Source organism: Gammaproteobacteria bacterium, from assembly GCA_013816845.1.
GTDB lineage: Bacteria > Pseudomonadota > Gammaproteobacteria > DSM-16500 > DSM-16500 > Aquicella.
Genome location: JACDDU010000006.1, coordinates 57,672 through 115,342 on the forward strand (window position 1 = coordinate 57,672; position 57,671 = coordinate 115,342).

Genomic DNA, 57,671 nt, shown 5'->3' on the forward strand with positions numbered 1-57,671 from the left:
ACTTAGCCTAGACATGCCAAAGCTTAAAGAAATCATCGGGCTTGATGTTTTGCAAAACCTAAATGAGTTGGTGATTGACTGTGACAGCTTAAAGAATCTGGATCTAAGTCAGCTAAAGAATTTAACCAAATTAACTATAAACGGATGTGCAAATGAAGAACTCGACAATATTTTTCAAGCCTGTACGCAATTAAAATCTTTAAGTATTCGTTCCTGCAATTTTTTAAAAGAACTTAATTTATCGAAATTTAATCATTTAAAAGATTTGACATTAGAGCACTGCCATTCCCTAAGTAAAATTACTGGTTTTGAAAATTTATCACAATTAGAAAATTTAAAAATTGTGGGTGATACCAGTCAAATTAATTTTACCCCTTTGAAAAGCTTAAAAAATGCCTATATTGATTGGGATTGTGGGTTAGCAAAAGAGCACGTGACAAAAGGAATCGACAATTGCATTAATTTAGAAGAATTAACATTTAGCAAAAGCGGGCTCACCGGAATTTCAATATCAACAACGGTTACTTTTATTGCTAAAAATTTAACTAAATTAAAAAAACTTAAATGTAAAAATATAAACATGACGGTCATGGATCTCAACGATTGCACAGATCTACAATCACTTACAATTGATTCTGCACCACTTCTACCACATTTAAAATTGGAAAAAAATTGTCAACTTCAAGAATTAATAGTAAAAGATTGTGAGAAGTTAACAGCAATTGAAGGATTGCAAAATTGCTCAGAATTACAAAACGTACAATTAGAGAACTGTGGAAATTTGCAAAAGTCTGAGGGATTAAATTCGTCCCATTTGGCATCAGATGCATCTTCTGATTATGATTCTACTTCTCTTTGGAATGAATTGTCCTATTACCATTTCAATTATACGCATCCTACGCACTCGGATCTGGAACTTCCGATAACCATTTGTGAGCCTGAGACGATGGAGGATAACATTGGTGAGTCATCCAATTCTTCCTCCATGCCCTTATCTGGCTCTTCAGTCCATAACAATGTAAAAAAGATCAATATACCGAGTAAAAATCTTGGTCTCGATGCGGATACTTATACTTCACCCACGAAAGAAAATCGTACGCTACAAATCTTCGAAAACTTATCTCACCCGGGCGTTGACCCTTCTACAGCTGCCTATCGTGCGAGAATTTACGACCAATTTGAAGTAAGCGATGATGATGTCATTAGTTTAAAACCTGGGGATGCTTTTAAAGACTTAAGACCCGTGGATTTGCCCAAGGACAAAAAGCCAATGGGTGATATTTATCATGGTATAACTACAACACGTTTAAAACCAAATGAATCCCTGGTATTGAATGGGCTGTCTTCTCAAGATCAATTAATCGATATTTCTGAAAGTGAAAAGCTAAATCTCTCTTATTGTGACAACACGGACCAATTTGTTATTAGCATCAAACCAGGCCAGCACTTAGCATCTATTTATTTACATTATCTCATAACAAAAGATAAGGAATATGAGCAATCTAAGATTTTACACGCAGTTGATGATGATCATTGTCCAAAACTACCTCCCAAGTTACATCAAGCTATATTAAAATTTATAAATCGAAATCTGTATTTACCTATAGTACAGAAGTTAATAAAAGCAAAAACTAAAGAAGATAGATTAAATATCATTATCAATTATTGTCGCAATGAATTTGCTAATAAAGAACTTGACGATAACAAAAATAATAAAATTTCGGGGTTAATTGAAGTCATCAAAGAAGGCCGTGGCTCTTGTCGACACCGTAGCGCAGCTGCCATGGCGCTTTGCCATTATTTTAAAATACCGGCCCGCATCAATAAAAATTCATGTCATGAATTTATTGAAGTACCCATCATAAATAATAATAAAACCGTATGGCATGGCATTGATGTTGGTGGTAGTGCCACAAAACTAAAAGTAGAGAAAAACAATTTTCTTAATAAAGCGTTAATACCAGGCAATTTGGCTATCCCGAAAAAAGCGACCGACCTTCCAAAAGAAAAAGGTAATGGTGAACATTTAAAATTCAATGAAAAGGTCTGGTTGGGTGATCATAATAGTTCTAGCAAGGAACCGAATAAACCTACGATTGAAGAAGCCATGCCATTACATGATTACCATGCATATTTCTGGGATAATAATGCTTGGGTTAATGGAGTGCATAATTTTGATGAATTCAGTGACAAAATAATCAATCATGAAAAACCAACTTTGCTTAGAACAAAACAAAAAAATGATGCATGGCATTGGCACACTGCATTTTATGATTATTTACGAAAAAATCATCAGCAAAGTACCTACATTGATAATCCAGATGAACTCAAATCATTATTTGAAACGATTAAAATTGAAAACGGTGAAGAAACCACCATCGATGGTCCCTTAAAGAAAATGATCACGCAAGGATCTGGAACCAATATTGTTAATTGGACCAAATTCGATCCAACGCAAAGAGTGATTTATAAAAGTATGATGGATCAACCGCCCACCCTCCATGGACAATCTATTGCCTCGAATATTCATTTAGTCGGGTTACTGCCTGAATCGATTGAAGCGAATGATGTGTTTGTTTCGCGTAGTGATGAAGTTAACATTCCCAATCAGATCACAACCCCAAACGCATCCTCTTTTCCAAAACGTGAATGGTTAAGTGAAGAATCATTTTTAGATAAGAATATAAAACCTGTTAATTTATATCATAGTTCAGATTGGGCAAAGTTTTTAGTTGAAGATCTCAGTATTGATGGTGATCAACTTATCTCAAAGTCCGGTCCCCTAGTCGCAGCGATGAAAGAAGGCAAACCCATCATTATTCAAAATGCGCCTTTTAATGATGAATCTTTTTGCCGCTTTTGGCATCAGCTTACGACAGAAGATAAAATTTTAGTTAATGGTGAAGAAATTACTTATCAGCCGGGTTTTAAAGTGTATTTGGAAAATAACTCCTTCCAACCACAGCCCGCAACTGTAGTAATGGATACGGAAATCAATGCTACGGGTAAGCGCTATTATATTAGTCCAGAAACATTTAATTATCTTTTTGAAATACAATATGTTGATCAAGATAAACGTATTCGTAGTAATCAAAAAACATGGCTGCAAGAGTACGAAAACGGTGACCAATTTATTTTAACAAGTGATTTGTCTCAAGATCAATGGCAACGCATTTACGACACCTTAACCGAACTCGATATTAAAAAGGCTACTCGCTTTCACTTCTATCAATCTCCACAAAATAATATAGAAAATACAGAAATAATTGAATCCCTGAATCAGTGGATTAAGCAAGCTAATCTAAAAAAAGAAAACGCACTTGTAGAAACGAATGACATTCATTTCACTACAAAAATTTTGCAAACCGAATTACAACTCGCAAATGAAAACATTTTTTACATTTCTGATGAAAATTTATGGGCTAATTTTATTGAAAATATCACCCTATTCCGTCTTAACAAAAAAATCCGTGCCGAAGACACATGTCTTCCCCTCTTAAACAAATTAATCAAGGGAGAGACTGTTATTTTATGTGGAGAATTAACTAAAAATGAATTTAGTGCGATACAAACATTATTTTATACTCCACCTTTTCTTTTTATCAATGGTGAGCGTCGATTAATTACGGGTAAGCTTATTGTCGTCAGTCCTCCAAACTTACTTATCAATGATGTAAGAAAATACAAGTTCAATGCCCAATTGGCTGATTACACACAGCAATTGAAAACTGAAGTGAAGGACATTAATACTGCTTTGCTAGATAAAGTTGAAACGTTTTTAGCAATGAGTTCAACGCTTGAGACTAAAAATGCCAAATATCCCGATCCGAATACCTATGGCTATGAAAAAATTAAATCAATTTATGATTATTGCTTAACGCCTACAGAATCTGAAAATCCGATCAAGTCAATTTTAACTTATCATTATCGTCATGATAGCGAGCACTATGCTTTTTTAAATGTCTTAGCAAAATTAATTTTTTCAAAATCAAATGAGACATTCGTACGTGTAGAAAAACTTAAAACACTTCTTGCGCAAGTTAAAAGTGAGCAAGATTTTGATCGGTATTTTTGGCGAATTGTAAATTGTCTTAGTCCAACGATTCTGCTTAGCTGTTTTAGTTCAAGTGCTGATCTAAATGGAAAAACATCAGACGGTGTTCCCAAAGTAACTGAAGCTGTCAAAAAGAAAATTAGCGCTATCGTTCAATTTAGCCCCGATGCTAGTCCAGCTTTATTTAAACCACACCATCATAATCGTTACGACAAGCAATTAAATAGATTAATGAAAGCATTGGAAAATAGAAATAACAAAATAATACTTTTATTGGGTGATTCAGGCACGGGCAAAACATATACTGCAAAACTCGTTGCAAAGCAATTAGGCATTCCTTTATGCGTTGGAGAAGATTCGATTAAGCGCTGGTTATCCCATCCTGAGGAAGGAAATTTATTATTATTAGATGAAGTAAATTTTGCTAAATTAGGTAAATGGGAATTTTTACGCGGGCTTGAGAAGGGTTTGGTGTATTATGACCATGAATACTATCCCATAACGACGCAGCAAGTCATTGGCACTGGAAATAGTCTGCATTACTCATTGCGGAATTTCCATCCTGTTCTATGGGATAAAGCCCATGTCATTTGGTTTGCTCCCTTTCAATGTGAATTTATCCAAACGCAAATAAAAAAATATTTGCAAGCTGCGAATCCTTTGGCTTTGCCTAACGAAGCGAATGAAATGGATTTAATCTATAAATTAATTATTCAAAGTTATCTCTATCTACAAAGTAGTAAACAACATGCAGCAGAAATCACATTGCGTGACATTGAAAATATTTGTACGCGCATCACCCTGCTGCAAAAATATACCATGGGATTGTCGTGGCGAGATCATACATTACAAGCTATATATGATGAAATGTCTGGAATCTTCTTAAATGTGGCTGCGCAAAAAGAATTTAAAAATTATTTAGTTTCTCTTGGGGGTTCTTGGCAAGAACCCATACCCCATCAGTTGCCACAAGATAAAAATGTGATTATCCCACCGGCTAAATACCATATTTGGCGATTGATAGAGAATGATTTGCAATTGCGCCAGTTACGGATAAATAAAAAAACAAATTTTTTAGGAAAGTTGGGTCCCTTGATTGAAGGTCCATCTGGTATTGGCAAATCAACTTTGTACATGACTGCATTAGAACAAGCAGGATTACGTCGTGATGCGACCGACACACAAATGAAGTATATTCAAATTACTGCCGGCAGTTTAAATGATGAGAAAGAATTACTTGAAGCTTTCCATGGTGGAAGTGCAGTGATATTGGATGAATTAAATGCGAATCCAAAATTGGAAACATTGCTAAATCAGCTGCTGACGGGCGTTGATTTAAAAAATCAACCCGCAACAAAACCTGGTTTTACCGTCTTTGCTTCACAGAATCCACCGCAATATGATGGTTGTAAAGTTTCATCACGTGCCATCGTTAATCGCTTACACAAGATAACCATGGATAATTACACTTTCAACGACTTTGAATATATTGCTAAAGCGGCTGGCCATCCAGAACCAACGCAATTCACCAAAGATTATTTTGATGAACACAAGAAACACCCTAGCCTCAATGCACGTAACTTTTTCTATGGCCTTAAACGCTGTTTGAAGGACCTCCAAAATGATTTGCTTTCTCATGATGCGATGGAAATTGAAACAATGGTCATGCAGCGCTCGGAGATGAGCGCGTCGCTATTGCAAGATAATAGAGAGGCAAAGCAGTTAAAAATCTAAATTAACTTGTGATTTAACGGATCCACTTACATTTCATGGATGATCAAATAATAAATGATGTATGAGTATCGGCTACCGGTACTCTTGAATCAGGAAAAAAGATGCTTCGCGATAAAGCTACAAAATACGTGATTCAATAAGATGAATAATATGTAATAAATGGAGATTGAGTTAAATTAATAAAGCACAAGAAGAATTAGCGTTAGAAAAAAACTAAACGCAATTTTGATTTTGTAGACAGGGTTGAGCCAGCACTGATCATAAATCACCTACCTACCTATTTGATCTAGAGAGCATAAAATGTATGTTTTCAAATAAGGCTATCTACTTAATTATGGTTGCGTTTATAGTCATAACCTACCCGTCCTTATAATGGGACATTTATACATTAACTATTATCAAATTACAAAATTGCCTTGAGGCATCTACACTTTACTTAAGTAATATGAGACATCATCATTAATTCTTTCAACAATAGCTTTACTAAAATCATCCGAACCCCCAATTCAATAATTAATAAAAACCATGATTTCTTATAGCACGTTTGAATTCATTGATTTTTCCGTATCGATTTCCATGTTGTCAAAATCTATAGCATTTTTTTCTTTTGCACCTGCAGATCCATTATTCTTTGCCAACGCTGGGAACAAGCTAAAGAAAGTTAAGTTCTTATTTTTATCTAGAAACTGTTTTTTTAAGAATTCTCTGGTATCAAAGATAAACCCTTTTAAATTTTGGGTGACGTTTTTATCAAAGATATTCGTTAAATGCGCAATAATAGTTTTTCTGTCAGAATGCTGGGATAGATTAATTAAAATTTGACGCTGTTTTAGGGCAAACGTACGATTATGTGTGCTCGAACATTTCTGTTCGAGGTGTGCATGCACTAATTCATGGGCGATAGCGTCTAAAAATTTATTATAATAATTAAGATTTATGCCACGATGTTGTTCAAAATCACGCATGATGCAGTTCGTAATACTCTGACTATCATTTAGCGCATAAACGTTCCAATAGATAGTACCAGTATCAGTATTAGTATGGAGCAGATCACCGGATCTTGCCGTTGAAAATCCAAATTTCATGTTTTTAAAACCCATACATTCGGCCATATAAACAGACATTTCAAGCAATGCTTGCCACACGGGCGCTTCCACTAAATACGCTGGCAGCCAATCAATTGCGGGAAAATTATCGAGAGTCAATGCAAAATTGCTTTGATATTTTTTGGCGACCAACGAATTTTCATATCGATGGGCAAATTCTTGCAAACAAAATGGCATTGTTTCTAATTCTGGGAATTTAAGATGAATGATATAATATTGCGCTAGGTCATTTAAAGAATAAGCATCTTGTTTATTCTCCATACTAGTCAAAAATTGATTCTCTTTTTTCGCTTTAAAGAGCGGTAGATAAGTCATTAATTCATGTAAGTTAGCGATAGATTGATATTTATCGTAATGTTGGAGAGGTTTATTATTTTTAATATTTTCCGCATCTTGTTTTAAATCAGGATTTAGCATTTCCATATTTTTTATATAAAGTTCAAAATATTCAAAAAAGTCATAAGGTAATTCTGTTAATGCGATATGCTCTTGCATAAACAATTGAACATAACCATCAATATAGGCTCTTATAAGAAACGGTTTAAGAAACTCATAAACATGGTCAGCATCAATGACTTCTGTTCTTTCACGGTTTAATGGAATTTTTTTCGGCAAATCAATAATCAATCCTTTAAGACGTACGATATTTCGTATTTCTTCAGGTATAAATTGATCTAAATCATTGATAGGACGAACTGATAATCCCCCCACCGTAATCATATCTTCAACGGACTGACATAATGTTAGTTTCCCGATCTCGGGGATATCAATGGCTGCAATTATTTTCAAGTCATGGTTGATTGGCTTATCGTTTAAGGTAATGGTTGCTACAGCGGCATTAACAGTTCTTGCATGCATCTTAAAAGTACGATGGTGACGTGAAGCTTCTAACGTAGGCTTAGTGCTTCGATCAATACGCTCAATCGTTACACCCTCAAAATGACCAGGCATTATATCCCAAGTTATGTCAATATCAACAATCTTATTATCTTGATAGATTGGCCGAAATTCAAAACAATAGATTTCACCATTGCCTTTACCGCTTTTAAGTCTTATCAATTCAGCTTGATGATAAACGGTAAAAGCTCCTACTCCATGACCACCAATGAATCGTTGATGTTTATCGCTACGTTTCGAAGACGTACCAACCAGTCCAAAATAATAGAAAATGTCTTGCAGACTCATCCCCATGCCTTTATTTTCCATCCGAAAGACGCAATGATTATTTTCTCGATATAAATGCACGGGGATGTTTGCATCATCTCCCTTCAATGAATGAGCAGCATAAGCATCTAAAGCGTTTTGTAATAACTCACGTTCATACAAGTGTTTATTAGGATCGGACTGATGATATATCGCATGCTGTAACAAGCGTAATGGATACGATTTATCCGCATAATTACCCCATTTATTCACTTCCTTGATAAACTCAGCCGGATCTTTTAACAATTCTAAAATACGGTCATTAAATTGAAACGCCGTCATAAAATTGAGTAATGAAACTTGAGATTGCTTGATCAAAGGTTCAAAACAAGGTGATTGCAGAGCAGATAATAATTGATTTTCTGGATACATCAGATAATAGCATAATTGGCCAGATACACTGGGCATTTCATCAATCAGCGTTTTCCGAATCATAAAGTCTTTTGTGAATTCAAGTTCATACTGGTCGTTGCTTAGTCTAGTATAAAATTCTGCAAGTGTATTGACACCGTAACATTCGACGATATCAATAAGTTTTTGCGCAATAGGTTCGACTAATTGCTCGTGAGTTATTTTTAAAACTAAATCAAAGGTTTTTAAAACCAAATTGCGGTCGGCAGACGATAATGTTTCACAAAAATTAATAATCGTTTCATATTCACGGCCCCATTCCAGATTCAATGTAGGCGTATATAAAAAACAATCTATATATGGAGCAATTTTTTTGAAATATTCTTGTGGCCAATCAATAAATCGTAAGCACTGACTGTATTGATAAGTCTCTAAATTAAGTTGGTTTAAAAATCGAAGATTATCAAAAGTACTTTTCTTACTTAGTTGCTCTTTAGAAAGCGGCATCAGGATGGGTCGAAATTGCATGTTTTCCGGTTTATTTAATAGCACCATGTGGTTTCGAAGTAACTCATTATATTCAGGCACTGTCTCATTAAAAAAAGAATAACCGGCTCGAGTGAGTAAACCATTCGTTTTTCCCCAACCTTGGGTAATTAAATCATTAGCTTTTCCCGAATAAGTAGAATTACATCTCTGCAACACGCCCCTTTCTATCTGACCATACGGTGTATATAACCTACTTGTCTCGGGATCTCTGCTATTAAAAGAATAAAATCCATCTTCTTTCTGACTATCAATAAAAGATAATTTTTTATCAGCATGAACTTCGTTACCCTTCAAATCATAGATTTTATAATAAGTATCTTCTTCTTTTAAGGAAACGCTAATTAATTGCTCTGTTGCGGTTGTCAAAATACTGGCATACCTAACTGGCGGGCAATCAATTTTACAACCATTTGGAAGAAAAACTTCACCCTCTCCATAAAAGCCATAACCTTCTGATGTTTTATAAATATGAACATCCTTACCGGTGATAATATGTTTGCCTGTTACGTCAAAAATAGAAGTTTTGGTTTTTTTATTTCCTCCAATGCCCCATGAACTTTCTGAGTCAGCGAGGAGAGCGTCTTTATCAGGATATTCAAAATAATAATGATTGTCATATTTATAAATGGAGGTGAGTTTAGGATCAAAATTGATCGGTAAAGGGATAATTGATAGACTTTCCGGATCAAGAATCGCAACTTGATTGTTATATAAAATCAAAATCGGCTGTGGGTTATATAATCTTTGTAAACTGACTTTATTATATTCATCCGATGAGTAATAACTATTTTTTGATTTATTAATATATGGCGTTATAAATTTAAAATGCGCGTTATCTACCAAACCATTTTCTTTTTCGTTTAAAAAAGTCAGCGTACTATTATTATCATTTGTATTGATGATCGCAGATACTGGATACCCGATTGTTTGTTGTGAATCGTAAAGATGACAGCTTATCGTATTGGCCGAACAGTTAATTTGAATGAAATTCACTTCGCCTGATTTATCTATAATTGATACATTGTAATGATTTTCGTCTACTGTTTGGCAATCAAAATACATCACTTCATCACGAAGATGAGAGTTAATTTCAGCAATAACTTTGCCAGACAATGTTGTTAGTATTAAGGGCGTGACAGATTTGTCACCTGCAAAGAAAAAATCATGCTCCCGTTTTTTTTGCCCCAATAGAAAACCATGCTGAGATAAAATTTTCCCATAGTCTTTTAGAACAAATTTATTTGTATTAATATCAATTAAATTGATTATTTCACCACAGCTCTTTCTTGCTAGAAGAGAACTATCAGGGATGACTTCCCATGATGCATTTTTGTTAGATAATTTAGTTATGAGTCCATTAACTTTGTGATATAAATAGTGCTTAATCCTGAAACCATCAGACTTCATGATGTCGTAATAGTTGCCATCGATTGGCTTTACAACCATATAATTGCAGCTCATTGATGCATCAACGATTTCCCCTTTACCATTTATAAGATCATAGGTTCCTAATTGATTTTCTAGAGCAAATAATTCATTGTCATTAATCGTCAGATCCAAATCCAGGCTGTAAGCTTCTTCGTGCTCTTCGTAATCATTAAAAAGTTGAAGTAATTTCGACTTAACTATTTTCCATTTTGAATCTCTTAAAATCTGAAAATGTTCATCATAAATCATATGTTTACTATTAACTTGCGTATCATAATAATAGCGTTTTTCTTTGTAACGAAAGGCTAGCAAAGGACCTGTGATATTGTTAAAAAAGGTAGATTTACTGTGAGTAATATATTTTGGCATAGGATAAATGCTAATTAATGATTTTGCTTTGGCTAAAATAGCCTCAGCATCAGTATGCGCATTTAATATTAGTTGGGTCGCTTCTTCTCCATATAACCATAACAAACCATGTTGTTGATAAAGATTATGAAATGGATGGTTTATTAAATCCTTGTTATAGACAATTTCATTACATTGCTTATCAGATTGCTCAATACTTCTGACACAAAGTTCAGCGTTAATTTCGTTAGGGGGATATTTAAAAATTAATGCTAAGAGTTCTAAGTTATGTTCTTTTTTTAATTTTTGATAATACTTTTTATCAACAACCACCCAATTCTCTTTTTTATCAAAAATAAATGGTGTTTCTTCATTATAGTTAATGAGATCTGCGACATAAATTTTCGTTTTATCATGATTGAACTCTGACGCGAGATAGGCTACACGTTTTATCCAGTCGACTGGCAATAAACTTGGATGCAAAGGAATGATATTTCCAGTGACTAAAGGCTTATAAAATGGTGTGTCTGGGACACTAAGATTCGAGGCTAATTTTTCATTGACAATATGTAGAAGATAATCAAATACATTATCTTTTGATTGTAAGGAATTATTTGTGGTTTGAATTTCTGCAACCAAAGGCGCAATCGTATTTGCATACAAAACCCATGCCGGATATTCCATGTTTCGCAATTCTGCGATTTTTTGGCGTATTGTTTCCCGTGTTGCATCATGATCTAAAATAATCTTATCACGTGATTCAGAAATCGTTGTACCATGTAATAAATCCCAAATAACTTTTGTCGTAAAACTATCATTGGATTGGTTGATACGCTGTATACGAATGTTATTAATGCAGATAGCAGCTTGGTGATGATTATCTTCCGGAACAAATATTTGGCCATTAATTGAAAGAGGAATTTTTAAATCATCGCCAATATTTTCTTTGAGAATTGCTTCATAATCTTTCGCTGTAATCTCAGTGGAGTTGACTTTTGTAACAGTTCCACACGATTGGATGGAATCATCTGCTTCAACTGCAATTTGTAAGGTGCCTTCTACTAATCGATATTCCAAGCGACAACCTATTTGTCCCGGAGCGCGTGTTTCAACGATGACCGATGCATTCGGATCATTTAAATGAGCAAGCTTGGTAAAACTGCCAATTCCAAATCGACCAATTTGTTTTTCAGAATTATTTTTAGTTGTCGCTTTCGGTGGTAAATATTTAGTGCAGACTATTTCTGGTGACATGCCTTGCCCATTAACTTCCCTGACTTCGTAGTAACCATTCCGAATAATGCAATGAATAGCATCAGGATGCGCATCAATCGAATTGCTAACCTCTTCAACAATTGAACGATTACGTTTTTGATTTTGGCTATAAATATCACCCTCCAGCGATTGATCATTTGCTGGATGAAATTGCTTTAACCACTGATCTATTTCATTCTCGAAATCATCGGAGCGAAGAAGTTTCTCAAAATCTTTAGGCGTAAATCTATTTTCTTTGGGTTGTAAAATATCTAGTGTGACAAATGTAATCATTTTACTTAAAGGAATGAATTTTTTAGAGGTTTGATTTGGCATGGATTTTTTCTTTTTTGTAGAATTATTATATTTATTTTTTTAACTTGCCAAAATTAACACATTCTTCAGGTTAGATCGAATATTTTTGGTTTAAATTGAAACTACTGGTTAACTTATAAACAATATAAGTAGTAAAAAATGTGTTTCGGAAAGTTAGTCTTCGCGCCTATATTTCATAACCATAAATTTAGCAGAATAATTTACAACTCCCTGGAAAACTATCTCTTCGAAATTGTTAAATTTCAAATACTTAATAAAAAGGTCAGCATCATTTAAGCGGACTTGCGATAATATTATAAGCTCTATGTTCTTTTTCTTTCGTAAAATTTAGTCATATTTGTCTGTGATAGGAGACTAGCAATGGATGCTATAAAATATTTGCGACAAGAACATGCCCAGTTTCGCCGAGTCCTGAAGGAAATTAGCAAATTATCTGACAAAGAAAAACAGAAAACAAAATTTAATAAATTTTGTAGCGACCTCATACGTCATGAAACGGTCGAAGAAAAAGTTTTTTATCCGGTTTTACGTAAACATAAAGAGTTGCGAGATATCATAAAGCATCTCGTTTCAGAGGAAAAAAGTGCGGCCAAAGCCATTCGACAATTTAAAAAAGTATATTTCGAATTCATGTGGAAATTAAGATTTGCCAAACTCAAACATGATGTTGATCATCACGCGAAAGAAGAAGAGCAAGAATTATTCCCTAAAGTTCGCAAACTTTATAGCAAAGCTGAGTTAAATAAATTGGGTGTTTTAATGAGGAAATATAAATCAAAATTAAAGTAGAGCTGTTGAATTTAACCGCGGGTAGTAAACGTTGACTTCAATGATTATCAACGTTTTCAAATCGTTGATTGCAGTTTTTTCTTAACCTACAACCTTTTGCCGAATTAGGATTTTTTCTCGAACAGTTTAAAGATCAATTTCAAGTAGACAAGCAAATATTAAATATCTTAGAAAAATGAAACCTAATAGCGTTCATTACTTAGAACGCAGTAAACGTGAATCCGGAAAGCTAGTTAAACGATGGAATCTTGTTATACCAAAAGCCATTATTAACCGTGCCTGGGAAGAACCTATTAATGAACATGTCTAAAGAAACATTACAACATGAATCAAAATCAACAGGCTTTAAAATTGAGCATCTTGAAAAAGTTTATATTTTAATGGATTTATTATCTGATTTTCGACTTTTCCTCAATTAAAAAATAGAATTGTTTTAAAAGGAGAAACTAGAGTGTACTTACGAACTTTTACGTCCATTTTTCCGCATCTACAATTCGATGCACAATACTATTTATGAACGCCCAATAATGAGTTTGCTGTTTCTTATGTTTAGGAAGCAATTTTGCATCCTCGGACATATTAGTCATAATAATAAGCCCATTACCGGCTTTCATGCTCCCAATCAATTTATTTCGATAACCTTCATTTTGACCATCATGCATAAAGTACGTACCACGAGCTGCAGGATTACCGTATTTGTCACTGATAAAAAAACCAAGTGCCATTGTTTCATCGATACTTGGCTCAATCATTAATTTGGCTGCATCGATCGAAAGAATACTATTTTTATTCCCTCGAAGTGATTCTTGCAAACCAATCGTAAACTTTGCTAAATCAGTTGACGTTGTCCATAATCCAGCTGCTGCTAATTCAATATAAGTATGTGGCCCACCTTTAACTATTTGTCCATTAGGTCTATAAGGCATTGCTACTTTTTCGATGAATGAGTTTGGTAGTGGTTGTACAAATGTACTATTACTCATCCCGAGAGGGATGAGCACTAGTTCGTTCATAACTTCAGGGAATGGTTTTTTGTAAACATCGATAAGGGCTTGTTGAATAATACTATATCCCCCTCCTGAGTATTTAAAATGCTTCCCTGGGGTGGTGAGAACGCGAACAGGTTCTGAGTTTACTTTAGTTCCTCCTTGCAACACTTCTAACAAGGTGGGAGCTTCGGCTCCTTTTTGATAACCATAAAACCCAGGCACATTGATGCCAGCACTATGGTTTAATAACCTTCGTAAGGTTACTTTGTTTGTTCTTGTCCATTTATTTTCAGACACTTTCCAAGCAACCAAATAGTCATTTATGTTTTCATCTAATCTAATTTTATGTTGCTCAACAGCTTTCAAACCAGCTAATGCCGTTACCGGCTTACTAATCGATGCAGCTTGGAATAAAGTAGAAGCATTAACTGCTTTTTTTGTTTGCTTATTTGTTATACCAAAGCCTTCCGTCCATACGATTTTATAGTCTCTAACTAGAGCAATGCTAATTCCTGGAACATTAAATTTTTTTTTCTCTTTTTCAAGCCATATCTTGAAATTTGCATCAGGAAAAATATCAGCCAGGCAAATCAATGGAATATTTATATGAGTCATAAAAACGATCGCACCCACTAATTTTAAATATTTCAATTTATCCACCTCCAGTTATATCGATGGCGGGCTATTGACTACCCAATCGATCTCATTATCTCAGCAGTCATGAATTGGTACACTAATTATGTTTAGGAGCCTAAGAGTCAAATTGCGCCTTGGTCCAACTCTAGCCTGATAGAATTCTTCTATAAACATCACTATTTCAATTTCATTCTTTAATTTTACATCCACTTCAGCCTGCTATAACAAGTTGGATCAAGGCGCAATTTGACCCCAAAGACCCTAAAGACACATTTCAAAACTTGAATTTCTGGCATTATTAACCCAGCCAGGAGAAATAGAAATGAAAAAATCACGATTTACTGAACACCCAATTATTGCTATTTTAAAAGAAGCTTTCAGGCCTAAAAGTACAAGATATTTTGTCGTAATCATGGAATAAGCAGTGCAACGTATTATCAATGGAAGTCTCAATTCGGTGGGATGGAAGCATTCGATATTAAAAAACTGCGAGATTTAGGGATAGATTAAAGAAGAACTTGCCACGTTATCGCTAAGCGATAGACGTTTACAAAAACGAGCATAAAATGGTAACTCAGTTAAGTCATAATCCAACAGATAGCATTCCTGTAGCATGCAATGGAGCTGCAGAAACTAAAGCAGCTTATAGATTCTTTGGGCACTTAATGGCGACATTAACTCTCCTATTCGCTTTATCTGGATCAGATGTATATGCAAAACAATTACACGTTCGAATGACAACTCAAGCTGATTCTAAGTGGCAGCATATCCTTGTTTTTGTATCCAACGACGTGCATTCCTCTGTCGGTATGCCTTCAAATAAAACGCAAGCCAGTACAATTACCGAGATCCTAACCAAGCTTAAGGATCCTAAGGCATTTACTCGGGTGATGTCATCCATTTTGCTAAGCAAACATAGCACCGCGAAAATGATGTTAAATAAAAGTGAGAGAGCCACTTTATTAGCGCTATGTTGTTATGAATACAGTCGACAAAAAAAGTTAGAATTTCCACTAACCTGGAAAACAGTAAAAGAAGAAGTTGGTGAAACGGATTATATGAATATTTTTTTGGATCCTATTGCATATTTCTCAGAATTTCCTGCATATCAAATTTATTCAAATAAATCAGATAAGTTTTGGTTTGTTCAGACGGTGGGCCGTGGCGCCCATAACGCTGATTATCTCGTTTGGTCCATTGAAAAGATAAACCCAAAATCATTCGCTATACAGCTCTTAACTATTAATAAAATAAAATCTTTAACGTCCCTACAAATTTATAAATAAATTCCGCATCGATATTTTCTAAAGCACGTAAATACTCGAATGAAGCATAGTGCTTGGAAGAAAGCTCGAAAAAAGCCTTCTGGGAAAATGAATTCTGTGGTTAAGATTTAATAAGTAGGAAGGTTAACTATTACCGGGTTTATTAAAAATCTAATAATATAATTTGCTGCAACGTTTCAGAAAATTTTTGGAGGGTTTAGGAAATAAGTTAGTTATCAATTAGTTACTAATTTATGCTGACCTTAGCTTGAAATGAAATATTTCGGTTGAGGGCATTCAAGATAAGTTGATTAAACTGGGTGGGTAAGATCATAAATGACTAGGATAATGTGGCAGTATTCGACGCCTATATTTTATTTCAACTCTTACGGTTAAAGTCTGGGTTCTTATCAGAAGTACTCCAAGGCTTCAAATTGACAAAGCCTTGGAGAATCATTATTCCTAGGGTTCGATTATTGCCCCAAAACGTACTATTGACGTGTTTAATAAGTAGGATAGTTACTAGACTTAATAGACTGATTCAGGTCCGGAAAGCCTAACTTCAGCCTATAGCGTTAATTACTATTTTGAAATTCATTCAACTCTTGTTGCAGCCGATTAATTTTATCAGTTCGACAACTTTTGGCGATATCAGCATCAACCTTCACATCTTTCACTGATTGCCCTAAAATGACTGGCTTCATACAATCTTTCCAAAATTTTTTATTTGTTTCAGAATGCCGCCCAAAGCCTGCTTGCTTGCAAGCTTTTGCAATCATTGCACAAGGCTTACTATCTGATGACATATCTTGAGGATCTGCATAGATTGCTGGCGCTGAAAGCATCATTGCTGCTACAAAGACAAAATAAAACTTAGACATATAACCTCCGTTGTTTAGCCTACAAAGTTTGTTTATTCAATTCTGAATTTTGTTGTTAGATCATACCATATCGTTCATTTCATTGAATCTACCGAGAAGCCTTATACAGTGCTATTAATGCATCTAATCTGTAATCACTATTGACTCATGTACAAATCGCCCTCCTCGTTCACATGTACTGAGTTATGAATCTATGTGAATAAAATTTAATTTATTTAAATTAAGAAGAAATACATTTATACAATAAAAGCATCAAGATTAAGTTATGATTTACTTATTTTGGTTGACGCGTAGAAGTTCTTCTTGATTGAAATTAAATAATTCCAAGTCATAATTAGGAGGTAATACGACAATTAATTTTCTTCGAAAGTCACTTAAGTCCGTTAATGGAATGATATCAATTTTTACGCCCTCAGTTAGTGGCATAGGCGTTGCACTAAGCTCCCAATCCTCTCCTTTTTTCTTTGAAAGGTAGCTTTCGGGGAATTTGACTTCTATTTCATAAAAAGATTTGAATAGCTCAGTCGCCTTAGTATCGAAATATTCTCCATATTGGGCAAGTAAAATCCCTTCTGTTTCAGGCGTTGCTCCCAAGCCAATAATCGTTGCCCAATGAGCCCCTTCGCCTTTTGGAGATTGAGACTCTGGTTTTCCTGCTTGACCCAGACCTGATTGTGATGCAAAGGGAATAATAACGGGTAAATTTTGTTCTATAGCTTTCTTAATGACCTGCATGAATTGAATATAATCATTTATTTCACAGATGAGGCTTTTGCATTCCGCTTTTTCGATCACCTTTGCAAGCTCTTTAGCTGAAAACACCGCTCCTTGTCCTGAAATCCCAAGGCTTTTCCGCATTTGACGAAGTGATGAAGAAGGCTTAGGGTGGTTCACATCAAGTTTTCTTGCGTAAATAACAGGTTGTTTAAACAACTGAGGATGCCACTGACGATTATAATTGGCAGCACAAGCAACAGCATAAAATCCGCAAGTGATACCTTTTTGTTGAGCAATGTCTGGAGGAGATTTTAGTACCTGTCCATGCTGCTTATAAAGTCGAAAATGATGCAAAGAATCGTATTTTTGTTGGGGGTCAAGTGTCCAGAATGTTTCCCCTTTATAATTTTTGAGATCTGGATTTGCTCCATGTTTAAGTAGAAATTGGGATTTCTTTAAGTTTCCCGTATCCGCAGCTTCATGTAAGGCAGTATTGCCCTTATTATTAAAATGATTAATATTAGGAGATAATTTTAAAGCTTGTTCGTAATATTGCTCATCGTTACATACATGTAAAAAACTATTTCCATTTTGGTCGTAATCATGCAGCGGCGTTCCCCCCATCAATTTTAATATCAACTCGAAACCTTCAACATATTTTGATTTCATCGCAAGATGAAGAAAATAATAAGTACTATCGGATTTTCTAAAAGCACTGAGAAAAGGTTCATCTTTAATTTCTGGAAATGACTTCAATGAATGAGAAACAATTAATGTAGTAAGTAAGGCGTTAAACGTATCATCAATCACTTTTTGATCGTTCGTTAAATTGGAAAGATATTTAAAAATTTCGACAAAATGGTCGAAGACAAATTTTGTTTTCTCACCTTTTTCTAGATGAAAAATCAGCATTTCACTCTTTAAATTTTCACACCATTTATCTATCTCAACAGATACACCCTTTTCAAATAATGCTGATAAAATTCCAATACTAAGTGTTGAGTTAACAAGCGGATGATACATCATAAAAAACAATTTCATTTGGTAGTGATCTAAGGATACGCACTCCTTATTAAAATTAAATTGATCAATTTCGTATGGTTGCAAATGACGTAACTTAAGGACGTTTGGTGTAGCTAAGCGAAGTTTTAATTCAAAGGTGCGTTGATCTTGTAAAAAATAAGTAAATAAACTTTTAATAATAGGAATATCATCATCGGTTAGTTTAGCAGGATTTATTTTTACAAGAACTGCAGGCGGTGTTCCTCCCTTAAAATCAAAATCAAAAGCACCACTTTCAGCGCTGATAAGATTATTTATCAAGTCTTTAAGCAGCATAGGCTCAATTACATCTCAATTTTTGGAGGATTAATTTTTCAAGAAGATAATTATCCCATAAAATACTTAACGTTTTATTTTGTAAAAAAGGCATGGTTATTTAACGAGTTAGATTAGAATCGGCAGCGATGATGAATGTCAATTTTTCTTATAAACAGCAGTCTTATGCTACAAACTTAGTTGTTGCGACCTGTCAATTCTGCATCGCCCATGGAAAGCTTGTCGTTAGATTAGAATATCCCACAAGAACACGTTAACTGTATGTGGCAAGTCCATGGGACATATTTTGATATTACTCCCTCGCCACATTAAATGGATGAGTGCCGAGGGTCATTAACTTTAACGTTGAAACAGTTCAGCTTTTTAGTCAATTCAATGTAATTTTTTGGCAGCGGTTATAAGTCCAGAAAATCATTGAATTTACGTTTAAATGCCTCTCCTACTCGGAAGAATTAGGACCATCATGACATTTTTATAAAATTCGACAGTAATCGATCCAAATAGTGTCATAACTTCTCAATGAATTTGATTGATGCATAAAACTCGCTTAAGAGAAACGTGATTGACGGTTGTGTCTGTCAAGACTAGACTAACCCACGCATTATCTTTATAAAATCAACTACATTACCGTTTGGAGATCAATCCATGAATAAAAAAACTATAGCTATGCTATTAGTAGTTAGTAGTAGCTTTGTAAGTTCTGCTTTTGCTAACAACATCATCAACAAGTTAATCACAAAAAACAGTTCAGCTACGTCTTCGATTACCACAACCCACAAAATGACAAAGCAAAATCATTCCTCTTACACTGATTTTTCAGGTACATGGATGGTTAATTGTGGAAATGGTCCAAGCATCTCTACCGTTATCAAGAATAGTGCGGACTACATCACTTTAGATGGTGATGAGTATCGAATAGGTTTGGGATTACAAGGCAAGTATGAATCCAATGAAGAAGACACTCGGTATGGGCACATCTCATTTGAGTGGGATGCAGGCAAAACCGCTTTAATTGGAAAAAGTATTGATGTTGTTAAACAAAGTGTAGATAGCTCTGCTATTGAGACAGATATATCTGCATTTACTCTTAGCATGAAAAATGGTCAGATTAACCTAGATGGTAAATGGACGGGATTCAAAGATGTAACACAAACCACAAAGCCTATAGCTGTGCATTGTGTATTTACTAAAAAAAATTAATCAACAGTTAATGTTTAAAGTAAGAGGCCTATTGGGGCCTTCTTACTACAGGCTTTGTTTCATATCTTTAGATAGCCAAGATAAATCCATTCATAAAATATAAAGCAGGACTAAATAGCCATTATGCAGCAGGTATTTTTACTCGCGCATTCTATAGCTTGGCGGTAGCCTCAGAATGGAATACCAAAAAGGCATTTGATGTTATGGTGCGGGCAAATCATTATTATTGGACCGATAAAATGTCTTTTCAAGAAGGTGCTTGTGCAGTGCTAAAAGCTGGCCAAGATTTAAAATACCCTCTTTCCCCCATACGAGATGCTTTTGCAAGCGTTGGTATCAATACGGACATCTGCTCGTTATCCGAACGCTAAGTTTTTTGCTCGATTTTGGCCATTTTAGAAATTTAAAATTGGCCAAAATCGAGCGATGATTGGATCATTATTTGGGGTGGAATGTTATCTATTCTGATTATAATTGTACTTAACGTGATGCCTCACTTTTAACAATTTAATAGCTCGTTAAGTTGGTAGCGGAGCACCCCTATCGAAGGATTGAGAAAATTTCACCACTTTTCCATTTTTATTAAAGATAATGACCACCGTGTTAATTGTATCTTGATGCATATTATTTTTATCAATAAAAGTCACACGATATTTCGCGGCTGCCTTTTTACCCTCAATATGGATATCTCTAACAGGAAAATGAATATAAGCGGATTTATAATAATTTTGTGCAATCTTATAACGCTGATGTAAACTCGCAGCGTTAGTCGCTCCTAATTTTCCGTTGGTATAATATTCGAATTGATTAGCAAAATGAGCAGAAATATCTTGCGGAGCCATTTTTTCAAAACGACCCACCGTATTTTGCCATTGAATAAATTCTGAGACATGCGCTCTTGAAATCTGTTTGGCTTCACTCTTTATTTTTTGTTCTGCATAACTCGTTAAAGTAAAAGAAAATAGTATAAAAGCTATAACTGACGCTCCTAGTCCAAATGGTCTCATAACTTCTCCATGAGTTGATTGATCCTAAAACTTTTAATCAATTATTAAAACAGTTGACCTCCTTTGTCTATGGCTAATTTTGACCGTTCGTTTCGGAGCACATTGGGTGATGGAGAATGGACCGAAATCACATTGAAAGGAAAATATAGCGGTTTATACCGCTCGTGAAGTTTACGATAACGAGTGACGGTAAAGTTTTTTAGGAGAGCTGCTGCCACGAAGGCTTCTTAAATGGCAAATTCTTGAAGGCTAAGACATGGCTATTATTGAGACCTTTCTGACCCTATGTTCTATGTGAAACACGTAAGTTCTGCAGGATACCCATAATCCACCGATTTTTTTACCCGTAAACCTACACTTTAAGTTTAGGCTAAAAAGGGGGGTACCAGGCTAATTATCATTAATAATCAATGGATTATGGAATTTTTTTCCCTGGGAAAAATTACTTTAGCATAATGTGATAAATAACCGCAGCCCGAATGATGGCGCTTTGTACCCCTTCAAACAAAGGATATTTTACCCTAATACTAAAAAAAGCATTCTTAACATTCTGAATTGTTTCTTGATCTAAATAGAATGCTTCTATTTCGGATAACTCAGCTAAATTAATATCAATACCCTGCTCAACATAATCAACAAAATCAGGTTGGAGCAAAAATGTTGAAATGGCATCTTTCAGCCATCGGCTTTTACCTCGCAAACCATAACCGGATTTGATGAGAGAAGCCTGCATCTCAATTTTAAGACGTTTTGGAAAACGAACCGTAACTTTTTTATTTTTTTTCTTATTTTCCATTAAGCAATCTCTGTAACGTTATATTCTTTTTCAATTGTTTTGATGAGCTCTTTAAAAGCTTTGCTAATTGACTTTGAAGAGGTCCAATCAATATTTCTAAAACCGGAACGATATTTATCTAATCTTGAATCAGCCAATACGATCTCGAGTAATTGTTTTGCAGTATTTGAGTTATTAATTTTTCCTAGATTGATTGATTGTCCATTCGTATGTTTAGTTACAACTGCATTTTTGCCAGCCACGTTGCGATAATTGCTAAGGGAGGTGACCTCATTTTTGGAGGAAAGAATCCAAGCCAAAATTTGATTGCGAGCTCCTTTATTCTTCATCGAAACTAATTCTTGCACGAGTTTAAGATTATTTAACTTTCCTAATTGAACCAGTTGAATAATTTTCTCGTCAGCTTTTAATAAGTTAAAATATCGATAAGCTTGAATGCTTGAAACACCCAGAAGGTTTTGCAGAATTTTTTCGTTAAACTCAGCCAAATTAGTCTTTCGATAAGCTTCTGCTATAGAAATTAAATTATTAAATTTTTCCCATAGAGATAAATCCTGTCGATTTATATTTTCAACCCATTGGGTATATCTCAAATTAAACTCATTAGGCTTTTGATTAATGCGAACAGGCACTGATTTTTGACCCAGTAACATTGCTGCTAAATATCGTCTTTCCCCCGAAACAATCCGATACTTTGCCCCCTCCTTATAAACTTCAATCGCATTCCTGATGCCAATTCGTTTGATGGATTCGGCAAGTTCATTAAGCGCTTCTAATTCCTTTAACTTAGTTGGATAATGCGGATCAGTTTGAGCGAGACCATTTAATAGATCTTCTAAAGTAATAGAGAGTTTCCGGGGGTTCTCTGGATCAGGTTCTATCGTATCAAGGGACATCATATCGTAATGCAGCTGGCCGTTATTCGTGGAAGCAGATTGGATTGTACTTCGAAGACCACTTGCCAAATCCGGAGCAATCGTAAAGCGCTTTTTAGTTGACATTATTACTCATCCTTTTTTCAATTTCCTGACATGCCAATAATACTTCCTGTTTAGCTATATTCTTATCTGGGTACATGAAAATAGAAGGAGGAGCAGCACCATCAGCATCAGCTTCTGCATAGATTAATCGTCGGCCTATTTTTGATTCCAATACATACTCCGGCATTTCTTGTTTTAAACTTTCGAAATGATCTTTATGAATGATGCCCCGTCGATCAAATGAATTGGGTAAAACTCCTATCAAATTCAAAGGATTATTTTCCGGACGACGAAGAGTTTCAGATTTCCAAAGATGAATCATTCCATAAATTCCCTCAATAGGTTGAGGCTCCATAATTGAAGGGATAAGTAAATCAGTAGCGGCTCTTACCACACTAATTGTTACGGGTCCTTTTGAGGGCGGCGTATCAATAATTATCTTATCGTAACTATTTTTTACATCTTCTAAAGCTAAAAATTTTGACAATTGATCATAAACTTTCTGTACCACTTCTTCACGGGTAACAGCTTCTGCTAGGAGTAACTTAGAACTATGCGAAGGCGCAATTTCTAAAGTTTCAATATAAGTTGCATAGGGAAAAACCATCTCACCAAAAAAAATTCCCGAGATACTACTTCGCCCATCCCAGTCTTTGTCTTCCAGAGAAGCGGGGTTGTAGCTTGGGTGTAAGGGTGGAATTCGACCTTCTTGTTGATAGGGATCAATTTCCATATTAAGGTATCGATTACTAAAGTTCGCTTGAGGATCCATATCAAGTGCTAAAATTCTTTCTTTTTTAACAATTGAAAAATATTCCGCAAGAATTCTGCTGGTTGTCGTTTTTCCTACGCCGCCCTTGTTATTAACAATCGCAATAATTCTCATTGCATTTCTCCTTTTTATCGCCTACAGTATACTCAGTAATATCGTAAGGCACAACTGGTAATGATAATAAAAAGAGGCACACCTCTTAACTGAGTGTTTATTTTATTTAGTTAATTTAATTAGTTTAAGTTATGTTACTTATTGAATAATAAGAGTTAATTTGGAGATAGGTGTAGTCCTACAGGAGTAAAGGTGTAGTATTACAGGATGTAAGGTGTAGCTTTGCAGGGCTTAAAGTGTAGAGTTGCAGGATATTAGAGGTAGGTTTACAGGATGATTTATTAATGGATGCCACAAGAAAACGAGCAAAAAAAAATTTAGAAATTAAAAAGGATTCTGACTTATATTTAAGAAAGCATGTCGGACTAATTCATTGTGAAAACAAGCTGACATTGATGCAAAGAAAAATCTGCAACATTTTATTGTTTAATGCCCTCGACAAGATTGATAAGCAAGATATTTATGAGATTTCTTTACGACAACTATGTAGCTTAGTTGGCTATAACAGCAATGATATACAGCTCATAAAACAATCGATTAAAAGTTTAATTTCTGTCGTCATGGAATGGAATTTGCTTGAAGATAATAAGTTCTTAAATGAGGATGATTATTCAGCGGATGCTATATCTTGGAATGCAAGCGCATTACTTGCAGGCGCATCAATCAAAAGTGGGGTAATACGTTATTCATACAGTCCCCAAATGAAATCGGTCTTATCTTCTCTCGATATTTATGGCCGTATTAATTTATTTGTCCAATCTAAATTTAATTCGATGTATAGCCTCGTTTTGTATGAAAACTGTGTCAGGTTCAAAAATATTAAACAAACGGCATGGTTTCCCATGGACTTATTTCGTTCCTTAATGGGCGTATCCGAAGGTAAATATCGATCATTTAAAGAGTTTAAAAGAAATGTTATCACGGTTGCTGTTAATGAAATTAACCGAAAAGCAGATATCACTATTGAAGCTCAATATAAAAAATCCGGCAGATACATTGCATCCATTCAATTTTTACTTTCTGAAAATGAAAATTATAAACCTACATTCAAAAGAATAGCTCGAGAAAGTAATATTACATCCCTAACTTCACCTCAATCATCAATTGCTGAGCTACTCATATCAGAATTTAATCTCTCTGCAAAGCAGTCAAAAGAGATTACCAGTGAATATAGTTCTGAATATTTATTAGAAAAGATAAACCTAGTTAGAGCAAAACATAACATTGATCATTCTGGAGCTTATCTTATTTCTGCACTTAAGAAAGACTATAAGATAAAACAAGATGTAGAGAAAACGGGTGGTACAAAAAATATTGTGAATCTATATCAACGCGAGGCTAAGGAAGCGTATGAAATAACGTCATTAAAAAATAAATACATGACTTATAAATTAAATAATTATATTAATTTTATTGACCACCAAGCTCTGGATATTCAGGTAACCATTCGAGAAAAATTTGAATTGTATTTAAAACCCAAAATCGAGATTTTTACCCTTTATAGAAAAAAGGGGTTATTTTCGCCTTTCGTAATGATAGATTTCATGGAATTTGTGGAAAAAAACTTCCCTAATGTAATTGGTGAATTCATGAGTTTTGATGACTATATTACTTCAGATGAAGTGATGGGATAGTCAGGGAATTATAATTCAATTTACATTCGCATTAACAAATTGATTAGATAAAATTACCTCAACTAAAATCGTCAGCCAAAGACAACATTAACTAGTTACTACGGGTCATTTTATCTTGTTTAATTCTGCTGCTCCAAGGCGCCAAAAGCATTGCTTACTTCTCCTGAGCCACTAATAGTTTGTTCAACTTTCGGTTGATGGTTATAGTATAAAACTTTGCCGTCGCCATTAATTTTTACCTTCAAGTTATTAGAAATATCGACGCCAACGAGACCGGAACCGTTGATTTCAATCTCAGCATCTCTTACTTGTAAACCTTGGGCATTAACGTTAGCGTTTCCATTAATCACAATTTTTAAATTCGTAATTATTCCTTTTAACATTACGATATGGGTTCCTTTAAAAGTACAATTCAGCTGTTTGTCGTTTAAGTCATACATTTCAAATTGAGAGTTGCCCTTCAAATTTAAGGTATGAAGTTGATCGGTAGTGAACCAAATATTTTGTTGAACAGAAGGTAGTAACTTAACGGAGTCGTCAACATGAATGGTTAAGATTTTGTTATCGACGGATGATTTAATATAGGGAATAAGGTTGGGATTGCTGCTAATAACCAATTCTTCAGGCGTGCCTATTGTTCCCTTAATATGATATTCACCATCAGCTTCAATAGTCGAAAAATTAGTTATTTTTCGACTTTCTTGCGTTGCAGTGCCTTCACCCTTGATATATTTTCGCTCACATCCTGTCAATAATGGAACTAAAAAAACAATTAAAACAAGGGGTACTGCTTTCGTATAAATAAGCACGGTAATTTTCCCAAATTATACTTAAATAAATTATACCTGATAGTTTACAATAAGACCCAGCAGGGATTTGTTTCAGTACTGAAAAGTTAAGTCTAATTTTTATCAATGTTATTAATTCAAACGCAATTAAATTTTTGTTTGTTCATTAATAGTCTCGTTAATACGGTGTATTAATAACTTATTAAATATCTTAAAAAAAAAATTTTAAATAGTTTATAGTATTGGGCCATTAACTAAGAATAGAGTAAGGTAATGCATAGAAAATCTTATATTTTATTTTTTACTGGCGCTTCGGGTGCTGGTAAAACTTCATTATTATGGGCTCTTAAGAAAAAAATAAAAAAGCCTAATGTTTCTTTTATACATTTTGATTCAATTGATATTCCAAATACAGAAGATATGGTTAGAGAATTCGGTTCTCCTTCTGCATGGCAGGAAGCTAAGACACACGAATGGGTGGACCATTTGATTTTAAACTTTAAAGAAAAAGATATGATCTTCTTTGAAGGGCAAGTAAATATAGATTATATTGAGGCAGCATTTAAACAAAAAAATTGGCATGCATATGATGTTATTTTAGTTCATTGTCAAAATGAAGAGCGCCATAATCGCCTAGCATTGTCAAGAGATCAACCTGACCTGGTTAATTCTGAAATGGATAATTGGTCTTCTTATTTAGAAGCACAAGCAAAACAAAAGAAAGTATTAATTTTGGATACGACTAAGATGACTGATAAAGAATCCTGCGCTTGGGTTGAGGAACATTTAGCCAATATACATTGTAATTACAAGATTAAATAATACAAGCGTAACAACAACCTTGGTAAATTTAATTGATTTCCATCGTTCGCAAATTTTAGTTAGTTTTTCGAATAAATTTTTTAAGATTATTTAAAGAATAAGTATTTATAATATCAGAAGCTTCAAGCCCAGCTCTCCGTGCTTGCGTCAGACCTAATGCCATAAATTTAAATCCCCTTAAGCTATGAGCGTCGCTCGAAAGAGATATTTTAACTCCAAGTGATTTAGCTAAATTGCAATATTCTGCTTTTAAATCCAATCGATAAGGTTGAGAATTAAGTTCGACCGCACACCCATGATCTCGCGCGGCAGAGAGAATTTTTTCTACATCAACTTCATAGGGTAAGCGATTATTTATTAATCGCCCTGTAGGGTGGCCTAAAATGGTGCAATACGGATTTTCTATGGCGCGTATAATTCGTGTAGTTTGTTGGGATTTGGTTAAGCGGAAGAGCGAATGAACGGAACAAACAACTAAATCGAGCTCTTTTAAAACATCAGAAGGAAAATCCAAACGCCCATCTTCTAAAATATCACATTCACTTGATTTCAAAATTCTAAAATTGTTGAATTTACTATTCAATCGATCAATTAACTTAATTTGGTTAAATAAACGTTTTTTATCCAAACCATTGGTTATTTTTAAGCGCTGAGAGTGATCTGTTATAGCAAGATATTCGTAGCCTTGATAAATCGCATATTCTACAACGCGCTCTAAATCTAAAACACCATCTGTTTCATTAGTATGGCAATGTAAGTCACCCTTGATATCTTTGAGTTGAACTAATTTAGGTAATGTATTACTCAAAGCTAAAGAAATTTCATCACGACCCATTCTTAGTTCAGGCTCAATATAAGGAAGATCAATGGAGTTATAAATCTCCTTTTCTGTCATATCTGGAAAATTAAACGTTTGTAGTGGAAGAATCTGTTTTAATTTTTTTAAGTGTAACGTTGAGCCTGTCGACTTTAATAACGTTTCGCCTACATTTTTGTTATGAGTACCATATAAATTAATGTTTACAACATTTAAAATTGTTACTTCTGCATGATCGTCATTCATAATTACGTTGGTGATCAAGGGGGAGCCGACAAGATCTTGCCAATGGAAGTTGTTTTTAGTAACAAGAACGAATTCTAAATGATCGATCAGTTCGTTGTGTCGTCTTAATGCTCCAGTGATATGTACTTTTATAATGTTATCGAATTTTTCCAATATATGTATAACTAATTCAGCAAGTTTCTTGGCATTATGTAGACGTAAGGGAGATTTTTGTATTACATTAGAAGCGTAATTGTGGTGTAGAATAAACTCAATTACATTAAATTCATTTGATAAAATTTTATTAATAACACCATTAATTCCTTTGCCAATGTAAGGTAATTCCTGAAGATCAAAATTATTAGATTTTAACGTTGTGACTTGCGATGTTAAGTTACTAATAATATTTGCTGCTTTGCGATAAGCGCGCGCTCGAAATTTATTTTGGATTGCTTCAAGATAATCTGCTATTTCATACAAGTAACTTGCGAGTTGATAATTATCCATAAATTTATTTTCGTGATCCTGTCATTATTAATGGAAATGTTTTGTAGACTCCGCAAATTCAATATAACCAAAAATTAATGGAAATTTTGGCAGGTATTTTTTGGATTAATATCATATTTGCTTATAAATTCGTACGCCTTTTTAATATCCGGTGTTAATTCACGGTCCTTCTGCAAAAACGGGACTATAGTACGAAATCTAAAATACAACGCAGTTGTGGCTTTGCCCAAAATCAATCCCGGTATTTGCAATTTCCTAAGCTCAATGGCTTGGCTTGCATGTATTAATTCAAATCCCATAATTTGATAAAGTTCATTAACGATTTTATTTAAATGCTCGACAACCAAAAGTGAATTCGTTGCAGTGTCTTCAATCTCGCCCGCAACTGGGTAAGAAATCGTTGATACCGGGATGGTTTGTTGTTGTATATCAGTATTCAAATACAGAATGGGTTTTTGGATTGCGGCAAAGGCAATGGTGGCTTGGTCAGGTGAAAGAAAACGTGAGAGTTGGTTCACACAAAAAGAACCTAATTTTATGATACGTTGGGTAGCGCTAGCCGACATATGACCTAATGCGATATTTAAGCGTTCAATATTGAGGACCCAAGAAATGGGTTCAAAATTAGCAGTAGGAATCACCGCTCCTGATAGTGTTCCATTACTAATGTAAAATGCTTTTTCTTGAGAAGAAGCATTGCTATCAGGAATGATATCAATCACCACAGCAGGATTATCATCTGAAGAATTTAATTGGAGGGTAAGGTCCTGCTTTAAATCTTTTAGCACATCACGGGTTGCACCACTGACTTGACTTGCGGTACGAAAGCTAAGTGGATCCTGAAGTGCTCTTTTAGGCGATCTATCTAAAAGGTAACTTCGTTGAAGATAATCAATAATATTTTTTGCCGAAATGCCTTGGCCAGGGTAGGGGCGTATTACATGCACAACCTCAAGAAGCGGAGCAATATTTCCATTGATGCCCTCCAAACTTAAGGCTACTAACAAATCATATTTGTCGATCAGTTTTTCCACTTCATCAATTGTTAAGGTGGCCATACCTGCTGTATAAGCATTAGAACTAAAAATGGAGAGCGCATCTTTAGCATAAAGATGCAAGGGTTGCAGGCCAGCTTGCTTTAAAGCTTTAATTGCCGACATGCGTTTTCCTTTATATAAGACATCACCTTTACCTGTCATCGCAAGACCAATATGCGCAAGAATCGTGATATCAGCTTCACCAATGGAGCCGCCAGAAGGAAAAATAGGGGTAATATCATTATTTAAAAAAGCAGCAAACATTTCAACAACAGTAGGCTGTACCCCTGCGTTCCCAAGCAAAAGCGTATTGAGTCTAGCAAGCATAGCTGCACGTACCACTTCCCTTGGAGCATCAGGACCTATTGCTGCGCTCGTCGCATAAAGGTCGTTCATATTAAATGTTTCAGATTCTTGTCGGGCAAGGGATGTTATAACGTTTCCTTTAAAAATAATTTTATCTTTATTTAAACCAACGCCTCGATTTAACCCATATATTGGTAACTCTTTTTCTGCAGCTAATAATAACAATTGATGAGAGCGTTTTACTTTATCAAGTGCTTCCGCTTCAATCTGTATTAATGCATTTTGCTTCGCAACTTGCACAACTTTCTCTATAGTTAAATTTTTTCCATTGAGAATAAAGGGCTGGATAGGTGCCGGGTTATAAGAATAGGCAAGATGGGTAGTGCATAGAAAAAAAGAGATAAAAAGTATTTTACTCGCTGCTGAAATAGAATATTTCATTTAAAACACTCATTGTTATTATTGTATTTATAGTCTACTAAAGCGATTGTTATCAGGATTCCGCTGCATTAATTGCAAATTACATAAAGTCTTCACTAGAAGCAGAAATTATGCTTTAAGTTGATCAATATTACCTTGTAAACGCTCCCGATTATTAAAATGTCATCATTTTGTTTTAAAGCATATTAATCGTACTATTTGCTGGAAGGGGGAAAATGATAAAGCATTCAATGTAATGCACATTTAGTAATATTTGCTCATTTTTGCTAAAGTATATCCAAAAGATTAACCCGTAAAGATTAACATAAATTAGTGAGTGAATGAATGATGATTATTTTACTAAATGGGGCAACGAGCAGTGGAAAAACAAATATCGCTAAAGCGATCCAACATCTTGATACTAAGCCGTGGCTCACCTTAGGAATTGATACCCTGATTAATATGATGCCAACAAAATATTGGGCGGGTGGTGAAAAAGCAGACGAAGGCTATAATTTTATTGCAGGCACTGATGAAGACGGTTTGATTATGTCTTTAAAAATAGGTCCCTATGGTCAAAAAATAGATAAGGCCATTGTGAAAGTGGCTGAATTGTTATCGAGTCAAGAATTCAATATCATTATCGATGAAGTATTAATGGGCGATGAATCATTAAAAAATTATGTACAGACGTTATCACAATATCCCGTATATTTTATTGGCGTTCATTGTGGCAAAACAATATTAGAAGAACGTGAAATTTTAAGGGGTGATCGTTTCGTGGGTTCTGCGCGGGATCAAATGAAGCGATGTCATGGTCCCACACGATGTTACGATGTGGAAGTTGACACAACGCACCATTCATCCTTTGAATGTGCAAAACAAATTTTGGATTTTGTGAGCGCTAATCCATCACCGCGAGGGTTTGAAACACTAAGAATGCAATTTATTTAAAAATTCAAATCATTAATCTATTGAATGAGACAATACTCCTTTAATCTTAAAGTGCAGTGCTAAAATACCGCTATCTTATATTGAGGACTTGCGACGGTAATGCGATGGGGATATTAGCGTCATTAATGTTTTTTAATAATTTAGCAAATTTTTCAAAAGTGATGGCATCATCATCCTTTGAATGATCAATCCGATGGAAAACGAGGATGAGCCAACCTTTTTGTAACGACGCGCTCTCTAATAAATTTTTTATTTCCAAGTCTGTCGTTTGATTGGTGATGGCGAATGAGTAAAGATTATAAGCATCACTGACAGGAATAGGATTAATTTGCTCTGCTGCCCGCCGGTAAGATTTGTATACTTTTTTACTGTATTCCCACGCTAAGGGAACTAATACTGGTTTTAAATCACAAGGCATTACAAAATGATCTGCGCGCAAGCCTTTTTTGACTAAAGTGTCTTGTGAACCTTTTATCTCGGAGATCACCACAGTGATATCGTTATATCGATAAGGTTTACAATAATGGTTGGTACCGTGGGAGACCACCTCCCAACCTTTTTGCTGTAAACGTATTAATTGATTCCAACTTAGATAACCTGGTTTGCAAATGAATGTTGTAGGAACTGAAATGGCACCGACGATTTGATATTCATCCATCAATTGAAGAACTTCATGTGAGCCTTGCGAAGCATATGCATCATCAAACCATAAAGTAATCAAAGCGGTTTGTTTCCACGGGAAATTTTTTATCTTCGGTATAGTGGTTGTTATGAAGGGCTGAAATTCACAAATGTTTTTATTAAATATAGAAAAAAAATAAGTTTTGAATAAAATAATAATTAGCAATGCGATCAATAAACTCAAAATTAATTGTAGAATTTTAATTTTACTAAGCTTATTTCTCGTCATGTTCTAAAGGACTTAAAGCAGAATATCTAAAGAAACATTTGCATACTGGTATTTATAATCTGCGGAATTTCTAAAAGATGAAGCTTGTAAGAGATTTTCATAATCTGCACTAAATACAAAATGTTTTGAGATTGGTCCACGTATGCCTAATCCCCATTGTCGGGTGGGACTTGATGCGGTTGGATCGCCCGGATTTTGGGTTATATATTGTCTTCCGATGGCGATATTAAGAAAGTATTTCCAAGTGACCCATAAATTACGGGCGAGGGTCAAACCTGCTTTACGTTCTACATATTGATTTGGACTAAAATACTCTGGGGCTTGAAATTTGTCGGTGAAACCACGTTGCGTTGCAAAGCCTGCAAGTCCTAAATCATTAAAGATTTGTACAATACCAGAAATATAATATCCATTTCTAAAGTTGTTATCACTAAAATTTAGACGCGTTACTGAACTATCAATCGCAAAATAAGGAATAGGATTTAACCTTAATCCTAAGGAAAATTGGTTATCACTGATTCGTTGATAAAAGGCAGGGAACGTTTCTACAATTTCTCTTAAAGCTATGGCTTTTACGTTGATATAATCATTAGGGGTAAAATTTAAATTTGCTTCCCAGAGAAGAGGATGCCAATGACTGTATGCTATAGGTTCAAGGTTTACGCTTGCGGCGAAATTGCGGGTAGGATTCCAATCCTGTTGGATATAAAATCCTTTTGCAATTAATTTATTACTTTGCGTGTAAACAATATAGTCCGTTCCTAAATGCGTTTGAAAGGTATAATTCCAATAATGTCGATAATCAAGCGTCGCATGGCGGATAATAAATGATTCTGAATCACTGGAATAGTAAAATGAAGGTGTTAAATTATTTGGATTGGTGGCAAGCCGCGTCTGCCATAAAACATTTTGTAAATCTCTATCGATCGCTGAATTCGGTTTTATTTTTTGGATGATCGCTGCATTATTAGTTAAAACATTTTGAGTTATATCATACCAACCAGCGTCCAGAGATGCTTGTGCCGAGGCCACCACTAAGTCTTGAGAATGATATTCGATGCCACATGGAATAGTGCGATAAGCGATTCTGGGTTGCTCTAAATAATCTAAAGACTTGACTAATCCAGCCAAAGCCAGTTGATAATCTTCTTGGCTTAAGGGTTCTTGCAGAATGATTAAGTACGTATTTTTAGCTCTTACGTAATTACTGAGCGCCATATGAGATTTTGCAATACCAAAATGAGCAACGCGTTTTTCTTCACTATTCTTGGCTGATTTTAAAGCGAGTTGATAATATTTTAGCGCCATTTCTGTTTGATCAAGGCCTGCATAGCTTTGTGCCACTAATATTTCGGTATCGGCAGAATTTGTAGTTTTGGCTACAGGAAGGAGAATGGCAAGCGCCTCCTTACTTTTATCGTTATTTAGATATTCTTTTGCGGTTTTAATTTCTTTCGAATAAGCAGTAATGGAGAGGGGCTTCGAATGAACATTGGAAAGAAGCGTTGATAAAATACTTGTAACAATTAGATGACGAAATGTAATCATACGAACCATCTTTACTTCCCTGTTTGACTTAATTCCTAAAGTCTAAGATTGATCGACTCTACCCTTTGTCTCACCTTACTCCATTCTATTTCTTTTACTGGTAGATACATTAGCTTATCCCAGAAAGTTTATCACTAAACAAATTAAGGGCTTTAACCGATTTTCAAAGCTAAAGGGGATTTCCGCTTCTGAATAAGCAAGAATGATAATAGGAGTGTAAGCAATCATGTTTCGTTAATTAACACTATTTATTTTTAATCAGCCCTAAAAAATTCAACGACTTAATTGAAAATATCAAAGTGTTATAAGGAATTAAAGCCCTCAGGTCCTTGAAAGGCTTCACGAATACTTAAATCATATTTATAAAAAAGTCAAATACTTAAAAGCCACCATTATGCTAAACCGCCTCTATACTTAAAGATATGACCAAATTATGATCATACGGTTATGGTAGGAGCAAGTTCATCTATGTATGTCCCCATAAAAATTAAATTTATAGCATCTTTAGCTTTAGGAACTGGATGGTTTTTCCTTTCGACCTGGCTTGCGCTGCCTTGGATTCAAGATTTTTCCGAATTAGTCGGGCCCGTGATAGCAGTCGTTGTTATTTTCTTCCTCGCCTTACTCCCAGGCTTTTTGAATTTTTTTATTCTCGCTGCCTACTTATTAGATCGTCGCCCAAAGCCGAAAGCGGTAAAAGCCTGGCCTGATATCTCACTTTTAATCGCTGCATTAAATGAAGAAAATTTGATTGAAGACACCATCGATTCAATTATGAAACAAGATTATCAAGGTAATATGGAAATCATTGTGATTGATAACGGATCTTCAGATAAAACCTGGGAAATATTAAATCATTTAAAGAATGAAAAACTTGTTTTACTTCAAGAAACCAAACGCGGAAAATCCTACGCTTTAAACAAGGGCATAGCATTCGCAAAATCAGATTATATCGTTACTGTGGATGCTGATACTTATTTACAGAGAGATGCCCTTACTCAATTGGTACAACGTCAATTAAATGCGCCTAGTCACACCGCAGCAGTTGCAGGTAGTGTTTATGTTAAAAATTCACGAGAAAGTTTTATGACGCGTTTGCAAGAATGGGATTATTTCCATGCCATTGCAACTATCAAACGCATACAAAGTCTTTTTCAAGGTACTCTAGTCGCGCAAGGCGCTTTTTCAATTTACAAAAAAAATCTTATTCAAGAAGTAGGAGGCTGGCCCCATATTATTGGTGAAGATATTGTCTTGACGTGGGCCCTTCTTGAAAAGGGATACCGAATTGATTTTGCGGAAGATGCCATTTCCTTTACGACAGTCCCTACAACTTATAAAGGTTTTTTTCAACAGAGAAGTCGCTGGGCGCGTGGCATGTTGGAAGCGTTTCGGTATCATCCCAAAGTTTTAATTACACCTAAGCTCCCCATTTTTTTTATTTATTGGGATTTATTTTTTCCAGGACTTGATTTAATTTATTTTGTTGCATTCATTCCTGGCGCAATCCTTGCCTGTTTTGGTTATTATTTCATAGCAGGACCGATGACTTTAGCAGTTTTGCCGATTACTTTACTTCTTCATACCATTTTTTATATCAGACAAAAAAAATTATTCAAGAAAAATAATTTGAAAGTACGAAGAAATAAATTTGGCTTTATTATGTTTATTCTTTTTTATTACGCCATGATGGTGCCAGCTTGTTTACATGGTTATTCTTCGGAATTGTTAAGGATAACAGGAAAATGGGGTACGAAATAATGCTGACTCACAAAAAATATTTCGGTACGGATGGGATACGGGGACCAGTGGGTGAGCATCCCATTACAGTCGATTTCATCTTGAAGCTTGGTTGGGCAATTGGTAAGAAAATTATAAATGCTAATGGAACCAAAGTTGTTATTGGCAAAGATACCCGTATCTCCGGCTATATGATTGAATCTGCCCTGCAAGCTGGACTTTCCTCTGCAGGCGTTGACGTTTTACTTTTAGGTCCGATGCCAGCACCAGGTTTAGCTTATCTAACTAAAGCATTTCGTGCAGACGCTGGTATTTTAATAAGCGCTTCTCACAACCCCTATTATGATAATGGCATTAAAATTTTCCAGCGGAATGGTTTTAAAGTTAACAAAGCTTTTGAAAGTTCAATTGAACAAATGATCGAACTTCCGATTGAAACAGTTTCTTTAAGTAAGTTGGGTAAAGCATTTCGTATTGAAGATGCTGCCGGACGTTATATTGAATTTTGTAAAAGTTCGGTCATGCATCATTTATCTTTACAAAATCTCAAGATCGTTGTCGATTGTGCCCATGGTGCTACTTACCATATCGCACCGCTTGTGTTTCAAGAATTGGGAGCGAATGTTATTCCTATCAACATTACGCCGGATGGCGTGAATATCAATGAAAAGTGTGGCCCATTAAATCCTGAAGCCATTCAGAAAGCAGTTATTCATCACCAAGCAGATCTCGGTATATCATTTGATGGTGATGGTGATCGAGTCTTATTAATTGATCATAAAGGCGAGATTATTGATGGTGATCAAATCCTTTATGTTATTGCACAAGGTTTAAAATTAGAAAACAGGCTGATAGGTGGAGTAGTTGGCACACATATGTCTAACTTAGGCTTGGAGCATGGTCTCTTAAATCTTGATATACCGTTTAAACGTGCTGGGGTGGGCGATCAAAATCTTATTGAAGCGTTACATCACAATCAATGGTTGCTAGGCGGAGAGCCTTCTGGGCATATCGTCTACCTTCCTGTCGCAACAACTTCGGATGGCATCATTGCTGCCTTGCAAGCTATACAGACACTCATCTTTTCAGGTAATGAGTTACATGATATTAAAAATAAAATGACAAAATTCCCTCAGAAATTGACGGCTATTAATCATCATGGGAACAAAATTGATTTAGAACATTCGGTTATAAAAAAATTGATTAAACAACAACAATTAAAATTAGCAGGACGGGGGCGTATTTTAATTCGGCCTTCAGGAACGGAGCCTCTTATTCGTGTTATGGTGGAAGGAGAAGATGTAACACTTGTTAAGGAAATTGCAAATGATATTACCGATGCTATTCAAAAAATCGTTAATCGCTTAGAAAAACGCAGCGCATAATTGTTGGAGTGAGGTGAAACGTGTGTGGGATATTTGGTGCTATTGCTAAAACAAATGTTGTTACCATTATTACAGCAGGTTTGGAGAAGTTATCTTATCGAGGTTATGATTCGGCAGGTATTGCGGTTATAGATGATCATCAGCAGTTAAAAAGACGAAGACTTTCAGGTAAGATTGAAAATTTAATTGAATGTTTAAAGGCTGACCCTCTTTCCGGAGACCTCGCAATTGGGCACACGCGTTGGGCAACCCATGGTGAACCCATCGAGAAAAATGCGCATCCCCATTTTTCTGAAAATGAAATTGCTATTGTTCATAATGGCATTATCGAAAATTATTTAGTTTTAAAAAATGAATTGTTACAACAAGGATTTATTTTTACCTCTGATACAGATTCAGAATTGATAGCTCATTTCCTTCAAGCTCAATTTAAGTTACATGGCGACATGATTTTATCAATTCGTCGATTGATGGGTAGAATGAAGGGAAGCTATGCAATCTTAGCTATTCATAAAAAACTTCCGCATCAACTTTATGCTTTTAAAAAGGGAAGTCCTCTCATCATTGGCCACGGTACTAATGAAAATTTTATTTCTTCAGATATCTTATCCCTCTGCGCCTATACAGACCAGTTTAGTTATCTTAATGATGGTGATATCGCTGAAATAAAAATTAATAAAATCGGAATTTATGATACTTATGGGAATGAAACTGAGCCTGATAAAGTCAAAGTCGATTGCCAACCGAGCCATTCCACTAAAAATGAGTTTCCTCATTTCATGTTAAAGGAAATTTATGAGCAGCCTGAAGCTTGTAAAGCAACGATAGATGACTGTAGGATTGCTATTAAACTATTGTCGGATTTAAAAACTAAAAATAATCTCAGTTTATTAAAGAGTATCAAACGAATTTGCATCGTGGGATGTGGCACGAGTTATCATGCAGGACTCGTCGCAAAATCTTGGATTGAAAAAATTGTGATGATCCCCTGTACAGTAGAAGTAGCGAGCGAATTCCGCTATCAACCTACGATTGTTGAGCCACAAACATTATTCATTTCTATATCTCAATCCGGTGAAACAGCAGATACCATGGGCGCCTTACGTAAAGCAAAAAAATTAGGTTATTTTCTAACCTTAGCCATTGGTAATGTATTGCAAAGCACAATTATGCGTGAATCTGATTATCACCTTTTAACCGCGGCTGGACCTGAGATTAGTGTCGCCTCGACCAAAGCATTTACGACGCAATTAATGGTCTTATTATCACTAACTTTAGAATTAGCAAAAGCACATCGTCGCATTGATTTATCAGCGCAATTCCACAAAGAATTAGCAAATATTTCTCTCTCCATCAAACAAGTTTTATCCACTGAGAATGATTTAATCAAGATTGCTCAATATTTATCACAAAAAAACCAAGTCATGTTACTAGGCCGCGGCCAACTTGTGGCCATTGCTTTGGAAGGCGCTTTAAAGATGAAAGAAATTTCATATATTCACACCCAGGCTTATCCAGCAGGCGAGCTAAAACACGGATCTATGGCATTGATCGATAAGAATCTACCGGTACTCGTTCTCGCACCGCGTGATGCAATGGTTGATAAAATGAAATCGAATATCAGTGAAATAACTGCGCGCGGTGGCAATGTTATTGTTATAACTAATAAAAATGATTTGTTCCAGGAAAGTGAACAAATCAAAGTTATTGTTTTACCGGCATCACATTTTTTATTAACCCCTATTCTATTTACTATCGCTCTCCAATTAATTGCATACCATGTCGCCTTTTTAAAGGGGACCGATATTGATCAACCTAGAAATCTAGCTAAATCCGTTACTGTGGAATGATATAAAGTAAAACGATGAAAATAGTAATCAAGATGGTTTTAAAAAAAAGTTATTTTATTATTTTAATTTGTTGTGATGCTCCCTCTTAATAAGAAAATGCCTTGAATAATCCCCAGGTTTATATCATTTAGCACAGGATATTTACTATCACATCTTCTGTTTTTCTCAAAATAATCATGTTCATTACGACGTTGTAGATAAGGGGAATTTTTACGAAGATAAATTTCGTTTATTCTAGTTGGAATGATAGCTCATCATTAATCATTACTTAAAAAATAAGTATAAGTGGAAGGATATCTTCTTTTTCCTTCCACCCTATCGTTGAACCACAGTTTCTCAACGTTTAGCGGATGAGGCTTTGCATCGTCAAATAAGCTAAATTCAATTGCTAATCCCTATCTATGGGCTAGGCGATGCATTTATGGTTGGCGTATCATTACCCAATTTTAATTCTTTCATCGTCCTATTAAGCAAAGCTTGTGGATCCCAATCGTCAATTTTCAATGATTGATCCATAATATGATCGATTAATTGATTTTTACAATCACTTAACTTCTCTGGGGTAAATTTTAAATTTAAGTCATAAAATATTTTGATTAAGCACAAGGTCATTACTTCTTGGCGATCGTGCAAGAATCCGTCAGCTTTTTGCACAAAAGATTTCTTAATATTATCTTCAGCACCAACCGTTCCAAACAAAGTGGGTGATGCTGTTTTCATTCGATTTATTGCTGCACATATGGCTTGCTTAAAATGCTTATCAACAATCTCTTTTGCTGATGCTTCAAATTCTTTTTTCATTAAGGAAAAAGGAGCATTTGAAACATAATTTTGTGCCAAGAGGGTGTCACTTACTACGCAATTGGCTGCAGAGCTATTTGATGTACTTTGATAATTTGCATAAAAGCCAATGCCCGATGCTAACGACATATTGCAAAGAAATGCTAAATAAGCAACAGTGAGAATTTCGATTTCATGGGTAGTTAATTTCTCTTGATGATTTGCATAAAAATCTAACTTTTTATCAGAAATTAAAGCAGCAATGCGGTTTGCATAACGTGCAGTATTTTTATTATTTAATAAAATTAATTCATTTTCTTCTTTAAAAGTTTTATTTTCTTTGTTTTCTAATGTCGATTTTCGATTAAGTAAGGATAATGCTTCATCCTCAGAGCCACCCTCAGCCAAAGACGATAAAACTAAATTATTATTCGTTGCGTATTTTGAGTTTGGTATACCCATGTGTACTTCCTAGTGAGTTGTGTTTATAAATTGATCATAATAAAATATTTCCTGCAAAATTCAACCTATTATACTTTTATAAGAGCGTCAAGTTGCTTAATTAAAAAAGTGATTGAATGACCTTTACTGGGTAAATTTAAAGCTCAATGACAACTTTTTTAATTTTATTGAGTAGGGGGACACTTTCAGCTATTTTCCGAGAGCAATTTACTTGGGGTTTGGATACTTCCTGTCGTCCATTTTTTCTTTTACAAAAAGCTCATGTAATTTAGCAATAACTTGTTTAAATGAAATATTATTTTCAAAAGTTAATTTAATTTTATCTTCATTTATTTCCACCTTATTTCTTTTAAACAAAGATAAAAGGGGATGAGCTGTATTCAAATGATCTTTGAGTAATTGAAAAATAGATTGGAAAAATTCTTTACTTTCATTTCTTCGATTAATGATTAATCTTAGCGTGGATGAATCATTTGAATAACTTAATTCTTTGCTGTCGGAGTTTTGCGTAATAGGGCGTCCGATTTCTAATGATAAACTAAGTTTTGTTTGTGCTTGAATATCAGTAAGTTGTTGTATCGTACTCGCATCTACGTTTAAATCATTTGGATATATAAAAGGTTCTTTATGATCTGACTCATCGTCAATATTCTGAAAAGGGGAGATGCAGCTTTCAATATAGGTAACATGTGCTCTAAGGTTAGGAAGAGCAGTGTGAGTTATTAAAAAATCATGCTCAACATTTATATAGCCTAACTTATATCGGTTATCATGATCGCGTCCCATTTTCATGCTAGTATGAAATAACATTGGAATATCCAATAATTCAGCTAAATGATGATGGTTCAAGCCAGTCACAACCAGATATTTTTCGTCATTTCCTAACCGTTGATTAAGATATTTAATGCATGTAGCCATGTACTCATTACGTTGTTCTGTTAAATTCAAATCGTTTTGATCACAAGAGGGATCATCCACACAATAAGCCGTTAAATTTCGTTTAGCTATTGATTTAAAAAGGAGCCCAAGTAAATAACCTTGTTTATTTTGACTATCCGTGGCATTGGATTTTTCATTTGAGCAAAATGTTATTACTTTAGAAATAACATCATTCGTTGTATTGATCGCTAGTTTATCAAATGGGGCACTCGGATCCGGTAATTCAATATAAATATGTTTCAAATTGGGCAAGTCTAAAATAACTTGTGCAACTTACTCGAAGAAAGCGACATCTGCATGGTTGTGTAAGAGGCATATACCCTGATTTGTATTAAGTAAAGTGGCATATTCACTATTAATTTTATTTCTTATTTGCATGTATCACCTCGTGTTTCATAACGCGTAACGTGATATTGGGTTAGAAATGATTGCCACATATCACCTGTAAATCTTTACGTGAAAATTTAAGATCCCGCATTAAATAATTATGAGAAAAATTTGCATAACAAGTGATCAATTTAATTTTAAGTCAATATTTGCTAATAGTTGAATGACCTGGACTGAAAAGCCTTATCGGGCTAATGATTTTCGGCATCATGCCGAAGAAGAATATGAGATGTCATCTTTTACTTATAAAAAAAGATAAGATGTATAAAGTTTAATCAAATGTTCATTTAAGTGTGCAATAAAATTGCTAAACATGATTTGTTAGATTATAATCTGCACACATTTTCGGTCCACTTATTATTAAAATAAAGAGGCTTGTATGTTTAAAAATATTTTGCTTAATACAAACGCTACGCAATGTGTGGAAGGAATCGAGAAAAATCAAAAGCGCTTGTCCGATACCAAAACAGTGATTAACCATAAGGATCAGTCCAGGCTCCTACCGAATTCCCAAGCTTATAACCCGACACTTTCCTTTTTTCCTCCACTTTTAGAATCATCTGAATCTTTCAATAATTCTGAAGGATTTACACCTGATAAAAACACTGAAGATTACACGCAGCATCTCATGACTAAATACGGTCAACAATCTTGCATTTAAAGCTCTGCGACTTCACGGATAACGCAGGTATTGAAAGAAAATTTTAAAAGCTTTCACTAAAAACCTACTCTGAAGGGAGGACTCGCATCCTCCCTGATTGGTATCAGTAGGGATGTTTGATTATGCAGTGCATCAATATATCATCGGTTATTGAAACGGAATATAATGCAAATACAATACCTACTTATTTATCCATCAGTGAGATTAACTTTTGCGCACATCATTAACTGCTAATCGGTAACCCTTAATGTATTCATGATATTTCATCATAACGTAAACATAACTCGAACTGACTTTATTAAAAATATAATATTCACCAAAAAAATATTAAAACAAAAAAATACTAAAACGAGAAAATAATATGTCAAACACACGATTGGATCTAAAAGCTGCGCGAACTATTTTTAATATTGATGCCCATGCTTCAATGGATGAGATTAAAAAGAAATATAAAGAATTAGCAAAAACATTTCACCCAGATAGAAATCATGCAAGTAATGCCACAGAAAAATTTCAATCGATACAAAATGCATATGATTTATTGTTAGCAACCAAAAATAAAGATCCGCATTTCAGTTCAAGTAATAATTCGGATCAACAAAATGATGTAATTAACAAGCAAAACCAAAAGGAAAAATTATCCAAAAACATCAATCAAAAACTGAAAATTGCGGTTGAGAGGAATGCACTAGGCGATGTGCGAAAGTTGTTACAAGCAGGGGCTAATCCTAATAGCGGGTGGGGATTTTATTCAAGCCCTTTACAGCATGCCATTACGCATGGGTTTTTCGATGTCGCTACACTTTTACTGCAAAAGGGCGCGAATCCTGATTCCTTGGCATATCGCGACGTAAGTTACCGGTTCACATCGGAATACACAATATTACATTGGATCTGTATTCATGGAATAGAAAATAATATACTAGATACAGACATGGTCAAACTTTTATTACAATTCGGTGCTAATCCAAACGCTCAGAATGGTAGTTCTTCTATATTGAAAGATATAGCAAGTACGCATCAGTGGGCTTCGTTAGATAATCGTCGAAAGCAACTGGAAATTATCCACCTTTTATTGCAATTTGGTGCAGATCTTAATGCTAAAAACAAGAGTGGCATGACGCCTTTAGAGTGTGGTATTTATAATCCTGATCCACTCACTGCACAATTATTTCGGTCGCTTTCTATCAAACAAGCCGCGACCTCCTGGCTAGCCTTATTACAAGCTGTGAGACTTTTAGGCGTCGCTAACTCTATTTCTAGCCATCTATTGCAGCACATTAATTCTTTTCTTCCCGTTCCTTTTTCAAAAGAACAACAAGCTAAAGAAAAAACTTTTTTTAATAATATAGTCGATAAGAATAATCAAATATTATTAGCACGAAAAAATGGTTTTTTCTCACCTCAATCTAATCAACCAAATAACAACAATAAGAATAATTATTCAGTGAACTCAAAACTAAAGATGAAAAGATAGGAAATGAAGGGTGGAAGTTACCGAAAGTCGCGCGGATAAAATTTAGTACTGCAGCTGCATGCTAAATAATATCATACTCTTCTCTTTTTAATAGCGTTGGTATATTGCCTTAGTGACTACAGTAGTCACTAAGGCTTACCCTATTTTGATTGCCACTCACTCACCATTTTTGCTAAAGTGCGTCAACACAAAAAAAGTGCTTCAATCATGTTAAAAACACCGCATTATACGAGACCCATATCGAATGACGTGTCAATCTCCATGACTTGCTCTAATTCTTCAAGTAACATCCGCCACCCCTTTTAATTTTTTTCGCTTAGAGTGTCTGCGTGGGAATACTTCCTAAGTTAATGAGGCTACCAAAAAGGGAATCAATTTTATCGAGCGGGGCGGACCATTCAATGTAGGAATCAGGTCTGACTAAAATGGCATGGTTTATATATTGTGGGTTACTTGTCCAATACTTTTTTCGATGTTGATTTGAATAAATTTGAATAACTTTTACAAACCTTGGTAAGTTTAACTCTATTTCATCATCACCAAAAATGAGTAGGATGAACTTAGTATAATCGAGAAGCGAATAAAGTCGTGTTTTGCCGGCTCCGTTGAAAACTTCTAAGTCAAATAGTCGAGAACCGCGAAGTCCTTGTTCGCCATAATGAATTCCCATTCCTGTTATATTCCCCGCACGTTTTTCTACGATCTTCACATAGTCTTGCGCATGCGTTTCATTCGGAGAGTACCGTGTTGATCGAACGAGTTCACCTGAAGTCTCAATGACACTGTGCGCAACTGGCCGGCGTTCGTCTTCATAACGCTGTAAAAGTTTTGTAGGGAAACCGAAATTGATAACCATATTTAATTTCCATAGAAGATTGAATGCATCTGCAAGACCTGTATTAAGTCCTTGTCCGCCATTAACGGAATGGATATGACATGCATCCCCCACAAGAAAAATACGATCATCGACAAAAAAATTTTCGGCTACTGACTCTTTGACTGAAAACTGTGAAAACCAGACAATTTCTTTGAACTTTAAAGCATGAGGCTGTATAGCGCGATTAATTCTGTCAATTGCTTCTTCGAGACTAAAATTTTTCGTATCCATTCTCACGTAAAATCTATCAATTTTTCCTTCTCTCGGAATCCAAGCGACATCCGATGTTTCAGCCTGAAAAACGATTATTTCAGGAACCTTGGGAAAATCTGTATCGACAATGCCATCGATTACGGCCCATATAATTTTCGGGCGTATAATGTGAAAGGGTATTTTAAAGTGATTGCGAACGAAGGAGCGAGAACCATCCGCGCCAATGAGATAGCTTGATTGAATTCTTTCACCATTTGAAAGCGTAGTGAGACATCCGTCCTTATTAAGCTCAATATTGATAATCTTTGTTGAGCGCTGCACTGCAGCGCCAATCTGATTAAGTTTTTCATCCAATTGTTTTTCTAGGTAAGCCTGTCCAAGCATGAGGAAATGCTTATGTAAGCAACCTTCAAGTTCATCCCACCAGGAAGATTGACGGGAAATAAATTTGCCATTCGCCCATACGGAACTGGTGTTGCATGTCTTACCCAAAGGATAGAGTTCTTTAAATAAATCAATGATCTCAAAAAGTTGTAAAGTCCGAGCATTGAGTGCATCTGCACGCCCTACCGCCAAAGGGCCGTCAGATGAATCGACGATAACGGTTTGCAAACCACAAAGTTGTCCGAGGTAGGCGCACATAAGTCCTACGGGTCCCGCCCCAACTATCATAATGTTAGTAACTCGTGTCCTCATTTGAGGGCTCCAAGCCAGGGTTATTAAAAGGCGGATCACTCAAGATATGAACGCGTTGAAGATGACGTGGAGACTTAGAAATAAATTCTTCTCTACCATGCAGAAGTGAAAAATTATCAGCAATGACGACATCGCCTGTTTGCCATTCATGCGCATAAAAATTGCAGGAGGCATAAAGAGCTTGTTTTAAACTGTAATGGAAGTCTGCTAACTCTTTAAGATTAATACCCATGAATTTAAGTTCTGGGGGATTTACGAAATGCCTTTGGTCTTCAGAGGGTGGTTCATTATAACGAATGACAGAAAAATCTTTGTAAGGATGTTTATTAATAATGGGCGATACGGTCTTACTATTATAAAATTCCATTTTTCTTTGATAAGTACCTGTTACTTGATTCCAAATTTTTTTAGCTTCAGGAGAAGCATATTTTAAAGCTAATATTGTATTTGAGAACGTTGTTCGTCCGCCTTGTCCAGATTGTGGAGCTTCCACACAATGAAAAATTTGAAGCTCAGGGATTTGTGGACGGTACATACCATCCCAATGAAGTGGGACATAACGATGATCAAAAATATGGTCTGGTGGATTATCTTGCTCAATCAATTCAAGTACTTTTCCAAAAGGCCACATACTTATTTCGCCCCAGCGCTCACAATAGTTGGCAAACGATTCAGCATTTTGGAAAGTGCGAAACCCTCTCAATACAAGAAGATGTTTTTGGTGAATGAGTTCACGCAAGAAAGTTATATTAAGATCACTTAAATTAACAAGCGATTTTTTAGGTTCTAAAAGTAAACCAAAAGGTTGAATGGACGTAGTTTTATGCTCCATACAAAATCCCCTGTAGTTTGGAAAATTTTTGTTTATCGTTTAATTCATAATGACTAGGCCTATTTGCACGGTAAATTAACCGTGCCCCAAGATTTTCAGCTTGTGCGCGTTTAAGGAGCACAAAACTTCCATTGACCTCCATCGCAACGCCATGCCATGACGTCATCCAGCTTTCTGCTTCCATCAGGCGGATGCCAAGTTTCGCGGTGCCACATGTTTGAGGATGAATCGAAAGACGAACAGCATGTGGAAAATGTTTAGCAATCAAGGTACTCCAAGCTCTGCTGCGTTGTATGACGACATAAGCACGATGCCGACAAGCTTTTTGAATTGCATTGCGGCTAAGTGACTGTTCTGGACGAGTCGCATCTTCTACTAAAAAACGTGTAATGCCACAGTACTGTCGATGAACCTCTTCATCTTCAATGCTGCATGGCGTTTTATTTCCTTTACCTACTGCTTCTTTAAGAACTTCCAGTGGCTCACCATATTGCGCCATCAATTGACGGCGCATTTCAGTAAAAGTAAGACTTGCATATAGATCATCAAGATTGAATATGGAGATGGAAGTAAACGACATAGATTTAATTAATAATGATAAAGCTTGCTGGTAATTACTCACGTCAATGTCGCGTATACCGACCGCATCATTAAAAACACGACCATCGGAGCATAGAATGACTCGTGCGCCTGGAGAATAAAGTTTCTGAATCTGTTTGCAAAGTGAATTAAGAAATTCGAGTGAAAGTTGTTCTGCCATGTCTGGAAGGGTGCCAAGGACTTTCGTCGGATTAGGAGATTTTGCAGGAAATGCAGGTAACACAAAAGTTATAGGTTGCCGTTTATCAATCGCTAAAATAACTTGGTGGAGATGAGGTGCGAGGCATGCTTCACAGGTCGATGTGGCACAGGATGTTTTGGGGCCAGCTATCCTGCGAAAGCGCATTACATTTAGCATAATGATGCGAGCTAAGTGAGATGCGTTTTCATACAACGCGGGAATCTCGCACATAACTTGTGTTGCGGTCTTAGTGCATTCCATCTCTTTGGATTGATACAAAAAATTTGTTAACGACATCGCAGGCTACTCCTCTAATACACAACACAGTTTAGCAACAGCTTATTTATTAATAAAATTGATTATTGTTATTGATACCATAAGCTAAACCTATATTTTTAATCAGGAGATAATTGATAATTTATTTATTATTAAGTATCTTCAAAGAGATGATAGATTATAAGGATCAAGAGGGCGTAATCAAAATGAGAGAATTTACCTTTGTATAAGGGGGAGGAATTCAGTACAAAAACGCCGCAAAAAAAATTTACAAACGCGGCCAATAGTTAAGTATTATTCAAACTACAGTATTTAGTGCTCACAGTATTTTTTGTAAGGTAGAGTTGGCAAGAAAATTTAAAAGGCAGGAGCTTGCTTTTGAAATTGTCAAAAAATGAATGGAAAGCTAAAAAAGAGTTGAAGAGAATGAAGCAACGTCTTACTAATCTCACGCGCGTGAAGGAAATGCGTAGTGCACGTTTAAAAGATAAAACAACTTATTCCTTAGAAGAAAAAGATTTAAAAAAGGTTATGATTGGATGTTCGGGTTGGTTTTATTGGCATTGGCGAAATCAGTTTTATCCATCAACACTATCTACTAATAAATGGTTTGGGTATTATAGAAAATACTTTGATACAGTTGAACTCAATGCCCCTTTTTATAATTGGCCTTCCGTAAGTATTGTTAAATCATGGTTACGCCAGGTTGGAAAAAAAAGATTTTGCTATACCATTAAAGTTTCCGAATTAATAACCCATCTCAAACGTTTCAAATCAACTAAAAGAATGATTACCGATTTTAATTATATTGGTGATTTACTCGGTGATTATATGGGATGTTTTTTATATCAATTACCTCCATCATATCAATATACAAAGACGCGTTTAAATAATATCATCGCGCAACTCGAGCCAGGAAGAAGAAATGTTGTAGAGTTTCGTCACAAAAGCTGGTGGAATAAGACCGTATATAATGCATTCAAAAAAAATAACATTATCTTTTGTTCCGTAAGTTCACCCAATATGCCAGACGAATTAATACAAACAACTGACGAGGTCTATATTCGGTTTCATGGCACATCGAAACTTTATTTGCATGATTATACTAAAGAAGAAATGAATAATTGGGTAGAGCGAATAAAAATTGCAGCGCCTAAAAGAGTTTGGGCATATTTCAATAACGATAGAGAAGCGAATGCAATCAAGAATGCCAAATGGTTTAAGAAGCAAATAAATAAATTATTCAAAATTTAGATTTATATTGCTGATAAGGATGCTATGTAACATAGCAGTTTAAATGTTCCATCTAATCACAGAAAATTATAAGTGCAAAGTTCATTCTGAAGAGTGAAGTAAGAATTAAGAAATTTAAATTTAGTATAGGTAGCCGGATGCGTAAATCATTTTTAGCGCAACCCCTATCAACAGTCCTACATAAAGTCTGTTTAGGGTGGTTTGCGAAAATAAACCCGCTAACTTAACGCCGATCGGAACAAATAAACAACTAACGATTAAAACGGGTAAGAATAAAGGCCAAACAATATAACCGGTTGTATAAGCAGGTAAACCCTTTTCTGACCAACCCAGAATAATAAATAATATCACAACAACTATAGCCATGATTGTGCCAATAACTACTGTTGTTGCAATTGCTTCTAATATTTCATAATTCATTTTTTTTAATAGAGGGACGCAAAATGGATTCGCGCCTAACACACTACCTAAAAAACCAATAATAAAGCTTCCTATTATGAGGCTATATTTTTTTAAGTTCGACGAAACTAGGAGGGTTGTATTTTTTTTATTGGAAGAACGCCAAATTTGTAGCGCGAGTAAAAAAGTAACGATGGCAAAAGTAAGCATAAGAATATTGCTAGGCAAATATTTTGCAACCATAGCTCCTATTGCTGAACCGAGGATGAGACCCCATGACATTCGTTTAACGATAGACCAATTAACTTTACTGGTACTATGATGTTGATAAGAAGCGAGCATACCAACAACAAAAGTTATAGCAACTGTAGTACCGACTGCTAGATGCATTATTAAATGCGGGGGCACGTTAGCTACATTCAATAACCAGATTATAAGGGGTACTAACACCAATCCTATACCGCCACCTAATAAGCCTAGGGTAAGACCTGCGAAAGCAGAACCAAGAAAGGCTACAACAATAACGGTAAGATTCACCTTAAAATTTACTCCATCCAAAAAATGTAATGTTGTTAACCGATCAGTAGGAAGTCTTTTACCACAGAAGAATTAATAACAAAACTAATTAAGCACAAACTTTAATTTGCATAATCACCTAGTAATTCATCAAATTTAAATTTTTTGCTTTTTTCAATGATCGCATCAAAATTGATTGTTTCATTTTTACTTTTTAGGCTTTGTGCTAAGTTCCAATAACTATTTAACCAATCATCAAAGAGTAAAAAGATTTGATCAATTACATTTTTTGCAGCTAGACGCTCTTCATTGTTCAATTCAATTCTTTTAGACGAAAATTCATCACCTTTAATCCAATGCGTTGATTCCAGCTTATAATGTTTTTTTCCAAAGAATTGTAATTCCTTTCCATGCTTATCTTTTAAGTTTTGGGCATGCTTAAACCAAGTAATGGAAGTGGCTTCCAGTGCCTCAACAATAGCAAATCGAGTATGTTGTTCCGGAGAGGCTGCGTATAATGACAGAATGGCGTAAATCAATTTTCTAGAAGCAGAATATTCATCACTCCAAATAAGTCTGACGGTATCAGTGAACGATCTTGCTTTATTCATTCCTAGCTGTTCGATATCGGCTAACATCCATTGCCAATGAAAATCCTCTTCCTCACTGTGCGTATTTAAGTCTGCTTGAATTGAATTATTGACATGATCACAAGTAGTAAAAATAAAACGATTAATATCGCAGTAGCACATGGTGAAAAAGACTTTCATGGTAATCCATGCAAGTTTTTCTTCTGTTGTATAATGAGTGGTATCAAAATATGCTGTGAAAAAGGGTGACTTTTCAAAGGATTCTCTCTTTTGCTCTATATATTCTATAATGGATTTCACTATTTTTTCCCCGATATTATATTAAAATAAATTTTCTAAACGGTGTGGCATTGTTTTTTTAACTCCACAGCACCATACTACGATCTTGCTTTACACCAATAAAACATTGTTGTGATACTCGGTTTCCAGCTGAAAAAGCCCGTATTGCATGTGGCCGTCTAGTGTTGATTAAAATTAATTCGCCTTTAGTAGGTTTTATTAATATTGAATCTGAATGTTTTGCGCGCCAATCATAATCACTTTGCATTGTTGATGCTTCATGGATGGGTATGGGAGGGATATCCCAAAGTTCAAGCTCTCCTCCTAATGCTGGCAAGGATAGATATACATTCGCGGAATACTGCGCAATAATTTCAAAAACATTCGGTGGTAATAAATCAATATGGGGTAGAAGTTCTGACATGTGGGATTTCTCAGGGCGATTCATCACACGACCAATACCTAACGTCATATTTTTTTTATTAAAAGATGCAATATTTGCACCATGCGCCCAATTTTCATCAAGCTCTAAACGAAGCTTATCAATGGGAGAAGGTCGGCCTTGGCATGCCTTGCGAATTTCTTGAATAGTTGTTAGAGCAGTAGCGTAATACCGCTTATGTTCTGCGGAATTTTCAGTTTTTCCAAAAGTAACATTATAAGAAACACCTAAACGATCAACGCCGCAGTCAATATAATTTATATGGTCATTAATCATGATGTCATGAGGATAACGTTCCAAATGGTCAGCTTGAATAAACCACTGCGATAGTTTATCGCATAAAGCAGGTTCAATATAATTGGGTATTCTTATAGCCAAGAAGTCTTGATTGAAGATTTCATCTAAAATGTCAGGTGTAATTTGACTGACGGTTTTAATTCGCAGCATGGGTTAAACCCCAGTAAGTGTTAATAAATTAATTTTATCTTTTACGTATTAAAGCAAAGAAAGCTTAAATTGTTATTTGATTTTAGACATGCCAATACCTTAGGGTTATGCGTTAATAGTGGAACTAATGGTTTACAAGCATTCTTTAATAATTTTTAATTAAAATTCAATATCATTGCTACAAGATAAACTGCCCATGGTTTAAAATGTTGATAACTTATTTTAAGTTACCCGGTAAATTAATTATGGGTAATAACAATTTTTTTTTAGGCGTAAGTAACTGATTAATTAATAATAAATATAGGTTGTTCCGTCATGCTAAACAATACCGTAAAAATACTTTAGCGTGTTTTCAAAATGAGGACGCGTTATAGACATTTTTTTTATCAAAATTAATTAATTAAATCGATCGCTAAATAAACGCTATACTTTAGAAAGGTATAATTTAATTCGACTTATCAAATTAATAAAAATTTTATAACTTAACTACATAAGCACATCTTTGGTGCATGCTTTACTCTTATTATTAATATTTTGTGTTACTTTAATACTTAGGAGGACATTATGTTTAATAAGACCAACGGAGCGTTTGATCTGGCAGGGCTTGATGATTTTATCGAAAAGCCAAGCTATGATTGTAATGAAGATGAACTGGAAAATGGTGTTAAAAAGATATTAAACCTCCTTGGTGAAAAACCCTCTGCGATAATGAATATCATTGCAAGCCATCCATTTATTCCTGCGAGTTTTCTTCTCGATGACCTTGCTGAGAAGATGAATAAAAGAAATAATAAAGAACAACTTGTCTTACTATTTGATGCATGCTCAAATGATTTGATTGAAGCGTGTCTGTGGAATCTGCATGATTTGGAAAGATGTATTAAGTCAATACCGACATACCGAGATAGAATTATTAAGAAGGTACTTTCAAATGAAAATTGGATTAAAAGAATTTTTGATGGGGATAAAGAGCCCGCCAAAACTTTAAAAGAAATTGAAGAAAAATATCCTGATTATAACGATGAATTCATTGAAAGTTATAATCAGTTTTATAATGACGCAAATTTTCTTTCTAAGAAATACTAATACATCAAAATGTAAGACGATACTTGACCTATCCTATACTTCATACCGTATATTTGCTCCGCAGGAAGATATTCTAGCGAAGAATAATCAGTAAAATTCATCTGAAAACTAAAATCATGAACTTGTTCATTTGATGATATACCAACCGAAAATCTTTTTTGCTTAAGTCAAATCTCAGAGGGAATAGGGGATTTGGAAACGATGGTAAGCCCTAACTAAATGATTTTTTTTAGTAAAATTATTTAATTTTAGGGTGCCAATTATTATATAATTCACGAATTTCCGCTTTATTACCCGGAACGATAGATAGAAATAATCTTTCTTCATGTGCCTTGTCGTTGCGCTGCAGGCGAAATGGCTTGCGAGAGTGCAAGCATGTTTGCAATGACTTCTCTATTTGCAGAATCAAATTGAAGAGAATTAAATTTCGGTCTTAAATCATGAGGAAGGGGATAAAACAAACTTGCAGGCCCTTTAAGGGTAAATAATCCTTTATATTGAATTCCTGTATACGGTGGGTAATAGTAACCATCAGTATGCCAGCGAGGCGTATCCCAAAGATCAGTAGCGATGGATGCTCTAACAGTTACCCAGGCTGTTTCTTTTCCGAATCCTATAATAACCTCCTTGACGAGTTCATCAATTAAGATTGAAATGGATTGGGATAAATCAGCATTATTTGGATTTAATGATTTTATAAACGCATCCAGTTCATTTACTATTTGATCTAATGTTCCAAAATTATCATATGCGCGCGGCGTGTCGATACGCATATTATTTAATTTATTAATTTCTTCCTCAGATAATTCAATATTAAAATTAATAAATGGTTTATTTGCATTTAATCTTCTTAAAGAATTTTTAACTTCACTAACTATTGAGATCTTTTGCATAACATGACCGTTTCCCAATTTCTATTGTCTAAATTATATCATCTCTTGCAGCTTTTCGTGCAGAACCACCATCTTTTTCCAATGGGGAAGCTCTTTTGTTGCCTCTGCGGTATTTATTTCGGTGACAGCTCGATTTTGTCATCGTATTGTTTTATTGGAAGGCTGACAGGTTGAGCTATAAGTTGTAATCATTGCAATGCTTTCTAAAATTGCAATACTGAATACTTCTTTGACGAGTTTATCATAAAGCAGAAGCGAGCAAGGATAATTTAAGAAAAATAAAAGTATGCTAATTGTATTGCCATTCTGCATTTTGCAGTACTGATAAGCCTTAAATGGACAAGTTAAAGGTGGAAGCATTATTCCGATTTGTTAGACACAAAATAATTAAAAAATTTTAGTTAATCTCTATACTTATTTTCATCCTAAGTTTATTATCAGCGAGCTTTATAAGCTTCATTTGAATCTACAAGGAGTGTTTTGTATGTTTGTCATTAAAAAGTCTAGCTATTTATTTTCAATTTCAACTTTTTTATTTTATTCCATGGCTAGTTATGCTTTCAACTCTCATATTGCTGTTGGGACTTATTTAGAAAAAAATAGTTTCGCGCCTTTATTACTTACCAGTCATAACAATGGACTTACTTGGGCCCACAATAAAAATATTAGCGGACTGCCTCCCCACTTAGGTAATCTAAGCATCGATTATATAAATTGCGATGCAAGTACCTGCGTTGCTGGCGGACAAAGCCAAATCGGGCAAACGATCCACCCAGTATTGTTAGTAAGTAATGATAAAGGAAACACTTGGTCTTATATCAATAAAATTTCTGGTTTTCCCTCCCAGGCGGATAAATTAAATATAAAGGCAATCCGCTGCACAGAGAACAGTTGCATCGTAGCGGGGCAATTGCATACCAATCAAAAAGATATGCCTATGCTACTTGTTAGTACCAACCATCATACATCTTGGTCACTGATACCCAATATTGCAGGTCTACCACAAACTTATTATGCATCTATCAGTTCCCTAAGCTGCACAGAGCACACCTGTATTGCTGTCGGTGAATATATTATAAATAAAAGCAAAATCCCGCTTCTTTTACGAAGTATTGATGGTGGTCAATCATGGTCATTGAAATCCATTCCGGCTCTTCCAGCAGATATATGGCGCTCTTATCTCGATGCCGTAGAATGTTCAGGAAATACTTGCATTATCGGTGGAAGTTATCGAACGATCAAAAATAGTTTTACAGAAAAATTATTATTAGCAGTGAGCCATGATAAGGGTGCGTCGTGGAAGCTGATAGAAACGATTACTGACTTTCCACAAAACGTGGATTTTAACTCACCTATTAAATATATTCATTGCAAACAAAATCAATGTGTGACAAGTGGACAATATGATGAAAACTCAATGACCAGTTATCCACTTATCTTAACGAGTGCTGACAATGGTGATTCTTGGTCTGCTGTTAAAACAATTTCGGGACTTTCTCATTTCCAGCAATTTAGCTTAAATACGGGCCCAATGGATTGTAGTGGCAGTACATGTGTGATTACAGGAATGAAAGTAAATGAACCTTATCATGGCAATCCTTCGCCTTTATTATTAATTAGTCAAAATCACGGTCATTCATGGTCTGCAATTAATTTGGTTTTAGGTTTCCCTTATCGACAAGTGCAAGAAATTAATACTTATGCAGTTCATTGCAAAGATATGACCTGCATGGTAAGCGGGTCTTATCTTGATAAATTAACCCATGATGCTACTAAGACCGTTCCCATGTTACTTGTGAGTCAGACGAAAGGTTTAACCTGGACATTTAACTTGCCGTTAAACCAAACGGTGGGTGAATTACACAATTTAGCGATAATAAATGAAGTATAATGAGCGGTTGCGTCAGTCGTTTGTAAGGATTTATATGATATTTAATGATGCAGTATTCATCTGATATTTGGTTCAATTGATTAACCATCCAAAAATCATCAGTAAAATTTACAAATACTTATCATTGCAAGCGGGCAACAGGGGAATGTGATTGAAAATTATCTACCCATTATTAGTTTGTTGGCCCTGCCGATAAATTAAACACAGTTAGTGAAGCCAAATGTCCGTTAAAAAATTTAAATGCTTTTAATAGACTATTGTGGGTATTTCTTTATGAAGACCCTTTAAAATATAACGGTATTTGCAGAGGTAGTTGGATTCTTCAGTTACAGAGATATAATATTGGGCAAAATATCTTATTGCACTGTAGCATCCGTGTCGAACGATGGGAGAGTAGTAATGTTACACAATAATTTCAGTGAAAAAAACAAGATATCGTTGCAGTTTTACGCGACATACAGCCCAGCATAAATGTAATAGAGAAGGAATCACGCAGAAAACAGACAAAAAAATTACAATTAATCCGTGATCGAAGTGAATTAGGGTTAGAATTAAGTGATGAAAATTTGAAAAAGCTTAATAATATAACCATTTCATAGATTGAACTCAAAATTAAGATAAATAAAAGAGCGATAAGATGATTAATGATATAGAAGTCAAAGCATATTCTGATGGTGTCGCATTACGTATAACATTTAGTGACCCTAATCTTTATAAAACAATAAAAGAAAAGTACAAGCTTAATTCTTTTATGTGTGAGGATGAAAAATTATTTTTGCATTACCAAAAAAGCTACGCTAGTTTGGATAAATTACATAACTTGTTAGATGAAATTGACAAAGCAGCCCATGATAAAAGTAATAGAGATTGTTTGGCATTGATCCTTCAGGCAAAAACAAATTTGGAAAAAAATAAGTATAAAAAATTAAACGACGCACCACTCACAAATTATATGAATAGAAATGCGTTATATAAAACTATTCCTTTAGAGTCTCATCATACTCTAAGTCCGAAGAGTGTGAAAAAAAGACCTGAAATAACCGGAGAAATTGATGTGCAAATCCAAAAGGTTAACAATTTATATACAAAATTTGAAACCTTTTATAACTTAAAAATCTTTCTCAATACTTCAAAAGCAATTCTTGACGAAATAGTAGAACGGTATGATATTCCCATTAAATCAAACATTTTGAGAATACAACAGAATGAATGGATGTATGAGTTATCTCAAACATACAAATTCGCTCACCGAGGACAGCTGGCAAATTTAATTGCCTTTCTCCTAGAGAAAAAATTTATTTCGGGTGAACGAGGTAAGGAGTTGACGGAAAATTTGATGAATACACCGCCTTGCAAAGATTCTGATTTAACACCTTTGTTCAACGGCGAACCCTTAACAAAAGATTATATATATGAAAAGCTCACTGTTGCATGGGACCCTTATTATGATTCGGCAGAGCTACATCGTACTGAAGAAGCAAAGCAAAGTGATTTAACATTTCTTAACCAAAATTTATTTGAAGAAATAGAAAAAAAGTTCTCGACATTATTTTCTAATCAGTCTTATGGTTTAATTCAAAAATTAATCCTAGTCTGTAAAGATAATACTCATTGGTTTGAAAATAAATATCAAGAAAAGCTCGCAATTTTAATAGATAAGTATCAATCCATAGCAGACAGTCATCATGAAACTGTACCAACTAAGTCTTTTAACCCATAAAAATTTTTAATAGTATTTTACGAATGGCCATTGAGAAAGATCCAATTGAAGTAATTTATCAATATTAAATTATTGATAATTATGATTAAAAAATTTCAAGTATGGCCTGACCCTTTATCCAAGGCTTCAAAACGAAAAACCGCAATATTTTACCTGCCAAATCACTACATAAAATTTAGTTGTCATAAAAATCCTTGGTAGGAAAGAGACGAAGAATATGTATAATTCAAATTTCAGTACAGGACTTAAAAAATAATCTTTAGAAGCAAAGAGTCATCAATGACAAATGGATACTGAGTATAAAGACGATGTTATGAAAAATTTTATTGATCAGAATTATAATGACATTGCTTTTAATTTATTTACCCCCGAAGAAGTTATGACAAGATTAAATTCAGCTCATTTTGATTTTATGAGTATTTCACTTAAAAAATTTTTGTTAATAATTAATCCGCAGGATATAGACTTTAGCTTACAATGTTTGATCGAAGCTACACCTAAAATTCTAAATGATTCGAAATTTTATCATTGGGTTCCTAAAATCCTTCACGAGCATATCAGGCGTTATGGTAGAGCCTGGGCCGCACATGAAGTGATGATGTGGCCAAGGTTTTTCAATCCTTAGAATTAGGTGGTGTCCCCATTATAAAACTAAGCGATTCGAATGATTGAATATTATGGAAAATAACTTTAATTATACTAAGTATCGGTATTGTAATAACAAAACCGATAATGCCAAAAAGTAAGCCACCTAATAACATACCAATTATTATAGAGAAGGGATTCAAACCAACTTTATCACCAATAATATTAGGCGAAATAAGATTTCCTTCTAAAAACTGAATGAATGAAAATATAAGAATGACGCCAACTGGGTACCAAATGGAGTTCATTGTCATTAATGAGAAAAGTATAGGTAATGATGCGCCAATTAATATGCCAATATAGGGTATAACTAGTAAAAATGCAGCTAAAATTCCAAA

Annotated in this window: 42 protein-coding genes (2 of these 42 cut by a window edge); 19 read left to right on the forward strand and 23 right to left on the reverse strand. The window is 34.9% G+C overall.

What is annotated here, in order from left to right:
- Positions 1-5,788: the 3' portion of a hypothetical protein gene (locus H0W64_11170; GenBank protein ID MBA3662284.1), read on the forward strand. Its footprint begins 800 nt before the window's first position; the window shows 5,788 of its 6,588 coding nt (coding positions 801-6,588); the start codon falls outside the window, past its left edge; the stop codon is at positions 5,786-5,788.
- A gap of 533 nt (positions 5,789-6,321) precedes the next feature.
- Here the strand turns inward: H0W64_11170 and H0W64_11175 are convergent.
- The gene (locus tag H0W64_11175; GenBank protein MBA3662285.1) at positions 6,322-12,363 is read right to left on the reverse strand and encodes an ATP-binding protein; all 6,042 of its coding nucleotides are present in this window, start codon (positions 12,361-12,363) and stop codon (positions 6,322-6,324) included.
- Positions 12,364-12,723: 360 nt separating this feature from the next.
- Here H0W64_11175 and H0W64_11180 point away from each other — a divergent pair, with 360 nt between their 5' ends.
- A complete protein-coding gene (locus H0W64_11180) occupies positions 12,724-13,152 on the forward strand; it encodes a hemerythrin domain-containing protein (protein MBA3662286.1) in 429 nt (142 codons plus the stop codon).
- A gap of 467 nt (positions 13,153-13,619) precedes the next feature.
- Here H0W64_11180 and H0W64_11185 read toward each other — a convergent pair whose 3' ends face one another.
- Positions 13,620-14,792: a beta-lactamase family protein gene (locus tag H0W64_11185; protein ID MBA3662287.1), complete on the reverse strand. Its 1,173-nt coding sequence runs from the start codon at positions 14,790-14,792 to the stop codon at positions 13,620-13,622.
- 381 nt (positions 14,793-15,173) lie between these two features.
- Here H0W64_11185 and H0W64_11190 point away from each other — a divergent pair, with 381 nt between their 5' ends.
- Positions 15,174-15,287 carry a transposase gene (locus H0W64_11190; protein MBA3662288.1) on the forward strand — a complete coding sequence of 38 codons (114 nt, stop codon included), beginning with the start codon at positions 15,174-15,176 and terminating at the stop codon, positions 15,285-15,287.
- A gap of 56 nt (positions 15,288-15,343) precedes the next feature.
- Positions 15,344-16,063 (forward strand): hypothetical protein, encoded by a 720-nt coding sequence (locus tag H0W64_11195; protein ID MBA3662289.1) that lies wholly within the window; start codon positions 15,344-15,346, stop codon positions 16,061-16,063.
- Between the two features lie 554 nt (positions 16,064-16,617).
- On the opposite strand, the gene H0W64_11200 is transcribed toward H0W64_11195, so the two are convergent.
- Positions 16,618-16,923: a hypothetical protein gene (locus H0W64_11200; protein MBA3662290.1), complete on the reverse strand. Its 306-nt coding sequence runs from the start codon at positions 16,921-16,923 to the stop codon at positions 16,618-16,620.
- A 270-nt stretch (positions 16,924-17,193) separates the two neighbouring features.
- Positions 17,194-18,978 carry an ankyrin repeat domain-containing protein gene (locus H0W64_11205; GenBank protein ID MBA3662291.1) on the reverse strand — a complete coding sequence of 595 codons (1,785 nt, stop codon included), beginning with the start codon at positions 18,976-18,978 and terminating at the stop codon, positions 17,194-17,196.
- 645 nt (positions 18,979-19,623) lie between these two features.
- Between H0W64_11205 and H0W64_11210 the strand changes: the two genes are divergently transcribed.
- Together H0W64_11210 and H0W64_11215 are read left to right on the forward strand one after the other, a co-directional pair.
- Complete coding sequence (locus H0W64_11210) at positions 19,624-20,178, forward strand: hypothetical protein (protein ID MBA3662292.1); 555 nt, start codon at positions 19,624-19,626, stop codon at positions 20,176-20,178.
- A 71-nt stretch (positions 20,179-20,249) separates the two neighbouring features.
- The gene (locus tag H0W64_11215; GenBank protein ID MBA3662293.1) at positions 20,250-20,549 is read left to right on the forward strand and encodes a M4 family metallopeptidase; all 300 of its coding nucleotides are present in this window, start codon (positions 20,250-20,252) and stop codon (positions 20,547-20,549) included.
- 147 nt (positions 20,550-20,696) lie between these two features.
- On the opposite strand, the gene H0W64_11220 is transcribed toward H0W64_11215, so the two are convergent.
- The 4 genes from H0W64_11220 to H0W64_11235 all read right to left on the reverse strand — a co-directional run bounded on the left by H0W64_11220 (position 20,697) and on the right by H0W64_11235 (position 23,847).
- Positions 20,697-21,185, reverse strand: a complete 489-nt coding sequence (locus tag H0W64_11220; GenBank protein MBA3662294.1) for a hypothetical protein — start codon at positions 21,183-21,185, stop codon at positions 20,697-20,699.
- A gap of 442 nt (positions 21,186-21,627) precedes the next feature.
- Positions 21,628-21,981, reverse strand: coding sequence for a hypothetical protein (locus H0W64_11225; protein ID MBA3662295.1), 354 nt, complete (start codon positions 21,979-21,981; stop codon positions 21,628-21,630).
- Positions 21,981-22,982, reverse strand: coding sequence for a ParB/RepB/Spo0J family partition protein (locus H0W64_11230; GenBank protein MBA3662296.1), 1,002 nt, complete (start codon positions 22,980-22,982; stop codon positions 21,981-21,983). The genes H0W64_11225 and H0W64_11230 overlap by 1 nt, the downstream gene beginning before the upstream one ends.
- Positions 22,972-23,847 (reverse strand): ParA family protein, encoded by an 876-nt coding sequence (locus tag H0W64_11235; protein MBA3662297.1) that lies wholly within the window; start codon positions 23,845-23,847, stop codon positions 22,972-22,974. Before H0W64_11235 ends, H0W64_11230 begins: the two co-directional genes overlap by 11 nt.
- 284 nt (positions 23,848-24,131) lie before the next feature.
- On the opposite strand from H0W64_11235, the gene H0W64_11240 reads away from it, so the two are divergent.
- Positions 24,132-25,481, forward strand: a complete 1,350-nt coding sequence (locus H0W64_11240) for a replication initiation protein (protein MBA3662298.1) — start codon at positions 24,132-24,134, stop codon at positions 25,479-25,481.
- A 119-nt stretch (positions 25,482-25,600) separates the two neighbouring features.
- On the opposite strand, the gene H0W64_11245 is transcribed toward H0W64_11240, so the two are convergent.
- Positions 25,601-26,290, reverse strand: a complete 690-nt coding sequence (locus tag H0W64_11245; GenBank protein MBA3662299.1) for a DUF2807 domain-containing protein — start codon at positions 26,288-26,290, stop codon at positions 25,601-25,603.
- 252 nt (positions 26,291-26,542) lie between these two features.
- Here H0W64_11245 and H0W64_11250 point away from each other — a divergent pair, with 252 nt between their 5' ends.
- Positions 26,543-27,091, forward strand: coding sequence for an AAA family ATPase (locus tag H0W64_11250; GenBank protein MBA3662300.1), 549 nt, complete (start codon positions 26,543-26,545; stop codon positions 27,089-27,091).
- Positions 27,092-27,146: 55 nt separating this feature from the next.
- Here the strand turns inward: H0W64_11250 and H0W64_11255 are convergent, their stop codons facing one another.
- Both H0W64_11255 and H0W64_11260 read right to left on the reverse strand, forming a co-directional pair.
- Positions 27,147-28,640: a hypothetical protein gene (locus tag H0W64_11255; GenBank protein ID MBA3662301.1), complete on the reverse strand. Its 1,494-nt coding sequence runs from the start codon at positions 28,638-28,640 to the stop codon at positions 27,147-27,149.
- 74 nt (positions 28,641-28,714) lie between these two features.
- Positions 28,715-30,424: an aromatic amino acid lyase gene (locus H0W64_11260; GenBank protein ID MBA3662302.1), complete on the reverse strand. Its 1,710-nt coding sequence runs from the start codon at positions 30,422-30,424 to the stop codon at positions 28,715-28,717.
- Positions 30,425-30,748: 324 nt separating this feature from the next.
- Here H0W64_11260 and H0W64_11265 point away from each other — a divergent pair, with 324 nt between their 5' ends.
- Positions 30,749-31,357 carry a chloramphenicol phosphotransferase gene (locus tag H0W64_11265; protein ID MBA3662303.1) on the forward strand — a complete coding sequence of 203 codons (609 nt, stop codon included), beginning with the start codon at positions 30,749-30,751 and terminating at the stop codon, positions 31,355-31,357.
- 70 nt (positions 31,358-31,427) lie between these two features.
- Here the strand turns inward: H0W64_11265 and H0W64_11270 are convergent, their stop codons facing one another.
- Together H0W64_11270 and H0W64_11275 are read right to left on the reverse strand one after the other, a co-directional pair.
- Positions 31,428-32,267: a polysaccharide deacetylase family protein gene (locus H0W64_11270; GenBank protein ID MBA3662304.1), complete on the reverse strand. Its 840-nt coding sequence runs from the start codon at positions 32,265-32,267 to the stop codon at positions 31,428-31,430.
- A gap of 12 nt (positions 32,268-32,279) precedes the next feature.
- Complete coding sequence (locus H0W64_11275; GenBank protein MBA3662305.1) at positions 32,280-33,824, reverse strand: hypothetical protein; 1,545 nt, start codon at positions 33,822-33,824, stop codon at positions 32,280-32,282.
- Between the two features lie 459 nt (positions 33,825-34,283).
- Here H0W64_11275 and H0W64_11280 point away from each other — a divergent pair, with 459 nt between their 5' ends.
- The 3 genes from H0W64_11280 to glmS are packed head-to-tail and all read left to right on the forward strand — an operon-like array spanning position 34,284 to position 38,790.
- The gene (locus tag H0W64_11280; protein MBA3662306.1) at positions 34,284-35,576 is read left to right on the forward strand and encodes a glycosyltransferase family 2 protein; all 1,293 of its coding nucleotides are present in this window, start codon (positions 34,284-34,286) and stop codon (positions 35,574-35,576) included.
- Positions 35,576-36,940 (forward strand): phosphoglucosamine mutase, encoded by a 1,365-nt coding sequence (gene glmM / locus H0W64_11285; GenBank protein ID MBA3662307.1) that lies wholly within the window; start codon positions 35,576-35,578, stop codon positions 36,938-36,940. Before H0W64_11280 ends, glmM begins: the two co-directional genes overlap by 1 nt.
- Before the next feature lie 20 nt (positions 36,941-36,960).
- Complete coding sequence (gene glmS, locus H0W64_11290) at positions 36,961-38,790, forward strand: glutamine--fructose-6-phosphate transaminase (isomerizing) (protein MBA3662308.1); 1,830 nt, start codon at positions 36,961-36,963, stop codon at positions 38,788-38,790.
- Positions 38,791-39,189: 399 nt separating this feature from the next.
- Here the strand turns inward: glmS and H0W64_11295 are convergent, their stop codons facing one another.
- Together H0W64_11295 and H0W64_11300 are read right to left on the reverse strand one after the other, a co-directional pair.
- Positions 39,190-40,032 carry a hypothetical protein gene (locus H0W64_11295; GenBank protein MBA3662309.1) on the reverse strand — a complete coding sequence of 281 codons (843 nt, stop codon included), beginning with the start codon at positions 40,030-40,032 and terminating at the stop codon, positions 39,190-39,192.
- A 207-nt stretch (positions 40,033-40,239) separates the two neighbouring features.
- Positions 40,240-41,223 carry a hypothetical protein gene (locus H0W64_11300; GenBank protein MBA3662310.1) on the reverse strand — a complete coding sequence of 328 codons (984 nt, stop codon included), beginning with the start codon at positions 41,221-41,223 and terminating at the stop codon, positions 40,240-40,242.
- A 514-nt stretch (positions 41,224-41,737) separates the two neighbouring features.
- Between H0W64_11300 and H0W64_11305 the strand changes: the two genes are divergently transcribed.
- Positions 41,738-42,019, forward strand: a complete 282-nt coding sequence (locus H0W64_11305) for a hypothetical protein (protein ID MBA3662311.1) — start codon at positions 41,738-41,740, stop codon at positions 42,017-42,019.
- A gap of 361 nt (positions 42,020-42,380) precedes the next feature.
- Positions 42,381-43,496 carry a DnaJ domain-containing protein gene (locus tag H0W64_11310; GenBank protein MBA3662312.1) on the forward strand — a complete coding sequence of 372 codons (1,116 nt, stop codon included), beginning with the start codon at positions 42,381-42,383 and terminating at the stop codon, positions 43,494-43,496.
- 316 nt (positions 43,497-43,812) lie between these two features.
- Here H0W64_11310 and H0W64_11315 read toward each other — a convergent pair whose 3' ends face one another.
- From H0W64_11315 to H0W64_11325, 3 genes are read right to left on the reverse strand one after another with little or no spacing between them, the layout of a single operon-like run.
- A complete protein-coding gene (locus H0W64_11315; protein MBA3662313.1) occupies positions 43,813-45,282 on the reverse strand; it encodes an FAD-binding protein in 1,470 nt (489 codons plus the stop codon).
- Positions 45,263-46,114: a TauD/TfdA family dioxygenase gene (locus tag H0W64_11320; protein ID MBA3662314.1), complete on the reverse strand. Its 852-nt coding sequence runs from the start codon at positions 46,112-46,114 to the stop codon at positions 45,263-45,265. The genes H0W64_11315 and H0W64_11320 overlap by 20 nt, the downstream gene beginning before the upstream one ends.
- Positions 46,104-47,126, reverse strand: a complete 1,023-nt coding sequence (locus H0W64_11325; GenBank protein MBA3662315.1) for an L-tyrosine/L-tryptophan isonitrile synthase family protein — start codon at positions 47,124-47,126, stop codon at positions 46,104-46,106. The genes H0W64_11320 and H0W64_11325 overlap by 11 nt, the downstream gene beginning before the upstream one ends.
- Positions 47,127-47,597: 471 nt before the next feature.
- Between H0W64_11325 and H0W64_11330 the strand changes: the two genes are divergently transcribed.
- Positions 47,598-48,425 carry a DUF72 domain-containing protein gene (locus tag H0W64_11330; protein ID MBA3662316.1) on the forward strand — a complete coding sequence of 276 codons (828 nt, stop codon included), beginning with the start codon at positions 47,598-47,600 and terminating at the stop codon, positions 48,423-48,425.
- A gap of 120 nt (positions 48,426-48,545) precedes the next feature.
- Here the strand turns inward: H0W64_11330 and H0W64_11335 are convergent, their stop codons facing one another.
- The 3 genes from H0W64_11335 to H0W64_11345 all read right to left on the reverse strand — a co-directional run bounded on the left by H0W64_11335 (position 48,546) and on the right by H0W64_11345 (position 51,098).
- Positions 48,546-49,361 (reverse strand): sulfite exporter TauE/SafE family protein, encoded by an 816-nt coding sequence (locus H0W64_11335; GenBank protein ID MBA3662317.1) that lies wholly within the window; start codon positions 49,359-49,361, stop codon positions 48,546-48,548.
- A gap of 101 nt (positions 49,362-49,462) precedes the next feature.
- Positions 49,463-50,230, reverse strand: coding sequence for a hypothetical protein (locus tag H0W64_11340; GenBank protein ID MBA3662318.1), 768 nt, complete (start codon positions 50,228-50,230; stop codon positions 49,463-49,465).
- A gap of 58 nt (positions 50,231-50,288) precedes the next feature.
- On the reverse strand, positions 50,289-51,098 hold the full coding sequence (locus tag H0W64_11345; GenBank protein MBA3662319.1) for a 2OG-Fe(II) oxygenase: 810 nt from the start codon (positions 51,096-51,098) through the stop codon (positions 50,289-50,291).
- Between the two features lie 564 nt (positions 51,099-51,662).
- On the opposite strand from H0W64_11345, the gene H0W64_11350 reads away from it, so the two are divergent.
- Positions 51,663-52,184: a hypothetical protein gene (locus H0W64_11350; protein ID MBA3662320.1), complete on the forward strand. Its 522-nt coding sequence runs from the start codon at positions 51,663-51,665 to the stop codon at positions 52,182-52,184.
- 323 nt (positions 52,185-52,507) lie between these two features.
- On the opposite strand, the gene H0W64_11355 is transcribed toward H0W64_11350, so the two are convergent.
- On the reverse strand, positions 52,508-53,077 hold the full coding sequence (locus H0W64_11355; GenBank protein ID MBA3662321.1) for a hypothetical protein: 570 nt from the start codon (positions 53,075-53,077) through the stop codon (positions 52,508-52,510).
- A 484-nt stretch (positions 53,078-53,561) separates the two neighbouring features.
- Here H0W64_11355 and H0W64_11360 point away from each other — a divergent pair, with 484 nt between their 5' ends.
- The 3 genes from H0W64_11360 (at position 53,562) to H0W64_11370 (ending at position 57,313) form a co-directional block, all read left to right on the forward strand.
- Positions 53,562-54,968, forward strand: a complete 1,407-nt coding sequence (locus H0W64_11360) for a hypothetical protein (GenBank protein MBA3662322.1) — start codon at positions 53,562-53,564, stop codon at positions 54,966-54,968.
- 637 nt (positions 54,969-55,605) lie between these two features.
- Complete coding sequence (locus H0W64_11365; GenBank protein ID MBA3662323.1) at positions 55,606-56,688, forward strand: hypothetical protein; 1,083 nt, start codon at positions 55,606-55,608, stop codon at positions 56,686-56,688.
- A gap of 313 nt (positions 56,689-57,001) precedes the next feature.
- Entirely contained in the window at positions 57,002-57,313 is a 312-nt protein-coding gene (locus H0W64_11370) for a hypothetical protein (protein ID MBA3662324.1), read from the forward strand.
- Here the strand turns inward: H0W64_11370 and H0W64_11375 are convergent.
- Positions 57,303-57,671, reverse strand: partial view of an AI-2E family transporter gene (locus tag H0W64_11375; GenBank protein ID MBA3662325.1) — the end only. Its footprint extends 699 nt past the window's final position; the window shows 369 of its 1,068 coding nt (coding positions 700-1,068); the start codon falls outside the window, past its right edge; the stop codon is at positions 57,303-57,305. The two genes, H0W64_11370 and H0W64_11375, sit on opposite strands and share 11 nt — an antisense overlap.

Bases quoted from the DNA above. Each gene is read 5' to 3' on its own strand.
- H0W64_11305 (MBA3662311.1), top strand. From the start codon at position 41,738: ATGTTTAAAAATATTTTGCTTAATACAAACGCTACGCAATGTGTGGAA.
- H0W64_11365 (MBA3662323.1), top strand. From the start codon at position 55,606: ATGATTAATGATATAGAAGTCAAAGCATATTCTGATGGTGTCGCATTA.
- H0W64_11320 (MBA3662314.1), bottom strand. From the start codon at position 46,114: ATGGAGCATAAAACTACGTCCATTCAACCTTTTGGTTTACTTTTAGAA.
- H0W64_11200 (MBA3662290.1), bottom strand. From the start codon at position 16,923: ATGTCTAAGTTTTATTTTGTCTTTGTAGCAGCAATGATGCTTTCAGCG.
- H0W64_11270 (MBA3662304.1), bottom strand. From the start codon at position 32,267: ATGACGAGAAATAAGCTTAGTAAAATTAAAATTCTACAATTAATTTTG.
- H0W64_11330 (MBA3662316.1), top strand. From the start codon at position 47,598: ATGAAGCAACGTCTTACTAATCTCACGCGCGTGAAGGAAATGCGTAGT.
- H0W64_11175 (MBA3662285.1), bottom strand. From the start codon at position 12,363: ATGCCAAATCAAACCTCTAAAAAATTCATTCCTTTAAGTAAAATGATT.
- H0W64_11220 (MBA3662294.1), bottom strand. From the start codon at position 21,185: ATGAGACCATTTGGACTAGGAGCGTCAGTTATAGCTTTTATACTATTT.
- H0W64_11225 (MBA3662295.1), bottom strand. From the start codon at position 21,981: ATGGAAAATAAGAAAAAAAATAAAAAAGTTACGGTTCGTTTTCCAAAA.
- H0W64_11235 (MBA3662297.1), bottom strand. From the start codon at position 23,847: ATGAGAATTATTGCGATTGTTAATAACAAGGGCGGCGTAGGAAAAACG.
- H0W64_11260 (MBA3662302.1), bottom strand. From the start codon at position 30,424: ATGAAATATTCTATTTCAGCAGCGAGTAAAATACTTTTTATCTCTTTT.
- H0W64_11195 (MBA3662289.1), top strand. From the start codon at position 15,344: ATGGTAACTCAGTTAAGTCATAATCCAACAGATAGCATTCCTGTAGCA.
- H0W64_11295 (MBA3662309.1), bottom strand. From the start codon at position 40,032: ATGGGTATACCAAACTCAAAATACGCAACGAATAATAATTTAGTTTTA.
- H0W64_11280 (MBA3662306.1), top strand. From the start codon at position 34,284: ATGTATGTCCCCATAAAAATTAAATTTATAGCATCTTTAGCTTTAGGA.
- H0W64_11310 (MBA3662312.1), top strand. From the start codon at position 42,381: ATGTCAAACACACGATTGGATCTAAAAGCTGCGCGAACTATTTTTAAT.
- H0W64_11325 (MBA3662315.1), bottom strand. From the start codon at position 47,126: ATGTGCGAGATTCCCGCGTTGTATGAAAACGCATCTCACTTAGCTCGC.
- H0W64_11345 (MBA3662319.1), bottom strand. From the start codon at position 51,098: ATGCTGCGAATTAAAACCGTCAGTCAAATTACACCTGACATTTTAGAT.
- H0W64_11275 (MBA3662305.1), bottom strand. From the start codon at position 33,824: ATGGTTCGTATGATTACATTTCGTCATCTAATTGTTACAAGTATTTTA.
- H0W64_11230 (MBA3662296.1), bottom strand. From the start codon at position 22,982: ATGTCAACTAAAAAGCGCTTTACGATTGCTCCGGATTTGGCAAGTGGT.
- H0W64_11255 (MBA3662301.1), bottom strand. From the start codon at position 28,640: ATGGATAATTATCAACTCGCAAGTTACTTGTATGAAATAGCAGATTAT.
- H0W64_11370 (MBA3662324.1), top strand. From the start codon at position 57,002: ATGAAAAATTTTATTGATCAGAATTATAATGACATTGCTTTTAATTTA.
- H0W64_11180 (MBA3662286.1), top strand. From the start codon at position 12,724: ATGGATGCTATAAAATATTTGCGACAAGAACATGCCCAGTTTCGCCGA.
- H0W64_11360 (MBA3662322.1), top strand. From the start codon at position 53,562: ATGTTTGTCATTAAAAAGTCTAGCTATTTATTTTCAATTTCAACTTTT.
- H0W64_11250 (MBA3662300.1), top strand. From the start codon at position 26,543: ATGCATAGAAAATCTTATATTTTATTTTTTACTGGCGCTTCGGGTGCT.
- H0W64_11315 (MBA3662313.1), bottom strand. From the start codon at position 45,282: ATGAGGACACGAGTTACTAACATTATGATAGTTGGGGCGGGACCCGTA.
- H0W64_11205 (MBA3662291.1), bottom strand. From the start codon at position 18,978: ATGCTGCTTAAAGACTTGATAAATAATCTTATCAGCGCTGAAAGTGGT.
- H0W64_11240 (MBA3662298.1), top strand. From the start codon at position 24,132: ATGGATGCCACAAGAAAACGAGCAAAAAAAAATTTAGAAATTAAAAAG.
- H0W64_11355 (MBA3662321.1), bottom strand. From the start codon at position 53,077: ATGCAAAAGATCTCAATAGTTAGTGAAGTTAAAAATTCTTTAAGAAGA.
- glmM (MBA3662307.1), top strand. From the start codon at position 35,576: ATGCTGACTCACAAAAAATATTTCGGTACGGATGGGATACGGGGACCA.
- H0W64_11350 (MBA3662320.1), top strand. From the start codon at position 51,663: ATGTTTAATAAGACCAACGGAGCGTTTGATCTGGCAGGGCTTGATGAT.
- H0W64_11265 (MBA3662303.1), top strand. From the start codon at position 30,749: ATGATGATTATTTTACTAAATGGGGCAACGAGCAGTGGAAAAACAAAT.
- H0W64_11210 (MBA3662292.1), top strand. From the start codon at position 19,624: ATGAATAAAAAAACTATAGCTATGCTATTAGTAGTTAGTAGTAGCTTT.